Genomic DNA, 57,671 nt, shown 5'->3' with positions numbered 1-57,671 from the left:
CTTCGCAGTGCTCGAGACCCGGGCCGCTGGGCATATGGCTGCGCGCCCGTTTTATGGCGTCTTCGATGGTCGCGTCGATCTGGTCCTGTACGGCGGTATCACCCGCCCATCCGGTTGCCATGACTCACCTCCACGGCTGGCGCTCAGCCTTCTTAAATGGTGGCAAGTGACTGGTTTTAAAGGTGTGAACAGTATCGCTCGTGCGGCCGGACTCAGTCAGCGCGGCTCGTCGTACAGACCCAGCTCCGTCACCCCGGGCTGCCTGCCGAACACCGTCAGTCGCACCCGTTTCGCCGTGACCCGCCCGATCTCGTGAAACTGGTAAGGGGCCGGGGTACCGCCGGAGGCGATCTCCACCCAGCCACCGTCACGCTCCATCTCCACCTTGTAACGGGTGATCCTGGAAGTATCGCCATAGCCATCGGCATGTATCGGCTCGACGATCGATATCGTATTGAACGACACCGGCTGTTCGGATCGAATCTCGATCCAGCCGTCGGTCTTCCCCTTGTCCGCCAGCCAGTACGAGCGGTAATCATCGTCGAACGCGAGATCGGGACCCACCGCCTCGTCACTGGCGCTGGCCCAGGCGGGCTTGCCGGCGGCCAGGTCGGGCGTGGTGATGAGCACCGCGCGACCCACCTTCGGCGCCGGGCCCGTGTTCTTCCACAGTGAACCGATCTCGGCGAGCCGCGCCACCGCGTTGTCGTCGAACCGGCCGTCGCGATTGGGCGCGACGTTGAGGATCAGGTTGCAATGGTTTTCGTTGAACGGCACCAGCCAGTCGTCGACGATGGTCTTCGCCGACGCAAGCTCCGAGGTGGGGTAGGCCTTCTTCCAGAACCAGTCGCTTTGCAACGTCGTACCTGACTGCGACGGCACCGGACTATCCGCGGGAATCTTCTGGCCCGCGTGCTGCTCGTACTGCTTGATGTCCGTGTAGTAGAGCGCCGTGCCCGGATAGCTTCCCGCGTTATGGTCCGTCACCAGGCAGTTTGGCTGCAGGGACTTCACCAGGTCGTAGATCTCGCGATACGGTAACTCAGCATATGAAATGCGCGACCACGATGCGTTCCACCCATCGAGAATCAACGCGGTGAGCGGCCCGTAGCCCGTGAGCAGCTCGGTGAGCTGCGCCTTGATCAGCGCGATCTTCTCGGGTGTGACGGTGCGCGCGCGGATGTCCTGACGCAGGTCGAGGATCGAGAAATACAGGCAGACCTTGAGCCCGGCCTTTCGGAACGAATCGACATAGCGGCGCACCACATCGTGCGGATACGACGACTGCATGACGTTCGCGCTGCCGGTTTTCGTCGGCCACAGGCAGAAGCCGTCGTGGTGTTTCGTGGTCAGGCACGCGTAGCCCATGTTCGCGGATGTCGCCGCGCGCGCCCACTGGTCGGTGTCGAGGTGCTTCGGATCGAACAGCTTCGGCGAAAGCAGCGGATCGCCCCATTCGCGTTCTTCGAAGGTCGCCATATTCAGATGGATGAACATGCCGAAGCGAAGGTCGAGGAAGGACTGTTGCAACTGCTGCATGTGGACCGGATCGACGATGACGCCCGCTCGCGTGCCGGTGAGCGGAGCCCCTGTCGACCTGGCAACCGGCCAGAGGCCGCTCCCGATGGTGCCGGCGAAGGCAAGCGCCTTCGCGAAGTCACGACGATTCAAGGGCGCGCTCCCGACATTGGATGACGGTCGACTTTCGTCGGTACGGCGACACGTGTCAACGCACCGGGGTCTCAGATATCGTCGAAGTGCGACGGCGACGCATCCCTGAACTGCTCGACCAGCATGCCGATGAAGGCGGAGACTTTACGGGAGACATGCCGCTGCGGCGGGTACAACGCCCAGACCTCCAGACCGCGCCCGTCGATACGCCCCCACTCGACGAGCCTGCCTTCCTCGAGGTCTTTCCGGATGAGCGACGCGGGGAGGATCGCCGCGCCGATTCCCTCGAGCGCGGCGTCGTAAATCATCGCCATCGACGACAGACGAAGCACCTCGCGCGGCGTGAGCGTGGACACGCCATCGGTCACCCTCACGCGCCAGGGCTCGGCGCCCTGCGCCGCGCGCAGGACGATGGCCGGGAACTCGCCGCCGTCGGCCGGGCGCGTCAGCGACGGCACCGCGGCGACCGTCGGCCGGTCGCGAAGGAAGCAGCGGCCGGCCAGATCCGTGCTGGGCTCAGGGTTGGCCCGAATGACCAGATCGAAACCGTCCTTCAGCGGGTCGACGAAGCGATCGTCGATCACGACGTCCAGCTGCACGCCGGGGTACCGTTGTGCGAAGCGCGCCGCCAGCCGGCCCAGCCCGCGATGGGCGAACAGGACCGGCGCGCTGACCCGGAGTTTTCCGCGAGGCGCGCCGGACGCCGATGCGAGGTCCGCCGCCACGTCGTCGATCCGGTCCAGCATGGCGCGCGTCTCGGCATGCAGGGTCGCCCCCTCGTCCGTCAGGCGGAAAGGCCTTGCGCCGCGGTCGATGAGCCGGGCTCCCAGTACATCCTCCAGTTCGCGTACCCGTCGCGACAGGGTCGCCTTGGGTCGCCCCGTGGCCCGGCTGGCCGCACCGAAGCCACCATGCAGCGCGACGGCGTTGAAGTCCGAGAGGGCATGCAGATCCATGGTGTTCCGCTGATGAGACAGGATGTCCCGATCTTGCGCCTTTCGTCTCATGTGCGAAACACCGAGATTAGTGGTCATCCCAACCACCAAGGCATCGATCATGAGCATTCTCGTCACTGGCGCCACCGGCAGCATCGGCTCCGCCGTCATCGAACGTCTGGCCGCCGAAGGCGCGCCGGTCCGCGCACTCACCCGTGCACCCGGGAAGTACAAGGCACCCGCCGGCGTCCAGTCCGTCGCCGGCGATATGACCGACATCCCATCCATGCGCGCCGCGCTGCAGGGCGTCGACACCCTGTTCCTGTTGAATGCCGTGGTCCCCGATGAACTCACCCAGGCCCTCGCTACCCTCGGTCTGGCGCGCGAGGCGGGCATCCAGCGCATCGTCTACCTGTCGGTGCTCAACGGCGACCGCTTCACCGACGTCCCGCACTTCACCGTGAAGTACGCCGTGGAGCGCGCGATCGAGCAGTTCGACCTGCCCGCGACCGTGCTGCGACCGTCGTATTTCATGCAGAACGACGCCAACATCAAGGATGTCATCGCGCAGCACGGGGTTTACCCGATGGCGCTGGGCAAGGTGGGCGTTTCGATGGTGGATACCCGCGATATCGCCGACGTCGCCGCCGCGTCGTTGCTTCGCCGTAGTCGCGCATCGGGCGCCCTGCCCCGTGAAGTCATCGAGCTGGTCGGTCCCGACGCGATCACAGGCGAAGGCGCCGCGGCGATCTGGAGCGAGGCGCTGGGACGTCCCGTCGCCTACGGTGGCGACGACCTGGATGCCGCCGAAGCCAACATCGCCCGCCAGCAACCGTCGTGGGCGGCGTACGATCTGCGCCTGATGCTCGCGAGGTTCCACGCGGACGGCATGCTGGCCAAGCCCGCGGCGAACGGCATCATGACCTCGGTGCTCGGCCGCGCACCGCGCAGCTATCGCGACTTCGTCCGTGAAACGGTGGCGTCCATGACAACGACCTGACGACGGAGCTTGTCCAGGCGGCGGGCCGGGAGCGCATCGACATGCCTTCCGGCAGGTGCCTTTCCCTTCCGCCTCCCCCTAGGATGCTCCGGGAAAGGGAGAACGACGATGACGACGGAAGAATGGCTGAAGCACGGCATAAGCCTAGCCTGGTGGGTACTGCTGGCGTGGTGGATCTGGAGCGCCTGGGGTAACAAGACCGCGACCCGGGGCGAGCCATGGCTCACACGGCTGACGCTCTACTGGCTGCCTCTGGTGGTCGCTTTCGGCCTGCTCGGTCCGGGCGAGTGGTTCGGCCATACCTGGCTGCGTGAGGCGATTCTGCCGCACACCGTGCCCGTCTTCGCCGTCGCCTTCGCATTTGCCGTCTCGGGCGTGGCGCTGGCGATCTGGTCTCGCGTCATTCTGGGACGCAACTGGAGCAGCGTGGTGCAGATCAAACACGACCACGAGCTGATCGAAACCGGACCGTATCGCTACATCCGTCATCCCATCTATACCGGCATCCTGATGGCCTTCATCGGCTCGTCGATCCAGGCCGGAGACGTGCGCGTCATCCTCGCCGTAGCGATCCTGTTCGCTTCGTTCTGGCGGAAGCTGCGCATGGAGGAACGGATGCTCGGTGAGACGTTCGGCGACAGCTATGTCGCCTACAAGCGGCGCACGAAGGCCCTCATCCCCGGGCTGCTCTGATCCACGGTGGCGCGCCGCAGGACGCGCTACCCTTCGCACATGAGCCCGACCGACCATCCCTCCGGAGACGAGGTCGACGCCGTCCCCTGCTCCGCGGCGGCGCGACGCTGGACCCTGGTCGCCGCTATCGTCGGTTCGGGCATGGCCTTCGTCGACGGCACCATCGTCAACGTGGCGCTCCCTGCGATTCAGCGTGCCATGCAGGCGAACACCGCGGATGCGCAGTGGGTCATGGAAGCCTATGCGCTGCTGTTGTCGGCACTCCTGCTGGTGGGCGGCGTACTGGGCGATCGCTTCGGTCGACGCCGCGTGTTCGCGCTCGGCGCCATCGTATTCACCCTCGCCTCCGCGGCCTGCGCGGCCTCGCCGGGCATCGGCTGGCTGGTCGGGGCCCGGGCGGTGCAAGGCCTGGGCGCGGCATTGCTGGTGCCCGGCAGCCTCTCCCTGATCACCTCGGCCTACCCGAAAAATCTGCGCGGTGCGGCGATCGGCACATGGTCGGCCTTCAGTGGCGTCACCGCCGCCATCGGTCCCGTGCTCGGCGGCTTTCTCGTCGAACACGTGTCGTGGCACTGGGCGTTTCTGATCAACCTTCCGCTGGGTATCGCGCTGGTGGCGATCTGTCACGCCCATGTGCCGGAAAGCCGTGGCGCGACGACGGGCCGGGTCGACATCGCGGGAGCGTGTCTGGCGACAGTCGGTCTCGCGGGTATCGTTTATGCGTTGATCGAAGCACAGATAGAAGGGTGGACGGCCGTCGATGTCGTGCTGGCGGCACTCACCGGCATCGCGGCGCTGATCGCCTTCGTCATCGTCGAGCGACGCGTCGCCGCGCCCATGCTGCCACTCGGCCTCTTTCGCGACCGGCGGTTCGCGGGTGCCAATATCCTGACCCTTCTGCTGTATGCCGCGCTGGGTGGCAGCATGTTCTTCGTTCCGCTGAACCTGATTCAGGTGCAGGGCTACGGGGCCACCGCTGCCGGTGCCTCCTTGCTGCCCTTCGTCGCCATCATGTTCGTGCTGTCGCGCTGGAGCGGGCGCCTGGTGGACGTGGTCGGCGCGCGCCTGCCGCTGATCGTCGGTCCGACCGTGGCTGCCGCCGGCTTCGCGCTTTACACGGTTCCCGGTGTGGGCAGCTCGTACTGGACGACCTTCTTTCCGGCCGCCGTCGTGCTCGGCCTCGGCATGAGCATCACCATCGCGCCACTGACCACCACCGTGATGAACGCGCTTGCTCCCTCGCTGGCCGGCACGGCGTCCGGCATCAACAACGCCGTGTCGCGCGTAGCGGGGCTGCTCGCCATCGCCCTGTTCGGTGTCGTGCTGACGCATGGGTTCGACATGGCGCTGGAGTCGGCACGCATGCATACGCGCCTGCCCAGCGAGCTCGTCGAAACGATCTTCGCGCAGAAGGCGAAACTCGCCGGCATCGAGCTGCCGCCCGGTTCGGCCGCGGCCCGCCGTATGGTGGGCGAGGCCTTCGTCGTCGGCTTTCGCCACGTCATGTGGCTGTCGGCGACGCTCGCCGTGATGGCGGCGGTCGCGGCCGCCATCACGATCCGCGACACGCCGGACGAGCGTCAGAAGCCCTTCTGAATCTGTACCCAGGCGCGGACGTCGTGCGTCTCGCCGACGATCGCGGGACGAGCGCCGATCGGGTGGGCGACGTCGGCGCTGACCGACCACTGGTTCTCACCCTGCCAGCGCAGGCCCAGACCGGCGTCCTGCGTGTGGACGCTGTTGGTACCCGGCGCGAACGTGTCCTTGTAGATGGATACGCGACCGCCGTCGACGAAGGCCATCGCGATCCACGTACCCGGCATGCCGGGATGCAGCGTACGGCGATATTCCAGGTTGAGCATCTGACCCTGCGTGCCGGCCAGTGCGCCGGTGTCGTAGCCGCGGACGTTGTTGGCGCCACCGAGATAGAACTGCTCGGCGGTGTCGACGTTCTTGTTCGCCCACTGGCCCTGGAAGCCGACGTAGATCGCGTTGTTCTCCGACAGCTGCTGCAGCCGGGCGATGGACAGCGAGTACTTCAGGTAGTGTCCCTTGGTCTGCGCGCTGATCGCGTCGACGAACTCGGCGAATGCGTCGCCGAAGCCCAGCCGGCCGTAGGTCGCGGCCAGGCTGAAGTTGGTCACGCCGTGCATGTCGCGCTGGTCGCCGGCGAGCGTCGCCGTCCAGCCGTTCGTGTGACGCCGCGTACGCACGTCGACGATGTCGATCATGTCGTTGAGGCGGCGGCGGTCGTAGCCGAGCTGACCGTACAGGTTGCCTTCCGTGGAACGGATGATGGGCTGGCTGACGAACACGCTCGCCACCTGGGCCGTGCCGTGTGCGTCGAGCACGCGCAGATCGCCCTTGAGCTTGTAGTCGAGCGAGGAGACCGCCGCGCCGACCACGGTGCCCTGGCCATTGAGCAGGTAGCGGTAGCCCAGGCGCCCGTAGTTCATGTTGGAGCCGGCGCTGAGCGCCGTGGCATCGAGCACGTCGCCCTGGTGCAGCAGGCTGTTGACGCTGAACGTACCGGTCGCCCGCGCGCGGCCGGTGTATCGGTTGCCGTAGTCGTCGAGTGCGACCAGACCCGTGTAGCGCGGACGGTCATCCGCACGTACGGCCAGGTCGGAGGTGCCCGGCTCGTCGCCCGGACGCAGCACCGAGCTCTCCGTCACACCCGGAATGTCACCGAACAACAGCAGGCTGCGATCGAAACCGTGCGAGGAGATCGGCATACCGCTGCTCAGCGGATCGAGCGTCGCCTGCAACGGACCGTCGTGCGTGGTGCTGTGATTCTCCAGCGTGACCTTGCCCAGCCGTGCTTCCTGCACGGCGATGCGCACCGTGCCGCCCGACAGCGTCTGCGCCGGCACATAGGCGATCGTCAGCGGGTAACCCTTGTCGTGATAGGCGGCGGTAATCTTCGCCGCCAGTTCGTTGAGCTGGGACAGCGTGAGATCGCGGCCCTCGCCCGGCGCGACCAGGGCGTGCACATCGGCCGCCGGAAGCAACGTGGCACCGGTCACCTCGATCGTCGTGACGTGGAACGGTGCGCTGTCGCTGGTGGCTTCGGCGACGACCGGGGCGACTTTCAGGCCGGTGTCGTCGCTACGCGTCGGCTGCGGCGGCGCCGGCAGCTGACGCAGCAGGTCGCCGGTCTGAGGCGCGCGCGTCTGTGCCTGCGCGCCGCCGGCCAGAGCAAGGAGGATGCACGCACCGAGAACGTGCGCGGTGCCGCGGGGAAACGAGACTGTCTTCATCGATAAGCCGTTACAAAAGGAAAAGGGAGGTCGGAGGCGGCGGAGCGACGCATCAATGCATCGCATCCGCCGGCGCGCGTACGCCGCCCTCAACCACCTGCAGGGAGAGGCCCGGCACGAAGTCCGCGCGCTGCGCGTTCTTCTCCACCGGCTGACGCGTCTTCTTGTGGTTGCCGCTGTACTGACCCACGGTGACGTTGGAGGCGACACCGTAAGGCGTAGCGATCGCGTCCGGATTGAGCACCGCATCGATCTGCGTCAGCGCGGTAGCCGAGGCACCCTGCGACGAGTTCTGGTTGATGTTCGCCACCGTGTCGGCCGTCGTGTTGAACGCGTAATTGCCCGCATCCACGCCGGTCGCGCCGATATCGCTGACCGACACCGGCTTGCGCAGACCGACCGCCGGATCGGCGAAGAGCGCGCTTCCCGCGATGAAGTTCACCACGTCACCCGGCAGGATGCCGCTGGTACCGAGCAACGCGCGGTCGGTGCTGTTGCCATCGAAGTACTTGTCGGTACCGACCGCGGTGACGACGACGGAACGCTTCGTGATGCTGGCCGTGGTCTGCGGCTTGAAGGTCAGCGCGTAGTTCGATGCGTCGCCGCCGGCGATACCGCCGGTCACGTTCACCGTCTTGCCGTTGCCCGCGTTCTTGTCGACGAAGCTCCCCGAGGTCGAGAGGCTGACCTGGTCACCGGCGAGCACGCCGGTGAGCGTCCCATGCGTCACCGCGCCGGTGCCGCCGTCATAGACCTTGTCGTCGGCAGCGATGCCGGCGGTGACGCCCAGCGGCGTGACCGTCGCCACATCGCGGCCACCGACCAGCGTGTAGTTGTCGGCGAGCGTCGTGCCGTTGCCCGTCAACGCGAGCGTGCCCAGCCCGGACAGCGCGCGCTGGGTCGCGACGTTCTTGCTGGCCAGCACGCCGGCGCCGGAGAGCGTCAGCGACTCACCCGCGATACCGGCGATCACGCCCTGGTTGCCGAACATCGCGGCACCGGCGATGGCCGTCGCGTCGTAGACGCGGGTACCGGTCAGATCGAGCACGACCTTGCCGATGTCGGCGGTGGTCGTGGCGTTGCTGCTCAGCGTGTAGTTGCCCGCATCGGCACCCGTGAGGGTACCGGCGACGTTCACCGTCTTGGCCGTGCCCGCGTTCTTGTCGACGAAGTCGCCGCGGGATGCGATACCGAGATCGTCGCCGGCGAGTACACCGGTCAGCGCTCCCTGCGTCTGCGCCGTGGTGGTCCCGTCGTAGGTCTTGTCGTGAGCGCCGATCGTGCCGAGCACGGTCAAGGGCGTAATGTCGCCGGTGGTCAGCGCCGTCGCGTTATACGTGTAGTTGGCGGCGTCGGTACCGGAGGCCGAGATGCCGGTGACGGTAACCGTCTTGCCAGTGCCGACGTTCTTCGTGTCATAGAGCGCGCCGGTGCCGTTGAAGACCACCTGATCGCCACCGATGACGCCCGTGGACGACAGCGCGGCGGTGGCCAGCGTATTCGCGTCGTAGACCTTCGTGGAGCCCTGCGCGTCGACGGTGATCTGCTTCGGCGTGATGGTCGCCCAGTGCGAACCACCGACCAGCGTGTAGTTGGTCGACAGCGCGCTGCCGTTGCCCTGCAGGCCGAGCGTACCCAGCGACACGAGGCCCTTCCCGGTCCCGACATTCTTGTCGGCGACCGACCCCGCGCCCGAGAGCGTAAGGGTGTCGCCGTTGATGCCGTCCACCTGGAAGTCGCCGGCGAACGCGCTGGCGGCGATGGCGGTCGAGCCGTCGTAGACACGCTCGCCGTGCAGATCGATGACATACGGCGTGACCGCCGCGAGCGTCGTCGAGCTCGTATTCCAGACGTAGTTGCCCGCGTCGGCGCCGCCAGCGGCGATACCGCTGGTGGTCACGGTCTTGCCGGTACGCGCGTTGGCGTCGTCGAAGCTGGCCCCGCTGCTGGAAAAGGTGACGACGTCGCTGCCGAGCACGCCACTGGCGGACAGTACGCTCGAGGCGCCCGTGTTGCCGTCGTAAACCTTGTCGCTCGCGACCGTGCTCACGATGACGCTGGCCCTGGCGATCGACGCCGTCGTCGTCGTGTTGGCGGTGACGACGTAGTTGTTCAGATCGTTGCCGGCCAGTACGCCCGATACGGTCACCGTCTTGTCAGCGCCAGCGTTCTTGTCCGCAAAGCTGCCGGTGGTCGAGCTGTACGACAGGCTGTCGCCGGAAATGACGCCGGTGAGCGTACCGTGCGTGGTCGCGTTCGTCGTGGTGTCGTAGGTGCGGCTGTCGGCGACGATGCTGCCCGTGATGTTCTTCGGGCTGATCCTGGCGATGGCGGATGCCGTGGTGTTGACGGTGTAGTTGCCTGCATCGGCTCCCGACGCACCGATCCCCGTCACGGCGATCGACTTGTTCGCGCCGGCGTTCTTGTCGCTGAACAGCGCACCCGTGTAACCGAGGCTCAGATCGTCGCCGCTGAAGATGTGATCCCCCGCCAGCGACACCGACGCGGTGCGCGAGGCATCGTAGACCTTGTCGACGCCCGTTGCCGTCACGGTCAGCGCATACGGCGTGATGACGAAGCGATCCACACCACCGGCGAGCGAGTAGTTGCCCGCGCTCGCCGTATCGATGCCCGTCAGCGCGAGGCTGCCCAACCCCAGATTACCCGTGCCATCGGCCGCCCGGTTGTAGGTGCCGACGTTCTTCGAGCTGGTCGTGCCGGCGCCGCTGAGGACCAGCTTCTCGCCGTTCACCCCGTTGACCACGCCGTTGGTACCGAAAAGACTCGCCGCCACCGACGTCGTCTGGTCGTAGGCACGCGTGCCCGTCAGGCTGATGATGTAAGGCGTGATGTTCGCATGCGTCGTGGCCGCCGTATTGCTGAGCGTGTAGTTGGCGGCGTCGGCGCCACTTGCGGTGATCCCGGTGAGCGACACCAGCTTGCCGTCGCCCACGTCCCTGGTATCGAAGGTATTCGTCGACGCGCTGAACGTCACCTTGTCGCCCGATGCCAGGCCAGTGCTGCCCAGCGTGGCGCCCGACGCGGTGGTGCCGTCATAGACCTTGTTCACGCCGGTGGCGGCCACCGCGATCGCCTTGGCCGTGATGTCTGCGCGGACGTCCGTGGGCTGGACGATCGTGTAGTTGTTCTTGTCGGCGCCGTCGATGCCGATGGCCGTGGTCACGACCTTGTTGGTGCCGACGTTCTTCGTATCGAACGTACCGAGCGCCGTGTTGGTCATCGTGACGACATCGGCACCCAGTACGCCTTCCAGGACGGAGCCGTGCAGCGCCGCATCGCGGGTGCCGTCATAGGTCCTGCTGTCCGCGAACGTACCGGTAACCCTCAGTGTCGCCTTGTTGACGGTGTAGTTATACGTGCCGCCGGTCAGCGTGTAGTTCGATGCCAGGTAGGCGCCATTGTTGCCGAGCGTGAGACCACTCGCATCGAAGCCGGCGCCGTTCTTGTAGGTGCCCACGTTCTTGCTGCTCAGAGTACCTGCGCCACCCAACACCAGCGATTCGCCGGAGACGAGGTTGCCGAGGCTCAGCGTACCGGCCGACGCAGCCGTCGTGGTGTCGTAGGTCCGCGAACCGGACAGGTTCAGCACGCGCGGAGTGATGTTGGCCGTGGCCGTCGCGCTGTTGTTGCTCAGCGTGTAGTTGCCGGCGTCTCCGCCGCCCTTGGTGATGCCGTTGACCGTGACGGTACGGCCGTCCTGGACATCCTTGCCGTCGAAGTTGCTCGAGGTGCTGGCGAACGTGACCGTGTCGCCCACGACCACACCGGCGGACGCCAGCGCCGTGGTCGCTGCCGTCGTACCGTCGTACTGCTTGTTCTGCGCGGTGGCCGTGGCGGTGATGGCCTTCGCCGAGATCGTCGCCGAGATATCCGTCGGCTGAATCACGACGTAGTTGGTCGCGTCGTTGCCGGTCACCTGCATCGACGTCGTGACGCCACGCGTGCCGACATTCTTGCTGGCGAACGTACCGGTGGCCGTGGTCGCCCCATCGAGTGTCACGGTATCGCTGCCGAGCACACCCTGGAGCGTCGCACCGCTCAACTGCGCGACGGTGTTGCCGTCGTAGACCTTGTCCGCCGCCGTCGTGTTGATCACGGTCAGCGACGCGGGCGTAATGGTCACCCAGTCGATACCGCCGGCAAGCGTGTAATTGCTGGCCGTGCTGCCGCCGCTGGCACCCAGGGTCAGTGTGCCGAAGTCCGCGAAGGCACGCTTCGAGCCGACATTCTTGGTCACCAGGTTACCGGAGCCGGTCAGCGTCAGCTTCTCGCCGTTGACACCGGCGACCGTGCCGCCTGAGGTGAACAGGGAAGCGTCCGCGCCGACGGTGGCGTCGTAGACCCGCGTGCTCATCAGGTTGATGATGAACGGCGTGATGGTGCCGAGCGTGCCGGTGGCCGCGGTCGGCAGCGAGTAGTTCGAGAGATTGGTACCGCTGTCGGCGACGAAATCGGAAACCGACAACGTGGATTTCAGACCGATATGGCTGCCGGCGTTCACCGTGACGTAATTCGCGGTGGACGACTGCGGTATGGTGGCGCCCTGGCCGGTGACGAAGCCGTCGAGGGTGTAATCGCTCGCCAGCAGGGTCACGGAGTCCGAGCCATCGTACGGCTTGGTCGGATTGCCGGTGATGGATGCCGTCACGGCGCGCCTGGCGATATCGGCGGTGAGACCGCTGAACTGGTCGATACGGTAGTTCGACGCACGACTGCCGCTCAGGCCGAGGCCCGTCACGGTGACCGCCTGACCGGAGATCGCGTTCGCGGAGCGAACGGTGCCGGTGGCGCCGGTGGCGTCGAGGGCGACATTGCCCTGATCGCTGGAGAACACGCCGCCGAGGACGGCGCCGCTCGAGTTCAGGCCGATCGTGCTGTTGCCGTCGTAGGTCTTGTTGATCGCCGTGATGCCGGTGAGCGTCAGGGTGTACGGATTGATCGTTGCGGTCAGGCCCGTGAGGGGCTGCAGCGCGTAGTTACCGGCGTCGCTGCCCGAGATCGAGAAGCCGAGCGGCGTCACGGCCTTGCCGGTGCCCGCGTCCGCGGTGGCGAAGGTGCCGGTCGTTCCGCGAGTCAGCGTGACCGTACCGTTCCTCGCGTCGTCGGCGACCAGGCCGACAAGCGATGCGCCAGCGCTGTTGAGCGTGGCGGCGGTCGTCGTGTCGTAGGTCTTGTTCACCGCCGACACGCCGAGGATGTACAGCGGCGCCGCCGTGATCGCACCCGGACCGGTAGCGGTCAGATCGAGCGTGTAGTTGGACAGGTCGGTGCCGCTGTTGGCCAGGTACGACGTGGTCGCCATCTGGGCCGTGATGGTCTTGCCGGTGCCGACGTTGCGGTTGTCGAAGTCGACGAACTTCGAAGGAACGATCTGCGCGCCCTCACCGTTGGCGAAACCGGAGATCGCGTAGTCGTCCGCCGTGAGCGAGATGTACGTGGTGCCGTTGTACACCTTCGTCGGCGTATTGATGATCGCAGCGGTCAGCAATGCCGGCGTGATCTCGCCCGTGCCGTAGGCGGCGGTGGGCAGCGGCGTGTAGTTGGAAAGGTCGGTGCCGCCGTAGGGCGTGTAGTCGGAGTCGGCGAGCGAGACGCTGACCGGCTGCCTGCCGACGTTCTTGCTCGCGTACGTGCCCGTGGTCTTGGTGATGTAGACACCCTCGCCCGGCGCGAATGCCCTGGCGGGGTCGTTGACGGTAATCGTGTAGTCGCCGCCGCTGGTCGGGCTGCCCGCGATGAGCGTCGCCAGCAGGGTGCCGTCGTAGGCACGGGTCGGGTTGCCGCTGATCACCACCGACAGCGCGCCGAGGTCGCGCTGGGTGATCGTGCCGTAGCCACTGATGCTGGTAGGCAGCACGTAGTTGGAGAGCAGCGTGCTCCCGGTCGCCACGAAGTTGTTCGTGCCGACGGCCGCGGTGACGTCGCGCGTGCCCACGTCCTTGTCGCTATACGTACCGACGGTCTGATTGACCGTGGCGCCCTCGCCGGCGATGAAACCGTACACCTGATAGTTGCTGGCGTTGAGCGTGGCGGCGGTCGTACCGTCGTACTGACGCGACGGGTTGCCGACGATGGTCCAGGTGAGCGGCGCCTTGGCGATCGTGCCCGCACCCACGATGTCGCTGGTGAAGCTGTAGTTCGACAGTGACGCGCCGTTGCCCAGCGTGAAGTCGGAACCTTCCAGGTGCGCCGTGACGGTACGCGAACCCGCGTTGGCACTGTCGTAGGAAGCCGACGACGCCTGCTTCACCGTCGCCGTCTCGCCGCCCTGCAGGCCGACGATCTGCACGTTGCCTTCCACCAGGTTGGCCGTCGTGGTGCCGTTGTAGAGGCGTGTCGGGTTGCCGATGATGCTCAGGTCGAGGTGGCGCTGGGCGATATTGGCGGAAAGGCCGGTCGGCTGGGTCAGTGTGTAGTTGCCCAGACCGTTGCCCGCCAGCGAAAAGCCGCTCGCCGACACAGCGATGCCCGTGCCGACATTCTTGCTGGCGAAGGTACCCGTGCCGCCCGTGGTCACCAGCGAAACCGTGGCCGCGTCGGAACCGACGACGCCGACCAGTTGGGGATTCTGCAACAGCAGAGCCGCCGCGGTGGTGGCGTCGTAGTCCTTGCTCACGGCGGACACGCCGTTGATGGTCAACGCCCTGGGCGTGATCGACGCGGTGATGTCCGACTGCAGTACCAGGTCGTAATTGGACGCCTTGCTGCCGACCAGCTGGAAGCCGGTCGCGGTGACCGACTTGCCGTTGCCGGCATTGGCGTTCGCGAACAGGCCGGCGCCGGCGCTCGTGTCGAGCGTCGCGTCCGCCGTGTCGCCCGAGATCACGCCGAAGATGGAGGCGCGCGACTTATCCAGTGTGTCGACCGCGCTGCCGTCGTAGATCTTGTCGGTACCGATCAGGCCTGAGAGCTGAACCTTGGCCTTGTTGATGGTGCCCATGCCCGTGGCGACCGTGGGCAACGCGTAGTTGGCCAGGTTGGTACCGTTGGCGGCGACGAAGTTCGATGCCACGAAGTTGGCGGTGATATTGACCGCACCCGCACTGGCCGAATCGTAGAGCACGCTGTTCGGCTGGCTGAACGTGATGCTCTCACCCGACACCAGGCCACTGGTCAGGTAGTTGGACGACGTCAGCGTCGCCGTCTGCGTCCCGTTGTACGTCTTGGTCGGGTTGTTGACGATCGCGATGCCGAGCTGCTTCGGATCGATCAGGCCGATGCTGGCCGTCTGGCCTGTCCCGGTGACGGTGTAGCCGTAGACGGGGATCGCGCCGGTCGCGTCGGCGAACGTATAGGCCGACGTCGCGGAGGGGGCGGTGACGACAATGCCGCTCGCCGCGTCCTTACTCGCATACGTACCGGCCACAGCGCGCATCGTGTTGCCGTCGACGAGGCCGGTCCGGGTGAAGTTGGCGTCGGTCAGACTGGCGGCCGTGGTGCCGTCGTACGCTTTCTCAACCGTACCGGTCAGCGCCGTGATCGCGACCGTCGGCGCGAGCTGGTAGAGGAAACCGTTGCCGGTGCCCTGGGGCGTCGCGCCCGCCCCGGCGTTGTACTGGATGAACTGCGGGGTGAGGCCGCCGCGCGTGTCGCTCGTCGGGCTGGCTGAATACACCAGCCACTTGCCGGAAGCGGACGACAACGCACTGGCACCCGCGTTGTTGATGAACTGGTTCGCCGCGGTCAGCGTGACGCCGGTGCCGCCTGCGATCGTGCCCGCCGTGCCCAGCGTGATGTTGCCGTTGCCACCGTTGCCGTTGGCCTTGATCACGACGCCACCCGCGCCGGTGATCGCGCTGTTGACGTTGACCGCCCGGTAGGCGTCGAGGGTGAGCGTGGCGCTGGCGTTGGTCCAGGCGATCGGCGCGTTGACGGTGATGTCGCCCGAGCCGGAGGCGTTCGTCACGCCCTGGCCGCTGGCGCCGGTGGCCGTCGTCTGCTCGGTAACGCTGGTGCCGCCGTTGAGCGTGGTGGAGATCGTATTCGCGGCGGTCGCGTCGATGGTCAGGTCATAGGGATCGACCAGCCATGTGCCCGACTTGCCCTTCGGCGCACTGGCTGTGATGGCCGCCGCACCGATGTGCGCGTAAGCGCCGGAGGTCTCGATCGTACCGCCATCGCCACCGTTCGGCGCGCTGGCGTCGAGCGTGCCTTCCACGTTGACGTGGCCGGCTTTCATGCCACCCAGCAGAACGATCTGACCGTTGTGGTTTTCGACGGTCTGCGCGCGCACGACGCCCGTGTTGTTCACGGTGCTGGCCAGCAGCGAGTCCGCCGCGCCCGCCGTCATGAAGACGCGACCGCCGTCGGCCTGCACCAGCTGACGGTTCTCGACCAGGTTGTCGAGCGTGCTGCGATCCACCTGCAGATGCATCAGGCGGCTGCCGTCGAAGGTCAGCGTGATGGCGCTGCCGCCGCCCATCGCCACCGTACCCAGCTGAGCCGAGACCGTGCCCTGGTTGGATACGCTGTTGCCGAGCAGCGCGATGTAACCACCGCTGGCGGCGCGCAGGCTGCCCTTGTTGACGACGCTGCCCTTACCGTTGCCGCTGAAGGTGCGGGTGCCGGACGTGAGCGCGTCATCGGAGGTGTCCAGCGTGGACGCCACCAGGCCACCCACGTTGACCTGCGCACCTTCACCGAACAACACGCCGTTCGGATTGATGAGCCAGACCTGCCCGTTGGCGTTGAGGTGACCGTAGATATCCGACGCCTTGTTACCGAGGATCCGGTTCACGGCGATGGCGTCGCTTCCCGGCTGGACGAAGTTGACCGTTTCGTTGGCGCCGATATCGAAGGTCTGCCAGTTCAGCGACAGGCGCTGGGTGGTCTGGTTGATCGTCGTGGTCGTGCCGTCCGTATGAATCGTGCCGATGCCGGCCGACACCTGACCGCCCGTCTGCCCCGCCTGCGCGGCGCCGGTGGCGCTCAGTGCGAGCGACACCGCCACGGCGATGGCCGCGAGGCGCGGTGCGCGCGAAAGGCTGCCGCCGGCGACGGCGGGGCGGCTGTTGCGGGCGAGTTCGCTGGCGGCGACCCACTGGCAGGTGGCGACGTTCCAGCACAGACGATAGATACGGTTCATTCGGGCGGTCTTCCTTAGAGCGCATGCAAACGCAGGGGCGCACCCGGCATCGGAACCGAGTGGAAAAGACAGCTATCGGGAAGCCCCCCTGAGGACTCAGCGCGGCGACGACGTACGTGGCCTGCGCTTTTTCGGCATATTAAACGAGGCGATGCCGCCTTGTCTCGGGCGGGTTGTGAAATGCCGACTTAGTGCTCGTTTTATCCGGGTAGAATATCGTTATTCGTGACGAGGGACACACAAAAGTCCACGAATGCCCTGACCTTTGGCGGTGCGTGTCGGCGCGAGGGGTAGAAGGCATAGAGAGGGAAGGTTTCGCCGTTCCACTCGGGAAACAGTTCGACGAGCCGGCCGTCGGCCAGGGCGCTCTGGACACTGGCGGCGAGTACCTGCGCCACACCCGCGCCGGCCAGGCACACGGCGTACATCGTTCCCGAGTCGTTGACCAGCAAAGGGCCGGTCGTCTGCACGGGCACCACCTTGCCGCGCCGATGAAACTCCCACTCGAACGGGCGCCGGGTGACCGGATCGCGGAACTGGATGCAGCGGTGTGCCGCAAGCTCGGACGGGTTCGACGGCCGACCGTGCTTTTTGAGGTAGGACGGCGCGGCAACGGTCAGCACACGGGTATCGAGCAGTTTGCGCGCCACGAGTGAAGACGAGGGTGGTTCGCAGAAGCGTACGGAGACGTCGATGCCCTCGCCAATCAGGTCGCCAAGGTCGTCGCGCGTCACGATCTCAACCTCGAGACCGGGGTAGCGCGAAAGGAAGGCCTCCAGTCGCGGTGCCACGATCTGCCAGGAAAACATCGGATCGAGACTGACCCGAAGGCGTCCACGTACGGCCTGTGCATCGCCGGCGGCCGACCATGCCGCGTCCTCGATCCCCGACAGCAGAGGGCTTACGCGGTCGTAGAGACGCTCGCCTTCGTCGGTCAGGCTCACCGAGCGTGTCGTCCGGTGCAGGAGGCGCACGCCCAGGCGCGTCTCGAGCCGGCCGATGGCGCGGCTGACGCCCGAAGGCGACAGCCCGAGCGCCTCGGCGGCGCGGGCGAAATTGCCGGTCTCCACGACCGAGACCAGCACGGAAAGGTTGCCGAGAAATCGGCCATCGGTGGACATGGGGGGGCACCTTGCGGGTGAACGCACGGTCGGAGGATGCCACGTTCACTCATGACATAACATCATGAAAGAACTGCACACAGGTCGCTTCAGTCACGACTGGCCACTCACTAATCTTCTCCCGGTCCCCACGCCCCAGGAAAAAGATCATGTACGCCATCACCGGAATCACGGGCCAGGTCGGCAGCGCGCTGGCCGATGCCTTGTTCGCCGCAGGGAGGCCGGTCCGCGCCGTCGTGCGCGATGCGAGCAAGGCGGAGCCCTTCGTCGCGCGCGGCGCGGAAGTCGCGGTCGCCGAGCTTCATGACACGGCCGCTTTGTCGCGCGCCTTCAGCGGTGCCGAAGCCGTGTTCATCCTGCTCCCGCCGGTCTTCGATCCCGCGCCCGATTTTCTGACGGCCGAGGATCCGGCCATCGCGTCCATCTACGACGCGCTGCTGGCCGCCCGGCCGAAACAGGTGGTCGCACTGTCGACCATCGGTGCCGACGCGACGCAGGAGAACCTGCTGTCGCGGCTCACCCGCATGGAACGGGTGCTCGGCGGCCTGCCCGTTCCCGTCACCTTCCTGCGGGCGGGGTGGTTTCTCGAGAACGCGCGGTGGGATGTGGCCTCGGCCCGCGATGACGGCGTCATCGACAGTTTCCTGGCACCTCTGGACCGGAAGATCGCGATGGTTGCTACCAGGGATGTGGGCCAGCTGGCGGCGTCCCTGCTCGACGAACGTTGCGAAGGCCATCGCGTGGTGGAGCTGGAAGGAGCCGGGCGTGTCAGCCCGAACGATATCGCCGCGGCATTCTCCAGGGCGCTCGGACGTGACGTGCGTGCGCGTCTGGTGCCACGCGCCACGTGGGCCGCGCGATTCACCGCCGACGGCATGAGCAACCCAACGCCGCGGATGCGGATGATCGACGGGTTCAACGAGGGCTGGATCGATTTCGGCGCCGACGCGATCAAGGGGACCACCAGCCTCGACGTCGTCATGGCCGGACTGTTGTCGAAGCCGGTCGGCTGAGTGCCTAGAACCAGAGACGAACGCCGGCCACCCAGCGGCGGTCGGTGATGCGTTGACCGCGGCCCGAGGCCAGATCCGCCGTGCCGCCGGTCAGGTGCTCCCAGGCGACACCCACATACGGGGCGACGGACCGGCGGATTTCATAACGCAGACGCAGGCCGCCGTCGACGCTGGAGATGCCGGATCGAATGCCACGGGCGATGTCGTTCTTGCCGTAAGCGTTGAGCTCGATTTCCGGCTGGAGGATCAATCGCTGCGTAAGCAGCAGTTCGTACTCCACGCGAACCCGTGCAGCCGTACGCCCGCCCTGGCCCGCGTACGCGGTGGCCTCGACCTCGAACCAGTACGGCGCGAGGCCCTGCACGCCGAACGCCGCCCAGTTCCGTTTCGGGCCGGCGCCGATGTCACGCCGCACGCCAAGCTGCGTATCCCAGAACGTCGCGACGGCGTGGCTCCAGAGCACTTCCACATCACCGTCCTGCGGACGGCCGTCGCTTCGATCGCCCTCGCTCCGAACCCAGAGCTTGTCGCGATCGTTGCCGTACCAGCCCTCCGCCTCCCACGATTGCCCGTGACCACCCTGCCCCGCATAAGCCTCGAGGTTGTCGATCAGCAACATGCCCGTGGATGACGTGTCGTCCATGTCCATCATGCGCATATCGTGCGCCGACATCGGGGCCACGCCGTCGGACCAGTCGCCACTGCGCGCATCGGCCGGCGCCTTGCCGCCCTGCATGGGGCCCATTTCCATCCCCGCGTTATTGCTCGTGTGGCCCATGCCCGCCATGCCCGCCATGCCGCTCATGTCGTGACCGGCGTGGTCCGGCGAGTCATGCGGGTCCGCAGGCGATGCCGCGGGTGCGGACGCGGCCGGCGGCGGATCGTCATGCATCGTCGAATGATCCATGCCCTGCATGCCCTGCATGTCTTGCATGTCCTTCATGGACTGGGCCGCGACGATACCCGGCATCATCGCCAGCGCGACCAGCGCGGCACGCCACGTCATGACACCACCACTTCGCGGAACATGCCCGCTTCCATGTGATAGAGCATGTGACAGTGAAACGCCCAGCGTCCGGGATTGTCCGCCGTCACCGCATAGCTCACCTGTTGCGCGGGCTGGATGTTGACGGTGTGTTTGCGTACCTGAAACGCGCCGTCGGGAGATTCGATCTCGCTCCACATGCCGTGCAGATGAATGGGGTGATTCATCATGGTGTCGTTGACCAGCGTCACGCGAAGACGCTCGCCCGAGCGGAAATGCACCGGCTTCGCCTCGGAATATTTCAGGCCATCGAACGACCACATGAAGCGTTCCATGTTGCCGGTAAGGTGAAGTTCGATCGTACGCGAGGGCTCGCGCGTATCGAGCGCGCCGCCGAGGGTATGCAGGTCCGCATAGGTCAGGACGCGATGCGCACGATCGCGCAGGCCGACGCCCGGGTCGTCCAGGTTGGTGCGCGGCATGTCCACGCGCATGTCCACGCCGGCTCCATACTCGGAACGCGCGTGGCGAGCCATGACCATGCCGCTGTCATCGGCGGCGTCATCCGCCATCGAACCCATCATGTCGCGCATGGCCAGCCGTGGGCGCGGATCGAGCGGCGGTAGGGGGGCGGCCATACCCTCTCGCGGCGCAAGCGTGGCGCGCGCGTAGCCTGAGCGATCGATGGACTGAGCGAAGATCGTGTAGGCGCGATCGTCGCCCGGTTCCACGATGACGTCGTATGTCTCGGCCGCAGAGAGTCGCAATTCATCCACCAGCACGGGCTCGACGTCCTGACCATCGGCTGCGATCACACGCAGGCGCAGCCCCGGAATACGCAGGTCGAAAATCGAATTGGACGAACCGTTGATGAGCCGGAGGCGCACGCGCTCGCCGGGCCGGAACAGACCTGTCCAGTTGGCCGCCGGAGTCGCTCCATTCACCAGGTACGTGTAGGTCGCGCCGGATACGTCGGCAAGGTCGCTCATATTCATGCGCATGCGATTCCACATGCTGCGCATCGACGCGGCCTCGCCCAGGCCTTTGGCCCGTGCATCCCGGAGGAAATCGGATAGCGTCGGCTGTCCGTAGTTGTAGACGTCGCTCCGGGTCCGCAGCTTTGCATAGACGCGTTCGGGATCTTCGTCGGTCCAGTCGCTGATCAGGAGAACGTAGTCCCGATCGGCGACGTGACGCTCACCCTCTTTCGGCTCGATGACGATCGCGCCATACAGGCCGCTTTGTTCCTGAAATCGACTGTGCGCGTGGTACCAGTACGTACCCGACTGCCGGACCGGAAAGCGATAGGTGAAGCTGGATCCTGCCGGGACGCCGTCGAAACTGATGCCAGGCACGCCGTCCTGATCGGCGGGCACGATCAGGCCGTGCCAGTGGATCGATGACGTCGTGTCGAGATGGTTTTTCACGTGCAGGCTGACGGTCTCGCCCTCCTTCCAGCGCAAAGTCGGACCCGGAACGCCGCCGTTGACCGTTACCGCACGGCGCGCCCGGCCCGTGAAGTCCACGGAAGCTTCGCGAATCTCCAGGTCCATGGCGTTGCCGGCCAATAACGACGCCGGCGACATCGGCTCCGTGGCCCAGGCTGGCCGGATCAATCCCAACCCGAGACCGACGCCCGCCGTAGTCAGCCCCTGCACGAACCGGCGGCGCGGCAGAAGGATCGAAGGGACATCGGAACGGCGCATGTCGGTGGGCTTTTTGGCGGTCGAAACCGCAGCCTAGCGATGGCACGACCTGATCGACAACTCTGGACGTGGCTCCTGGCGGTTTCGACCTCAGCGATAAGCCACATTGACGGTGATGTGAGCATTGGCGACACCGGGAGCGATGTCCGCCCCCGTCGTCCGGTACCGCGCCCGAAACCCCAGCTGCTGCCCTTCCGTGCGGACGGGCAGGACGAGCGGAGTCGGGTTATTGGGGAGCGCCTGGGCGTCGGGGTCGTCGCTGCGTAGCTCGATGGCGACGCCTGTCGCCGCCCCCGAGCCGCTCAGCTTGAACAGCGACGCCTCGTTGGCGTCGGGCGTGCCGGTAAAACTCATCAGCATCTGCGTGGCGTTCGTGCATCCTGTGACGACCAGCGACTGCGTCGCCCAGTGACTGCTGCCCGCCAGCTTGAGATCGCGTGCGTCGACATTGCCGAGCGCGAAGACGAGGTGCCTGGAGGCGAAGGCGCAGGTCGGTCGTTGCGGCTCGATACGCGCGTCCATAAGATCGACCCAGACCTGAGACTGGTCGTCGTATCCGGCACGTGCCAGCGTCCCGGTAGACAGGTTACCGCCCGTGGTGACCTCGCCCGTCTTGATCAACTGCACGCGGAAGTGAGCGTTCGACAGCTGACCCTTGAAGGTCCAGGGGATGAATTCGCGCTCCGGAAGGACACGCTCACCGTAGCTGCTGTTGAAGAAATAGACACGGATGCCGACACCGGGCACGTTGGTTTCATAGATGTTGTCGCCCAGGGCACTGGGTGAGCCGAACAAGGCCAGGCTGCCCGTACGCGTCGGCTTGATGCATTTGAACTGGGGTGCGTTCCACGCGGCTGTGCTCTTCTCCGCGAGCACCGTACCGCGCGCGGTCTCGGCCGGCACGGATACCGTCCCGAAGGAAAGGGCCTGACCGACGCCCTGCGACGGATGGGTGACGCAACGTGCCGATGCCGGCCCCGGTGTGACGGACGCGGCGACAGCCATGACGACGGCGAGGAAGGAAGCGCGGCAGGGGCAGGAGCACATGAGGGGACTCGCTCGGGAATGGGCCCGGCCACTCTGCCTGTCAGCCCGACGCGACCCCATACGGCGATTCTGAAAATGGGATGTCGGCGCCCTGCCCGCTCCACGGCGCATTCACCGCACGTCATCAATGATCGCGGGATGAGCCTGCACGAGTACAAGCGCAAGCGAAACTTCGGACGTACGCGCGAGCCGGCTCCCGAAGGCTCCGCTCGCGCCGGACGTGCCATCTTCGTCGTCCAGCTGCACCATGCTTCACGTCGTCACTTCGATTTTCGTCTGCAGGTAGGCGATACGCTGCGCAGCTGGGCCGTGCCCAAGGGCCCGAGTTATGACCCGAAGGTGAAGCGCCTCGCCGTGGAGGTGGAGGATCACCCGGTGTCTTACGCGGACTTCGAAGGCGATATCGCCGAAGGGTATGGCAAGGGTCATGTCGATCTTTTCGACCGCGGCGTATGGGCAACCCGTGGCGACGCCGAGGCTCAGCTGCACAAGGGACATCTGGTGTTCGAGTTGTTCGGCGAACGGCTCAAGGGAACGTGGCACCTGGTACGCAGCGGCAGGAAGGAACGCCAGCCCGCATGGTTCCTGATCAAGGCCGAGGACGCGTATGCCGGCGATGTCGAAGCCGACGACCTGCTCGATGCGACGATGCGCGAAAGCACGCGTCGTGCCGCGAAGACCCCGGCGAAGCGCAGTGCGGCCGCCCGGTCCACGGCTCGCGACAAGGTCGTCCCGAAGGTCCGCAAGGTGTCCACGGCCGTGCTGACGAAGGCGGCGGTGGCGCTCGACGGCTCACGCAAGGCAAAGGCGTCCGGCGACTTCTTCGCTCCTCAGCTTGCGCGTCTGCGCGAGGTGCCACCGCAGGGCGACGCGTGGCTGCACGAGGTCAAGTGGGACGGCTATCGCATCGTTGCGACACTGCTCAAGGGGAAGGCAAGGCTGTGGTCGCGTAACGGGTTGCCATGGAACGAGCGCCTGCCCGAGATCGTGCAGGCGCTGGAAGCGCTCGGCCTGGACAGCGCGCGCCTCGATGGCGAACTCATCGCACTGGATGGCGAAGGCCGCAGTGACTTCAACGCGCTGCAGCGCACCCTGTCCGGTGAGGCGCAGGCGCCGCTGGTCTACATGCTGTTCGACCTCCCCTTTATTCAGGGACACGACCTGAGTCGCGTGCCGTTGATCGAGCGTAAGGCACTCCTTCAGCGCCTGCTCGCTCATGCACCCGCCCACCTTGGTTTCAGCTCGCATACCGTGGGCCATGGCGACGATGTCTTCGCCATGGCGATGGAGCAGAAGCTCGAAGGCATCATCGCCAAACGTGTCGACGGGGGTTACCACGGCGGGCGCGGCGACGACTGGCAGAAGATCAAACGGCTGGAGAGCGACGAGTTCGCCGTCGTCGGATACACGCCGGCCAAGGGCTCGCGACTTGCGTTCGGATCGTTGCTTCTCGCGCGACCGAACGGAAAAGGAAGCTGGACCTACGTAGGTCGCGTGGGCACGGGTTTTACCGATGCGATGCTGCGCGACCTCGGCGACACGCTGGCCAGAGGCGGCACAAAAAAACCCGGGGTGCGCATCGAGAACATCGACCCGATGCTGCGTGGCGCGTTATGGGTCCAGCCCACTGTCGTCGCCGAAGTCTATTTCCGCGGCATCGGCAGCAAGACACTTCTGCGTCAGCCTAGCCTCAAGGCCCTGCGCGTCGACAAGTCCGTCGAGGATCTGGGCGACAGCGATCGCGCGTCGTCGGAAAAACGCAGTGCCGACAAGACGACGAAGCGAACCGGGAAGAAGGCGGCGTCGAAACCCGATCCCGCCAGGACGATTACCATCACCCATCCGGACCGTCTCGTCTTTCCCGCTGACAAGATCAGCAAGCAGGACGTCGTCGACTACTACAAGCACGTCATGCCATGGCTGCTGCCCGGCATCCATGACCGCCCGACCTCGACCATCCGCTGTCCCGGTGGCATCGACTCGCCGTGCTTCTTTCAGAAACACATGGTGGCGGGCCTTGAGCACACGGGTCAGGCGAAGCTCAAGGAGGAGACGGGTGCGCAGGCGGTCTATCTGTATCCACGTGACGAGACGGGCGTCATGGAACTGCTGCAGTTCGGCGCCGTGGAGTTTCACCCCTGGGGCTCGCACGTCGACAGTCCCGATGTGGCGGATCGCGTCGTGTTCGACCTTGACCCGGGTGACGACGTCGCGTGGTCGCGCGTCGTGGCCGCGGCACGGATGACGCGCGGTTTCCTTGCCGACCTCGGACTGGTGTCGTTCGTTCGCACTACGGGAGGCAAGGGCCTTCACGTCGTCGTCCCGCTGAATCCCGGCGCGGCGTGGAAAGAAGTGAAGGCTTTCGCGCGCGGGTTTGCCGAAGCGCTCGCCGCGGCGCACCCGCTGGAGTTCGTCGCGACCGCGACCAAGCGATTCCGGCAAGGCAGGATCTATGTCGATTATCTGCGCAACGGACGCGGCGCCACCGCTGTGGCGTCCTACTCGCTGCGGTCGCGGACCGGCGCCCCCGTGGCGGTACCGCTGCGCTGGGAGGAGCTTGGCAAGGTGCGCTCAGGCGCGGCGTTCGACATCCGGTCCACGCCTAAGCGGCTGGCCCGACTGAAGAAAGACCCCTGGGAGGGAATCGACAGCGTGAAACAGAGCCTGGATTCGGTCACCCGCAAGCTGGCGGGTCAATGAGCGCGCCGACCCTGTAAACTGCGCCATCTCCACCAAGCCGGCCCTTCATGCTCGCCTCGCTTCCCGCCTTCCTGCGCATACCCCTCGCCTGCGTGCTGCTGCTCGCCAACACGGTGCTGCATGTGACGCCGTTGTTTCTGCTGACGCTGGTGCGCCTGATCCTGCCCTTGCAGGTCCTGCGCCGGGGCGTTTCGAGAATGCTGGTGTGGATCGCCGAGAGCTGGCTTGGCTTCAATGGCTGGATGTTCGGCGTATTCACTCGCACGCGCTGGCTGGTCGAGGGCGACCAGGACCTCAGTCCACGTGAGAATTACCTGGTCGTGTGCAATCACCAGAGCTGGGTCGATATTCCGGCGCTGCAGAAAGTGTTCAACCGCCGCATTCCGTTCATGCGCTTCTTCCTGAAGAGCCAGCTGATCTGGGTGCCGCTGCTCGGACCCGCCTGGTGGGCGCTCGATTTCCCCTTCATGAAGCGTCATTCACGCCAGGAACTCGAGGCCAGGCCGGAGCTGCGCGGCAAGGATCGCGAGGCGACGCGTCGCGCGTGCGAAAAGTTCCGTCACCTGCCGGTCGCGATCATGAACTTCACCGAAGGCACGCGATTCACGCCGGCGAAGCACGACGCGCAGGGTTCGCCGTACAAGCATCTGCTGCGTCCCAAAGCGGGTGGCGTCGCGTTCGTCATCGACGCGATGGGCGATGCGATACGGCAGATTCTCGATGTGACCATCGTTTACCCCGATGGTCCGACCTCGATGATGGACATGATCGCGGGACGCATCCGCGAGATTCGCATCCACATCCGTCGCATCCCCATCCCGTCCGCCATGCGCGGCGATTACGAAGGCGATGCCGTGTTCCGCGAGCGCTTTCAGACATGGGTCAACGAGCTCTGGGCGGAGAAAGACGCGCGCATCGCATCGATGCTGACGCGGCAGGTGTAACGGCCCCGCGGCAAGTGGCGACGGAGATGCAGCGTCAGTGAGCCGTCTCTTTCGCCAGGCGCTCTTCCAGTTTCCGCCTGCCTGCATCGGCGTAGGTGGCGCAGGTCTTGCCTTCGGCCTGTTCCGGGTGCGGCGCGAGCAGCACATCGCACGGTTGTAACGCCCCGAGGCGCTGGATGGCTTGCCGGTAAGCCGTGACATACGCGGGATGATCCGCAAAGCGATAGCCGTCCGCGGCGAAGGCGCCGAGACTATCCGCGAACACGATCTGCTTGCACGCCGCGCCCTCGCACGATTGCCATGTCCACGCCGTGCCTCCCGGCGTGTGTCCCGGCGTGAGGTGCGCCGTCAGCGTGAGTGAGCCAACGCGGACGACGCTGCCTTCCACGATGTCTCCCGTCGCTTTTACCGCGGGATACAACGGTGCTTCCCCGTGCTGCGGATCGTCCACGTCGTTGCCGCCAAGAGCAAGTTCCCTGGCGGCCGCCGCCGTGGCTCGCACCGGTGCGCCGGTATCGCGCGCCAGCCTGGCGATACCGCCCGCGTGATCGGCATGCGCGTGCGAGTTGAGGATCAGCTTGATGTCCTCGATGCGGAAGCCGAGCTTGCGGATATTGGCTTCAACCAGCGTCGCGTTCTCCGGCAGCGTCGCATCGATCAGCACATGGCCCTGCGGTGAGGTGATCAGGATCGAGGACAGTCCCCTGGTGCCGACGAAGTACGTGTTGCCATAGATGACATGCGGCGCGACCGGCTCGGTCCACGCCGGGTTCATGGCCGCGGAGGCGGGCAGGGCGATACAGGCGGCGAGGGCGGACAGGGTGCGGCGCATGGTGTGATTCCCTGGGACTGGAGATCCGCAGGATAGGGCGCCGCGCGGGACCGTGGAGGGGCGGGATTCTGTCGCGGCGATGGCACGGAATGCGCGGTGCCGCGGCTTACCGGTCCCTGGCTTTAGGCCTTCGCTGACGTGCCCGCCAGAACAGAAACCCCGTCACCAGCAGAAACATCGGCAGCAGGCCGGTGAAACAGGCAACGACGCGCCAGAGCAAGCCACCCACGGCGGCGGAATGGATCGGGAACAACGCGTTGGCCAGGCGGCCGCCTGGCCCCAGCTTCGTCGCATCGTCGCCGCCCAGCACGGTCGCCGTGGCAGGGTCGATCCACAGCGAGCTGCGGCCGGCGCGATTCCATTCCCCGGGACGGCGGATACGGGCCACCACGGTACCGCTTTCCTTCGACGGCAGGATCAGGCGGGTGATCACGGCATCCGGCGCGGCGGCCTGCGCCGCCACGAGCACGCGGGCCCAGTCGATGCTTACGGAGGCCGGGGCGACCTTCGGCGGTTTCGGGCGCGCCGGCTCGCTGAAGGCGGCGGCGAGACCGTTACGCACGGCGCCGCGGTAAGCCATCGTGGTGCCGGTACCGATCATCACGATGAGCAGGGGCAGGGCGACGATGCCCACCGCACGGTGGAAGCTTGCCCAGCGAAGGGTGGGCGGATTCGTGTGCGGCTTCAGATGCCTGATCGCGCGCTGGCGGCCCGGCCAGTACAGCCACACGCCGGAGAAAAGCATGAAAAGGCCCGTGAAGGCGACCACGCCCAGCACGGCTTCACCGACCTCGCCCGTGAGCAGGTGCGTGTGCCAGTCGAGCAGCATCAGCAGGGGATCGCCAGCCAGCTTGCGCTTCAGCAGCAGCTCGCCCGTGCCTGCGTCGTAGTACGCGCGATCGCCGCCGCGTTCCTGGGCTTCCCACACGGGAAGTTCGGCGTCGGGCAGCGAGACGCCGCGCATGCCCTTGCCCGCGGGTGAAGCGAGGATGGCCGAAAGCCCATGCCCCTGACTGGCCAGGTCGGGCAGGGGCCGGTCGGCGAGCGCGGGGTGGCTGCCGACGAACAGCGGCTCCTCGAAGAGCAGCACGCTGCCGGACAGGGTCACCAGCGCCAGCAACAGGCCCAGCGTGAGCCCGAGCCAGAGGTGCAGCGTTTTCAGCCAGGCACGAAAGCGGCGCGGGCGAGCGGTCATAACGAGAGGGCCACCGGGCGTGCGGAAAAGCGGCCATCGTAAGTGCGAATGATTCTCAGATCAAATTCATCGAAGGACAGTCCCCGGGCTGACGCCTCAGAGTTCGATGATGCCGCGCCGAAGCGCGATGGCGACGGCATGGGTGCGGTCGTTGGCCTGCAGCTTCGCCAGGATGCTCTTCATGTGCGCCTTGACCGTTTCCTCGGCGATGCCGAGTGAGGAGGCCACGTCGCGGTTGGCCTCGCCGCGGGCCACGTGAGTGATGACCTGGGTTTCGCGCGGCGTGAGTTCGTCGTCCCCGGCATGACCGGCCATTTCCTGGGCGATCTCTTCCGGCACGCGTCGCTTGCCGTCCATGATCTGATGGATGGTGGTCAGCATCTCTTTGCGCAGCTCGCTCTTCAGCAGGTAACCCTGCGCACCCGCGCGAAACGCACGCAGTGCCTGCACGTCGCCGCGGTAGGTCGTCAGTACCAGGATGCGGGCGTCGGGGAACTCGGCGCGGATCGCCTCGATCGCCGCGATGCCGCCGATACCGGGCATCTGCAGGTCCATGAGGGTAAGGTCCGGGCGATACGCCCGGTAGCGTTCGATGGCTTCTTCACCGCTACCCGCTTCGGCCACCAGGGTGAGCCCGTGCTGGCCTTCGATCACGGCCGCGATCCCCTCACGGAGGAGCGGATGATCGTCGACGGTCATGATTCGGATGGGTGTCATCGTCCCAGTATCGCCGAAGCGTATGCGCCGGCGCATGTAAAGACGTGCTCTCCACCATGGCCTTGCGAGCATCGCCCGATGGCGACGAAACGTTCCAAACCGACGAAAAAGGCCCCGGGCCGCCTGTATACGGGCATGGGCGGTTGGACGTTCGCGCCCTGGCGCGGGCCGTTCTATCCGGAGGGGCTGGTCCAGAAGCGGGAGCTCGAATACGCCAGCAGGCAGGTGTCGGCCATCGAGATCAACGGTACCTACTACCGATCGCCCGATATCGACACGTATCGACGCTGGGCTGCGGAAACGCCGGAAGATTTCGTCTTTTCGGTGAAAGCGCCGCGGCATATCGTGCAGAGTCGCGCCCTCGCCTCGACGGGCGAGCGGATCGGGCGGTTTCTCGATGGCGCCATCGGCCTGGGTGACCGGCTGGGAGCCGTGCTCTGGCAGTTCCTGCCCACACGCAAGTTCGATCCCGACGATATCGCCGGCTTCCTCGACCTGCTGCCGGATCGTCATGAGGGCGTGGCATTACGCCACGCTGTCGAGGTGCGCCACGAGAGCTTCATGGACGAGCGCTGGCTGACGCTGGCCCGGGACCGTGGCGTCGCCACTGTGTTCACCGATTCTCCCGATCATCCCTCATTCGCGGATCTGACCGGCCCCTTCGTCTACGCGCGGCTCATGCGCAGCCGGGCCAGGGAGAAGCACGGCTATCCCGCGAAGGAACTGAAGGCATGGGCTGCCCACGCGGCGGCGTGGACGGCAGGCGACGACCCGGCTGACCTGCCGCATGTCGCCGAGCCGCAGGCGTCCGGCCAGCCGCGCGATGCCTTCGTCTTCTTCATTTCCGCCGCCAAGGAACGCAATCCGGCGGCCGCTGTCGCGCTCGGCAAGCTCGCCGACGACGCATAATTACCCCATTCCCCGAACGGACGAACCATGGACCGTCTTATCCAGAACCACCTGATCGACCTTTTCGCCGAACACGAGGTAGGCCTCGAGCCGGACGAAGACTGGCTGCTGACCGAGGGCGACGACTTTCCCGCGCTGCGCGGCATCTGGCATGAAGGCAAGGATGGCGGCATGGGCCGCCTGGACATCGACATCGTCCTGGACGAAGAGCGCACGATCGAAGAGAGCTTCGGTGGCATCGGCACGGGCAAAGCGGGTTGCCGCGATGCGCTGGACAGCTTCGCGCGTAACGATTTCTACGTCGTGCTGGCCGCGTGCTGGCATCTGGTCGACAAGCGTAAGCTGGCCGTGCATGAGCTGACCGCCGGCGCGCATCGGTTTACCGTTTACGTCGGCGATTTCACGCTGCGTGGTGAGCAGGATGCGCCAGTGCAGATTCCGGAGGACGGGTTGTCGGCTCTCGAGGCGGCGATCGCCACCGCGCCGCTGACGAACGACGTGCACTGGATTCGCATCTTTTACGGCAACGTGGGCGACGGTAAGTCGCAGGTCGAGGTGTTGCTCGACAACGAGCCATGGGCGGCGGGGCACAAGGCGATCGCGTCCGTGGAATGGCCGAGGCATGAGGCTTATTACAGTTTGCGGAATTTTATCGCGCTGGTGCCGGTGGACTGAGGTAGACGGGCTTTCGCGCGCGGGGCGCGCTCCTACGGGGTGCGTTGCCAGTCTTCGGGTTTCAGGATCTGGAACCAGCCTTCGCGCGCGGTTCGTTTGCCTAGCTTCAACACCTCGGCGTCGCGGGAGAACAGCACCGCGGCGCCGGATGCCATTGCCAGTTCGAGAAACTTCTGGTCGTCCGGATCGCGGCAGCGTGGCGGTTTCACAGCGGGCACTTCCGTGGGCAACACCGCGACGAGGCGATCGAAGAACATCTCGGCCGCCATGCGTCGCGCCTGTTCCAGCTTCAACGCCCGATAGTCCAGCACCGCCAACCATTCGTTGCGGCAATCCGCGCGCGTCACCGCCTCGACGTCGCCTGACTCGATCGCCGCAAGCAGCGTCGCGGCACGCGGATCGCCGAAGACGAACGCGTCGAGGCAGACGTTGGTGTCCAGGACGACGCGCACGTGAGCCTCAGGCCGCGGCGCGAGCGGCCAGCACCGCGTGCTGCGCGGACACGATGCTGTACGAGCGCTTGCGTGCTTCGTGATCGAAGATCTGCGCGGTGATGATCAGCTCGTCGGCACCGGTGCGCGCGATGAACGCCTCGAGCCCGTCGCGGACGCTGTCGGGCGAACCGACCACGGCACACGACAGCGCATGGTCCACCTGCGCCTTCTCCATCGGCGTCCACACGCCCTCCATCGAATTCACCGGCGGCGGCAACAGACCCGGTGCGCCACGACGCAGATTCCAGAACGCCTGCTGTTGCGAGGTGAACAGCTTGCGTGCTTCGTCATCCGTGTCGGCCGCGACCACGTTGATGCCGAGCATCGCGTAGGGCTTATCGAGCACGGCGGACGGACGGAACATGTGCCGGTAGACCTCGAGCGCCTTCATCATCATGTCGGGCGCGAAATGCGAGGCGAAGGCAAAGGGCAGGCCGAGGTGCGCGGCGAGCTGCGCGCTGAACAGGCTGGAACCCAGCAACCAGATCGGCACGTTGGTATCCATGCCCGGCACGGCACGCACCGTCTGACCAGGCAGCTGCGGGCCCAGGAGCATCTGCAGTTCCTGCACGTCGTCCGGGAAACGGTCGTCGCTGGGCCCCATGGAGCGACGCAAGGCACGGGCCGTGCCCTGATCGGTGCCCGGTGCGCGACCCAGACCGAGGTCGATACGACCCGGGTATAGCGAGGCCAGCGTACCGAACTGCTCGGCGATCACCAGCGGCGCATGGTTGGGCAGCATGACGCCGCCCGAGCCTACGCGAATCGTGCTCGTCCCTTCCGCGATATAGCCGATCACGACCGAGGTGGCCGCGCTGGCGATGCCGGTCATGTTGTGATGCTCGGCCAGCCAGTATCGGTGGAAACCCAGTGACTCCGCGTGGCGGGCGAGATCGCGCGAGTTGCGCAGCGATTCGCCCGGGTTGGAGCCACGGGCAACGGGGGACAGGTCGAGCACCGAAAACGGAATCATCCGCGAACACCTCAGAAAGTGGGGAGGCGGACGGACCGCCCATGCGTTCCAGATGGGCCGCGAGGACCCGGATTGCAACCCTCAAGAGGTCGTCCGGGAAACGATCCGTTCCGGTGAACGATGCGCCGCAACGCGTGCGGAAGAGGAAAATACACCCATTCACTCATCCAGTCCGGTAATCCCGGGGGAGCACGACATGATCGACGTCCGCAGCTTCGCCAGCCTCGGCGGCGCCAACCACGGTTGGCTCGACGCGAAGCACCACTTCTCGTTTGCGTCGTACCACGATCAGAAACGTATGGGCTGGGGCGCGCTCCGCGTCTGGAACGACGACACCATCGCCGCAGGCACCGGTTTTCCGGCGCACCCGCATTCGGACATGGAGATCATCACCTATGTGCGTGAAGGCGCGATCACCCATGAAGACAGCCTGGGCAACAAGGGCCGTACCGAAGCCGGCGACGTGCAGGTCATGAGCGCCGGCACAGGCATCCGTCACGCCGAGTACAACGCCGAACCGGACGCCACCCGGATCTTCCAGATCTGGATCATCCCGGACGGCGAGCGCAAGGCGCCGTCGTGGGGTACCCGTCCGTTTCCGAAGGGCGAGCGCTCGGGCCAGTTCGTCACCCTGGCCAGCGGCATGGCCGGCGACGGCGACGCCTTGCCGATCCGCACCGACGCCCGCGTGCTGGGCGCCAGCGTCAAGGCGGGCGAGACGGTGGAATACGCGCTGGGCGAAGGTCGCTACGCGTATATGGTGCCGGCGGCCGGTAGCGTCCAGATCAACGGCCAGGCGCTGAACAAGGGCGATGGCGCCGCGATCCGCGACGAGACCCGCCTGAGCATCACCGCGACGACCGATGCGGAACTGGTCCTGGTGGATACCGCGGCCTGAGTCGCGCCGGAGGTATGCTGTGGGTCATGACGACCCACAGCACCGCGTATCTCGACAACCCCGTTCTCGACACCGACAGCTACAAGGCCAGCCACTGGCTGCAGTACCCGCCCGGGACGGACGCCACGTTCTTCTACGTGGAGTCGCGCGGCGGCACGTATGAAAGCACGGTGTTTTTCGGCCTGCAGGCCATCCTCAAGTCTCAGCTGGGGCGCATCGTCACCCACGCCCATGTCGACGAGGCGCGCGACTTCTTCGCCGCGCATGGCGAACCTTTCAATGAAGACGGCTGGCGCCGCATCGTGGATGTCCACGGCGGTCGCCTGCCTGTACGTATACGCGCCGTTCCGGAAGGCCATGTCGTGCCGACGCACCAGGCGCTCGTCACGATCGAATCCACGGACCCCGAAGCCTACTGGCTGCCGTCTTACCTCGAGACCCTGCTGCTGCGCCTCTGGTATCCGGTGACGGTTTCGACCATCAGCTGGCAGGCACGCCGGACCATCCTGCACTACCTGGAGAAAACCTCGGACGATCCCGCCGGACAGATTCCCTTCAAGCTGCACGACTTCGGCGCGCGCGGCGTCTCCAGCGCGGAATCCGCCGGCCTCGGCGGCATGGCGCACCTGGTCAACTTCATGGGCACGGATACGGTGTCGGGCGTGCTCGCCGCACGTGCGTTCTACGGCGAGCCCATGGCGGGTTATTCGATACCCGCCGCCGAGCACAGCACGATCACCAGCTGGGGTCGCGAACACGAAGTGGACGCCTACCGGAACATGCTAAGGCGCTTCGCGAAACCCGGGTCGCTCGTCGCCGTCGTGTCGGACAGTTACGACATCTATCACGCGATCGGCGAGCACTGGGGCAAGACACTGCGCGACGACGTCATCGCCTCCGGTGCCACCGTCGTCATACGTCCCGACTCCGGCGATCCGGTCGAGGTGGTCCATCGCTGCGTCAGCCTGCTCAACGACGCCTTCGGCAGCACGGTCAACGCGAAGGGTTACCGCGTGCTCAACCACGTCCGCGTGATCCAGGGCGACGGCGTCAACCCCGGCAGCATCCGGGCGATCCTCGAACGACTCAGCGCGGCCGGGTATTCGGCGGACAACCTGGCCTTCGGCATGGGTGGCGCGTTGTTGCAGAAGCTCACCCGCGACACGCAGAAGTTCGCCCTGAAATGTTCCGCCGCACGCATCGACGGCGAGTGGCGCGATGTCTGGAAAGACCCCGTCACCGATCAGGGCAAGATGTCCAAGCGCGGCCGCATGACGCTGGTGCGGCACCGTGAGTACGGCAGCTACCGCACCGTGGCGCTGCCGGACGGTGCGGTCTCGCTACCCGCCGATCAGCTGGAACACGGCTGGGAGGAAGCGATGGTCACCGTCTGGGAAAACGGTGAACTGCTAAGCGACTGGAGCTTCGCCGACGTACGCCAGCGCGCCGCATCGGGCCGCTGACGCGACCCATCGGTCGCGACACGGGGCTTGCGGGCACGCTGGTGTCGCGACCAGGGTCGCTCCTACAAGGAGCCGGGTGAGGTTGTCGCGGCCGTCTGGTGGGGCGCTCCGTGCTTCATCAGGCCGTTGGTAAACAGATACGCCGCCGACTGGTAGTACGTGATCGCCGCATCCGCGTCCGCCTGATCGAAGGTCTTCACCGGCGTGGCATCGCCCGTCGCCCGCTGCGGCAGCATTTCCTTTACCGGCTGGCGCGGCACCAGCGAGGTCAGGGTCTCACCGTGCAGGTAGCCCAGCTCCTGATAGGTGCTGATGAAGGCACGCTCGCGGCCCGGCTCCAGCTTGAACAGGTCATAGCCGTAGAAGCGGGACGTGTAGCTGAAATGCAGCAGGCCGAGGATCGTCGGCGGGATATCGATCTGGCTCATGAGCCGATCCACGCGGCCCGGTGCGATGTGTGCCGGCGAGTAGATGTACAGCGGGATGTGGTAACGATCGACCGGCAGGCTCGTCTTGCCCGCGCTGGTGGCGCAATGGTCCGCGGTGATGACGAAGATCGTGTCCCTGAACCAGGGTTTCGTCGCGGCGCGCCTGAGGAAGTCACCCAGCGCCCAGTCCGTGTACGCCACCGCCGCGGTGCGACGGCCCTGGGGCAGGTTGACGCGCCCCTCGGGGAAAGTAAACGGGCGATGATTGGACGTCGTCATGACGTGGCCGAAATACGGCTTGCCTTTGGCATACGCGTCGTCCATACGCTTGATCACCAGCGTGAACAGATCCTCGTCGGCCACACCCCAGACGTTCTCCGTGTGGATGTCCTTGCTGTCGATGGCATTGCGATCCACCGCGGTATAGCCATTGCTGGCGAAGAAGTGGTTCATGTTGTCGAAGTAGCCATAGCCGCCGTAGAGGAACTCGGAGGCATAGCCCTTCGCGTTGAACACGTCCGCGAGCGACCAGAGGTTTTCGTTGTCCGGGCGCTTGACGATGGATTCGCCCGGGGTCGGCGGCACGGACAGCGCCAGCGCTTCGAGCCCGCGCACCGTACGCGTACCGTTGGCATAGAGCTGGCTGAAGAACAGGCTCTTCGAGGCCAGCGCATCCAGGTTGGGCATCAGGTGCTTGTGCTTGCTGACATCGAGGCCTTCGACGTAGTCGCCGGACAGGCTTTCGACGCTGATCAGCACGACATTGAGCTTCTGCTCGGGGCCGTCACCGGCGATGGTGCGCGTGATATCCATCGGATCGTCGCTGGTGAACGTCGCGTCCGGCGTCTTCAGCTGCGCGCGGAGGTTGGCGAACATCGCCTTGTCCGGCAATGTCGGGTAGTACTTGGCATAGTCGAGTTCGTTTTCGCGAAACGCGGCGAAGAACTGGTAAGGCCCGTTACCGGCCAGTTCGTTGACGTAGTTGTTGTCCGAGCGGTCCTTCATGGAGCCGTCGACGGCGAAGCTGACGACGACGGTCAGTACCAGCCAGACGCCGACCACCGCGCTGCGCGCGCCGAAGCGCGAACCATCGTCTCGCGCCGCCAGCGCGTGGCGGCTGAAGAACATCAGGGCGATGGTGGCGGCCAGCAGCATGAGCGACCAGGTGACGATCGGGTACGACTCGCGGATGTTGCCGACGACCTCGTGGGTGTAGACCAGATAGTCCACCGCGATGAAGTTGAATCGCGCGCTGAACTCACCCCAGAACACCAGCTCGGCCGCCGCCAGGTAAAGCACGAAGAAGGCGAGCACGAAACAGAAGCCGAGGAAGATCCGCTGGCCCCAGCGCGAGACGTAGGCGCGCCGCGGCAGGAGCCAGAGCACCAGCAGCATCGGCCAGGCGAAATAGACGAACTCGACCACGTCGTAGCCGAAGCCGACCAGGAACAGGTACAGCCACTTGGCCGGGCTGGCCGGAACCTCGTGTCCCGTCTTGATCAGGAGGACCAGGCGGACGAGGAAGGCGACGCCGACGAACAGGATGCCGAACCACAGCAACGGCCGGAAGCGCTGGCGAAGGGCGCCTGGCGCGGAGGAAACAGGGGTCATGACGCCTCGCAAGAAAAAGCCGGCCGGTGCACGGCCAGGATCGGCCATGAGCGTATGCACGCGGGCTTACGTCTGGCTTTCCCGGAGCTTAGTTCCAGCTTCGCAGGATAAAGATGCGATTCCGGCCTCGCAGGAAAAGCCGATCTGCCGCGAGAACGCGCCTTGTGGCAACCTACGCAGTCTTAGGATCGATACGACTGGGAGCCACGGCACCGTGGGAGAAGAAACAAGGGCGGAGCTCCCGACGACCGATCAACCCCTGGCCACCAAGCCTGCGCTGTACGCGACGCTGATCCGTCGTGCCGGCGGCCCGTTGCTGTCCGTCGTACTGCTCTGCCTCGCCCTCTGGGCGCTCAAGTCGATGGCCAGCGAAGTGACCTACCGCCAGATCGGCGGCTATGTCCACGCGCTGCCCAACAGCGATATCGCCCTCGCCGTGCTGCTGACCGGCGCCGGTTTCGCCGTGATGACGCTTTACGACTGGTTCGGTCTGGCCAGCGTCGGTAAACGGCTGCCGCCCAAGCGCGTGGGGCTGATCTCGTTCATCAGCTATGCCTTCTCCAACGCGCTGGGCATGTCGCTGCTCGTTTCCGGCTCGATCCGCTACCGCTTCTACGTGCAGGCGGGCCTGACGCCGGGTGAGATCGCCCGCGTGGTGCTCTATACGACCCTGAGCTTCTGGCTCGGCCTGTGCGCGCTGACGGGCGTCACCCTGCTGCTGGTGCCCATTCCGCCGGACGTGCCGCTGTCGGGCCTGCGCATCCCTCTGGCCATCGTCCTGTCGCTGGTGCCGCTGGCCTGGTTCGTCGCCTCGGTCACCGTGCGCCGCCCCATCCGTATCTGGCGCTGGGCGATCAACACGCCGACGCCGGCCATGGCGGCACGGCAGATTCTGATCGGCGCGCTCGACTGGGGCCTGGCGGCCGGTGTGCTCTACGTGCTGATGCCGCAGGAGATCTCGGCGGGTTTCGGTCACTTTCTGGCGATCTTCGTGCTGGCCCAGATGGCCGGCCTGATCAGCCATGTGCCCGGCGGGCTGGGTGTGTTCGAAGCGGTGATGCTGGCCGGCTTCGGCGCGACGGGTAACCACGGGCTCGAGGCTCCGATCCTCGGCTCGCTGACTGTCTTCCGCGCCGTCTATTACCTGTTGCCGCTGTGCGCGGCGACCGTGCTGGTGGTCTGGAGGGAGATCCGCGCGCTGCGCCACGCCGCCCTCATCACGCCGTGGTTCAGCGGCCTGTTGCCGCCGTTCTTCGCCGGGCTGACCCTGGTTGCCGGCGCGGTCCTTCTGTTCTCGGGTGCCACCCTGGCGATCCCCGGGCGCATGGAAATCCTGCGCGGCTTCGTCCCGCTGCCACTAGTGGAGGTCTCGCACTTCCTTTCCAGCGTCGTCGGCATGATGCTGCTGATCCTCGCGCGCGGTCTGCAGCGCCGCCTGGACGCGGCCTACGTCCTGACGCTGGTGCTGCTGGTACTCGGCGCCGTCCTCTCGATGCTCAAGGGCATCGACTACGAGGAGGCCACGCTGCTGTCGTTGCTCGCCCTGGCGCTGGCACCGGCCCACCGCCATTTCTACCGCCGTGCGTCGCTGTTCCGCGCCAGCTTCTCGCCCGGCTGGGTGCTGGCCATCGGCGCCGTACTGGCGTGCTCGACCTGGCTGGTCTTCTTCAGCTTCAAGCACGTCGAATACAGCAACAACCTGTGGTGGGAGTTCAGTTTCCGCCACGGCGGTGCGCCGCGGGCACTTCGCGCGCTGGTCGGCGCCATGGCCGCGCTGCTGTTGTTCGGTCTGGCCAATCTGATCCGCCCGGCGCGTACCCGACGCACCCGTCCCGGCGAGGCGGAGATCGCGCGCGCCTTGCCGCTGGTGAAGTCGTTCGACTCCGCCCAGGCCCATCTGGCGCTGGTCGGCGACAAGATGCTGCGGTTCGCACCGGACGACCGCGCCTTCATCATGTACGACGTGGAAGGACGCAGCTGGGTCGCCATGGGCGACCCCGTCGGCACCGACGAGGACGCGCGCCGTGAACTGGTGTGGAGCTTCCGCGAGGAATGCGAGCGCGCCGGCGGCTGGCCCCTGTTCTACCAGGTGCGCCCGGAAGATCTGGACCTGTATCTGGATGTGGGCATGAGCCTGCTGAAGATCGGCGAGGAAGCACGGGTACGGCTGGAAACGTTCAACCTCGACGGCAAGTCGAAGAAGACGCTGCGCGGCACCGTGAACAAGTTGCAGCGCGACGGCCTGCGCATGGAGATCGTTCCCGCCGAGGGCGTACCCGCGTTGCTGCCGCGCCTCAAGGCGATTTCCGACGCCTGGATGCACGACAAGAAGGTCCGCGAGAAGCGTTTTTCCCTCGGTCTGTTCGACGAGCGTTATCTTTGTCGCACACCGATGGCCGTCGTCTGGCAGGGCGACGAGCCGGTCGCGTTCGCCAACATGTTCCTCACCGAGTCGATGGAAGAAGCCTCCGTGGACCTCATGCGCCACCTTCCCGACGGTCCCTCCGGCATCATGGACTTCCTGTTCATCGAGCTGATGGTCTGGTCGAAGGCTCAGGGCTATCGCTGGTTCAATCTCGGCATGGCGCCGTTGTCCGGCTTGCAGAACCGCCGTACCGCGCCGCTCTGGAGCCGTTTCGGCGCCATGGTGTTCGGCCGCGGTGAGCGCTTCTACAATTTCCGTGGCCTGCATCGCTACAAAGACAAGTTCGACCCCGAATGGGAACCGCGCTATATCGCGGTGCCCGGCGGTATCGCGCTGCCGCTGGCCCTGGCCAACGTCGCCAGCCTCATTTCCGGTGGCATCGGCGGCGTGGTCCGCCGGTGAGGAAGATCGTGAAAAAAACCCTGCGTTATGTGCTGTCCGCCATCGGCGTCCTCCTCGTGCTCGGCGTGCTGGCATGGCATCCGTGGACGCGTGCGTCCATGGAGAAGTCCACGGTCGAACTTCCCGCCCTGACGGCGCCGCCCAGGGGCCAGGAGGATCTCCTCGTCGTCATCTACTCCGGTGACGGCGGCTGGTGGGATCTCGATCAGCGCCTGGGTGCCGTGTTCACCGGCCGCGGCCTGCCGGTAGCGGGTGTGAGCACGTTCACCTATTTCTGGCGTTATCGCTCGCCGGATGAGTCAGCCCATGACCTCGACGGACTGCTGGACCGTTACACGAAGCTCTGGAACAAGCAGCGCGTGCTGCTGATCGGGTACTCGTTCGGGGCGGACGTGCTGCCGACCATCGTCGGTAAGCTGAGGCCGGACAACCGGGCCAGGCTGACCCAGCTGGTTCTGCTTTCAGCCAGCCGCGACGTCAACTTCGAGATCGAACTCGAGGGCTACATGCAGCAGGGCTGGTGGACGACGCACACTCACAATCTCATGCAGTGGATCCATCCCGTCGTGCACACGGACGCGTTCCCCCCCATGGCCGCGCTGGGTGGCCACCCGCCCATGGCGTGCTACTACGGGACGGAAGACGCGGACGACAGCGGCTGCACCGATCCCAGGCTGCCGGCGTTCGTCACCGTGTACAAGAAGCCCGGTTCGCACCACTTCGATGAGAATTACGACGTCCTGGCGACGGAACTGATCGAACGGATGCCGGCGAAGGCGTCGACATCGCCTTAACGGCTTTTTCGGCCGACGGCTCCTGAAACGCTGTCACAGAACGTTCACCGCCCTGCCACCGAAAGTTTCCTCCTGAGCGCTCAACCTGCCGACTCGGGTGGGAAGTACGGTAGGAGACGATCGATGCAACGCACACCGGGACAACGGGACTACGGATCCTCCGACGCCGCTCGCCTGCGCAGTCTGGCCAGCCGCGGTGTCGCTCTGTCGCCGCCGCAATCACGGCCGGCGACGAGCAAGCACAAGGAGCGCTCGGACGGCAGCCGGTCGGGATCGGGATCGATGAATCCGTCGCACGGTCGTCGCTCGCCCGCCTGAGCGCCGCGCGGGCAGCACCCGGCCCGTGTAGGGCAATCCGGTGCTAATTTTAAGAATCCTCCTATATCCCTCGTCGGATCAGGTACGGAAGATAGCGTCATGTCCCACCGGCCCCGTGCCGCGACGGACTAACGAATCGCCGATGACCGATCCGACGGCAGGATGCCGTCTGTCCCTAGAATCAGGATCGATCCCCCCCTTCATCGGCGGTGGTGCTGCGCCGGCTTCGTCGGGCCGCATCCAGGTGGTTTACCACCCGACCCAGGGACGGTCGTCATGGCCCTCCGCGTGAGCGCGAGGGCCATGTTTTTTTGTAGGCTTGCCCCATGGGCTGCCTACCAATTCCTCTCTTCGCGCTGCTGGGCTTCGGCCTTGGCTACCTTATCGACAACCGTCCGGGCTCGCTGTGGGGCGGCGGAGTCGGGCTGCTGATCGGTCTGGTCGGCACGGCGCTGGTGATACGCGCCATGCGGCGAGCCAATCGATCGCCTTAGGCCTTCTTGCCGAAGAAGACGGAAATTCCCAGACCACCGATGAAGGAAGGACCGTGGCCGCCGATGCGATGCAGGGCATACGCATCCAGTTGCGCATGGTCGCCGATGGTGTAGGCCACACCGCCACCGGCCTGCAGTTCGTTGCCGTCCTCGGCGTCGTGAATGGCGTCGGCTTCGAGGTAGGCCATCCAGTTTTCACCGAACTTGCGGCCGAACGTCGGTGCCAGCGTCCAGCTGTTCCTGCCCTTGAGGCGGTCGACATTGGCGTAAAGCGTATTCTGGTGGTTGTCGTCCGGCTGCCACTGGCCGGTCGCGCCCAGGCTGTACTGCTTCGCGCCGTTGCCGAAATCCTCGTCGCCGTTGGCGAAGGTGACGTTGGCCAGCGCGGCCCAGCTGAAGCCGTTGCCGCTATCGGACGAGCCACCCGGTGCGATCTTCACACCGACGTTGGTGTCGCCGTGGCCGACGGCATGGCGACGCGAGCCCATGCCGCGTTCTTCCAGACGGTTCCAGGCGGAGCCACCGACCTGAAGTTCAGCCGGACCACCGAGCCCGATGCGGATGAGGCTGTCGGCGCTGTACGTGCGATCGAGATAGCCGTCCTGACGCTGGCGTTCGTAGGTCGGCAGGCCCTGTTCGAGCGCCAGCGTGCCGGCGGGGAGGACGCTGGTGGCGAAGCCGGCGCCGGGACGGTCGAAGTCCGGCGGATCGGCGAACGCCGGACCGGCGAGAGACAGGAGTAAAGCGGCGGTGAGGACGGGGCGCAGGTTCATGCGTGCATTTTGGCGATCGGGTGTCGCGACGCCGTGCAGGCCGTCGCGACCGGGCTCGCCGGCAGCGCCGGCTCCCACCAGCACCTCGCCCCTACCCCGACCTCAGGGTGCCTTGACGACCGGAAAGCTCTCACCGATCGTCACGACCTTCTCGCCAGCGACATCCGTCGCCGAGCGGGCGAGCCGCACGGTGTAAGCACCGGGCGCCACGCGCCAGCGCTTGCCGGCGTTGTCGTAGCGCGCCAGCGCGAGCGGCTCGAGCGGGATGTCGACGCGACGGCTCGCACCCGGCCCGAGCGCGACCTTGCTCCACCCGGCCAGACGGCGCGTGGCCGCATCGGGCGCGGTGACGTAGATCTGTGGCACATCGGCGGCGGCGACCTTGCCGGTGTTCTTCACCGTCACATGCGCCACCGGGTTGCCCTTCGCGTCCTTATCGACCGCGAAGTCGCTGTAGGCAAAGCTCGAGTAGGTCAGGCCGTAGCCGAAAGCGAACAGCGGCTCGCGCTTCGTCTTCTCGAACCAGCGGTAGCCGACATCGGCCCCTTCGATGTTGTAGTCGATGCTGTCCGCCGGCGCGTCCTTGTTGCCCAGGCCAGCCGCCTGAATCACCGGGCGCGGCAGCTGCGATTCGTCCTTCGGCCAGCTGACCGGCAGACGACCCGAGGGCGAGACTTCGCCGTACAGCAGGCGCGCGATCGCGTCGCCGCCGCCCGAGCCCGGGTACCAGGCCTGCAGCACACCGCCGACGCTGTCGAGCCACGGCATCTTCACCGCGCCATTGGTTTCCAGCACGACGACGGTCTTCGGATTGGCTTTCGCCACGGCGGCGACCAGGGCGTTATCGGCCGCCGAAAGCCCCATGTCGGGCGCGTCATACGATTCGGCAGCCCACTTGCTGACGAAGACCACCGCCACGTCGGCGGACGCGGCGGCCTTCGCGGCGGCCGCGGCATCGGTGCCGGCGTCGAAGCTGACCTTCTCGCCCAGCTGCTTCATGAAAGTCAGCGGCGCGGAGGCGTGATAGCGCACGGGACCCGGCCAGCCCGTGGGCTCCAGGCCCGGCACCGGATCGCCGCCTTCATCGGTGACGGTCGACGAACCACCGCCCGCGAGCACGCCCTTGTCGGCGTGGGCACCGATCACCACGACCGACTGGCCCTTGCGCGACAGCGGCAGCAGGCCACCCTCGTTGCACAGCAGGACCGCGCCGGCTTCCAGACCGTCACGAGCGATGCGACGGTCGGCCACGTAGGGGACCGGCTTCGTCGCCCTGGTGGGGATCGGGTCGTCGATGACGCCGTGGGCGAACAGGCTGCGCATGATCCGCTTCGCCATGTCGTCCAGCCGCGCCTTCGGCACCTCGCCCGAGGCGACGGCCTTCCGCAGCGGCTGATCGAAGAACACTTCCTTGTCGAACACCTCGCCCGCCGATTCCTGATCCAGACCGGCCAGCGCGGCCTTGGCGCCGCTGTGAACGCCGCCCCAGTCGGACATGACGAAGCCCTTGAAGCCCCATTCCTGCTTCAGCACCTGGTTGAGCAGCCAGTCGTGCTCGCCCGCGAAGGTGCCGTTGATGCGGTTGTACGAAGACATCACCGAGGCGGGATCCCCGTGGGCGATGGCGATCTGGAAGGCCAGCAGGTCGGACTCGCGCAGGGCGACCGGGTCGATCTCGGCGCTGTGCGTGTTGCGGCCGGTCTCCAGGTCGTTGATGGCGAAGTGCTTCACCGTCGCGACGATCTTCGCCTCCTGCACACCCTTCACGGTGGCACCGACGATGGTGCCGGCGAGCACCGGGTCTTCACCCGCGTATTCGAAGTTGCGGCCGTTGCGCGGGTCGCGCACGAGGTTCACGCCGCCGGACAGAAGCACGCCGTAGCCCTTGCCGCGCGCTTCGCCACCGATCATCCGACCGCCGGCATGGGCGATGGCGGTATCGAAACTGGCCGCGGTGGCAAGGCCGGCCGGCAGCGAGATCGCGCCCTTACCGTCGATGCCGGGCTTGTTCACGCCAAGGCCGGCGTCCGTTTCGTTGATGGCGGGCAGACCGAGGCGGGGCAGGGCCGGGACGTAGCCGGCACCGCCGACCGCACCCTCGGGCACGCCATGCTTGTCGCTGGCCAGGCCGAAGTCCGAACGGATGATGCGGAATTTCTCATCGTCGGTCATCGCCGAGACCAGCAGCTCGGCACGGCGGTCCGGCGACAGCGAGCGGTCCATCCAGGGCCGTCCGGGCGGCGTGGCGGCGCTGACAGAGGCGGAGAGGCCCGCGGCGACGGCGAAGGCGAGGGCGGAGCGGCGCGCGATATCGGACATGGTTTTCCATTCGATCCGGGGGGAAACGAGCAACCATCGCCAAGTAACGTTTTCATCGCAACCGGCGAGACGGGTGAGGGTTAGTCTAGAGGCTTGTCCGGCAAGCCGTCGGCCCCCACTTAAGTGGTTCAATGAATTCACAAAAGTCGACGCCGCTCGCCGCTTTTCATCCGGCCGTCGCGGCCTGGTTCGCGAACACGTTTCCGGCGCCCACGGAGGCGCAGGTCGCCGCGTGGCCGGCGATCCGCTCGGGGCGCCCGACGCTGGTCGCCGCGCCCACGGGCTCGGGCAAGACACTGACCGCCTTCCTTTCCGCCATCGACGCGCTGGTGCGCGAAGGCGTGCGTGACGGCGGTCTGCGCGACCGCACCACCATCCTGTACGTCTCGCCGCTCAAGGCCCTGTCGAACGACATCCGGATCAACCTCGAGGCGCCCCTGGCGGGCATTCGCGAGCAGTTGCGCCAGCAAGGCCTGCCCGACCTCGAGATCCGCACCGCGGTACGCACCGGCGACACCCCGTCGTCGGACCGCGAGCGCATGAAGCGTCGGCCGCCGCACATCCTGGTGACCACGCCGGAATCACTCTACGTGTTGCTGGGCTCCGACTCGGGCCGGACGATGCTGCGCGACGTGCGAGAGGTCATCGTGGACGAGATCCACGCGGTGGCCGCGAGCAAGCGCGGCAGTCATATGGCGGTATCGCTGGAGCGGCTGGAAGCGCTCGCGCAGCGTCGCATTACGCGTATCGGCCTGTCCGCCACGCAGAAGCCGATCGAGAAGGTCGCCGCCTTCCTGACCGGGGGCGCGCACGACGACTGCGCCATCATCGACATCGGGCATGCGCGCAAGCGCGACCTCGCCCTCGAAGTACCGCCCGTACCGCTCGAAGCGGTGATGTCCAACGACATGTGGGAGCTGGTCTACAACCGGCTGGCCAACCTGATCGAGCAGCACCGCACCACCCTGATTTTCGTCAATACGCGGCGCATGGCCGAACGTCTCTCGCGCCATCTCTCCGAGCGGCTGGGCCGCGACGCGGTGACGGCGCACCATGGCAGCCTGTCGCGCGATCAGCGTCTCGACGCCGAGCAACGCCTGAAGAAAGGTGAGTTGCGCGCCCTGGTGGCGACCGCGTCGCTCGAGCTGGGTATCGATATCGGCGACATCGACCTGGTCTGCCAGATCGCGTCGCCGCGCTCGATCGCGGCGTTTCTGCAACGCGCGGGCCGTGCGAGCCACAACGTCGGCGGTACCCCGAAAGCCCGCCTCTTCCCCACGTCGCGTGACGACCTGATCGAGTGCACGGCGCTGCTGGATTGCGTACGCCGCGGCGAGCTCGACGCGCTGATCATGCCGCACGAGCCACTCGACGTCCTGGCCCAGCAGATCGTCGCCGAAGTGTCGTGCCAGGAATGGGACGAGGACGCCTTGTACGATCTCATCCGTCGCGCGTATCCCTTCCGCGAACTGAGCCGGACCACCTTCGACGAGACCGTGCGCATGCTGGCCGAAGGCTTCACCACGCGCGTGGGCCCGCGGGGGTCGTACATTCATCGCGACGCGGTCAACAAACGCCTGCGTGAGCGTCGAGGTGCCCGGCTGACCGCCGTGACCTCGGGCGGTACGATCCCCGAGACGGGCGATTACAACGTCCTGCTGGAACCGCAATCGACCGTGGTCGGCACCGTCAACGAAGACTTCGCCGTGGAGAGCCTGGCGGGCGACGTCTTCCAGCTGGGCAACCGTTCCTACCGGATCATCCGCGTGGAGATGGGCCGCCTGCGCGTCGAGGATGCGCAAGGGCAGCCGCCGAACATTCCGTTCTGGCTGGGCGAGGCACCGGGCCGTACCGATGAGCTGTCCATCGGTGTGTCGCGCCTGCGTACCGACATCTCGGCAAAGTTCGACGAAGGCGGTCGCGAGGGCGCGCTCGACTGGCTGATGTCCGACCTCGGCCTTTCGAAAGCGGCCGCGGAACAGATCGTGGACTACCTGTTCCGTGCACGCGCGGCGCTGGGTGCGTTGCCTACCCGCGAAACGCTGGTCATGGAGCGTTTTTTCGACGAATCCGGCGGCACGCAGCTGATCATTCACACGCCTTACGGCAGCCGGATCAACCGGGCGTGGGGCCTCGCCCTGCGCAAACGTTTCTGCCGCAAGTTCAACTTCGAACTGCAGGCGGCCGCCACCGAAGACGCCATCGTGCTTTCGTTGTCGACCAGCCACAGCTTCCCGCTCGATGAAGTCGCGCGTTACCTGCACTCGAATTCGGCGGAGCACGTGCTGATCCAGGCCTTGCTCGATGCGCCGCTGTTCGGTGTGCGCTGGCGCTGGAACGCGACCACCGCGCTGGCGTTGCCGCGCTTCACCGGCGGCAGGAAAGTCGCACCGCAATTGCAGCGGATGAAAAGCGAAGATCTGCTGGCCACGGTATTCCCCGATCAGGTCGCCTGCGCGGAAAATCTGGTCGGCGAGCGGGAAGTGCCCGACCATCCGCTGGTGAAGCAGACGCTGGAAGACTGCCTGCATGAAGCGATGGACAGCGAAGGATGGCTGACGATTCTTCGTGGCCTCGAGTCGGGAGCGATCAGGATGGTGGCGCGCGACCTCGCCACACCGTCGCCCCTGGCCGCCGAGGTGCTCAGCGCCGCCCCCTACGCCTTCCTCGACGACGCGCCGCTGGAGGAGCGTCGTACGCAGGCCGTGCAGTCGCGGCGCTGGAACGATGCCGAGACCGCCGACGATCTCGGCCGGCTCGACGCAGACGCCATCGCGTCGGTGCGCGAGGAAGCATGGCCGGAGGCGCGCAGTGCCGATGAGATGCATGAGGCGCTGGTGCAGCTCGGCGCGGTGACCGAGGCGGAAGTGTCGCAAAACACGAGCTGGGCGAAGCTGCTCGCCGCACTGGCGAAAGATGCGCGCGCGACGGCCTTGTCGACCGGCACCACGACCCTGTGGGTCGCGGCGGAACGCCTGCCCGCGTGGCGCGCCATCCACCCGGACGCCAGACTGACACCCGCCATTGCCGCGCCGGCCGAGTTCGAGTCGCCGCTGTGGACGCCCGAATCGGCGCTGATCGATTTGGTACGCGGACGCCTCGGCGGTCTCGGCCCGGTCCCGGCGGGTGTGCTTGCTTCATCGCTCGGGGTCTCCACAAGCGACGTGGATCTCGCGCTGACCTCGCTGGAAACCGAGGGCTACGTCATGCGCGGGCCGTTCTCGCCCGGCGTGACGGACAACGAGTGGTGCGAGCGTCATCTGCTCGCACGCATCCATCGGTACACCATCGGGCGCCTGCGTCGCGAAATCGAACCGGTCGCACCGCGCGACTACCTGCGCTTCCTGCTCGACTGGCAGCACCTGACCCGGGCCACTCAGGTCGCCGGTCCGGACGCGCTGGCGGGCGTCATCGGCCAGCTCGAAGGGTTCGAGGCGGCCGCTGGCGCGTGGGAATCCGAACTGCTGCCCGCGCGCGTCGGTGATTACGGTATCGGCTGGCTGGACGACCTCTGCCGTGCGGGCCGGGTCGTATGGAGCCGTCTCCGTCTGAGCACGGGCAGTGGCGGCCCCGTGCGCGCGACACCCATCGTGCTGCTGCCGCGTCGCCAGCTGTCGGTGTGGTCCGCCGCCGCACCACCGCCCGATGTCGAGACCGTGCTGTCTTCACGTGCGGAGGCGGTAGCCGATGCGTTACGCGATGAAGGCGCGTTGTTCTTCGACGAGATCGCGACGACGACTCGTCTCCTGCGTACCGAACTGGAGGATGCACTGGGCGAACTGGTCGCGGCGGGCCGCGTCACGGCGGACAGCTTCGCCGGCTTACGTGCGTTGCTGCTGCCCGCGGCGAAGCGTAACGGGAGCCGTCACCGCCGCACCCGGCGGCACATGCTCAGCGGCATCGAAGACGCGGGCCGCTGGTCGCTCGCGCGCCGGCCCAGCGAACAACGCAACGATGCGGATGGCCTGGAGCACATCGCACGCACGCTGCTGCGTCGCTACGGTGTGGTCAGCTGGAAGATTCTCGAGCGCGAGGCCGCGTGGCTGCCGTCATGGCGCGAACTGCGTCGTGTATATCACCGGCTGGAAGCGCGCGGGGAGATTCGCGGCGGGCGCTTCGTCGACGGTCTGGTCGGCGAGCAGTTCGCCTTGCCGGAGGCGTTGCCCGCGTTGCGGCAGATCCGTCATCGCGAGCACGACGGCGAGATCGTCTGCATCGCGGGGACGGACCCGGCGAATCTGGTCGGCAACGTCGTGGCTTCGGTGAAAGTGCCTTCGGTCATCGGCAACCGCATCGCCATCCGTGACGGGATTCCGCTGGCGGCGATGGTGGCGGGGAAGTTCGTCACGCTCACGCCGCTCGAGGGTGATGACGAGCGGGAAGCGCGCGGCGCGTTGCAGCGCCACGCGACCTTCCCGACCGCGTTGTCGTTTTAATCAGCGCAGCTGGATATCGCCGATCACCCAGAGCTTCGGGCCGGGCTTGCCCGTGACCACGAAGCAGAGATCATGCGTCCCCTCGCGCTTGGGCAGGATGCCCTGCAAGGTGGCGCGGCTGTCCTTCGCGGGCGCCAGCGGGATGGTGCTCAGCTTCGGGCCGTCGCAGGTGTCCTGATGTACTTCGATCTCACCAGCCGCCGAGCGCGCCTTGCGTGACACGATGCCCGCCGTGTCCTTCCACAGGGCGTAGTTGTACGGCAGGCGGTCGACCGTGACATCGACGCCATAGCGACCATCGAGCCTGACCCCCTTCCACACCCAGCACGTATTCATGATGTCCACCTTGTAGACCGGGCGGACGCCATCGACGGCGTTGGCGGCCTCGATGCGCAGCACGAGCTTGTCGCCGCAGGTGTCGAGCTCATCGCTGGAGCGGTGCAGCAGCGACTTCGCATCGATCGCGCGATCGCGCGGGCCGGCAAGACCGAAGCCACCCGCGAAGGCATTCGCACGCACCGTCGTCGGCAACGCGACGTCGAAGGGCGCGCTGTACGCGGTGGACTGCGCGGTCGGTGCCGAACCGTCGGTGGTGTAGCGGATCGTGCCGTAGCCGCTCTGGGTCGAGAGCGTGACGCGCGCCTTGTCGTCCGCGGCGGCCTCCGTGGCGATCGCTACCGCATAGACGCTGTCCGCCGGGACGATACCCGCCGCGCGATAGCGCGACATCTGCGCCGGCAGCCTTGCGATGAAGCTGTTCCAGTCGGCCTTCGGCGACCAGGTGCGCTCGGCGACCGCGGCGATACGCGGGAAGATGGCGTGCTGAATGCGGTACCAGTTGGGCTGGTACTCGGTGAAGAGCGTGACCTGCTCACCAAGCACGTGGTCGGCCTTGTCGGGCGCGATATCCGACGGCACCGGTTCGAAATCGTAGAGGGTCTTCAGCGTCTGGCCGGACGGGCGGCCCGGCGGCTCGTCCGGCAGCGTGGACTGCAGCTGGTCGAGGTACAGCGTCGGCGACGGCGCCATGACCACATCGTGGCCGGCATTCGCCGCCTTGATCGCGCCCCTGGTCCCGCGCCACGACATGACGGTGGCGGTGGCCGGCACCTTGCCGTCGAGGATCTCGTCCCAGCCGATCAGGCGGCGACCGTGCTTGTCCAGGTAGTCGCCGATGCGGGCGACGAACCAGCCCTGCATCTTCTCTTCATCCGTGATGCCCAGCGACTTCATCTTCGCCTGCACCGCCTTCGAATGTTCCCACTCGTCCTTGGCCGCCTCATCGCCACCGACGTGGATATACGTCGACGGGAAGATCGCCATGACCTCGTCGAGCACGTCCTGCATGACCACGAAGGTGGCGTCGTCGGTATTGAACAAGGCCGTGTTGACGCCCCAGTCGCCGGAGACCGCCAGCTTCTTGCCGTTGCCGAGCTTCGGGTAGGACGCGACCGCCGCCTGCGCATGACCGGGCATTTCGATTTCCGGCACGACGGTGATGTGGCGCTCGGCGGCATAGGCGACGATCTGCTTCGCCTCGTCCTGCGTGTAGAAGCCGCAGTACGGCTTGTCATCGCCACCGGTGAGGGCGACGTCCGGACCGATCGCCTTGCGGCAGGCACCGGTCTCGGTGAGCTTCGGATACTTGTCGATCTGCAGTCGCCAGCCCTGGTCGTCGGTGAGGTGCCAGTGGAAGGTGTTGAGCTTGTGCATCGCCATCTGGTCGAGCAGGTGCTCGATCTCGCTCACCGACTGGAAATGCCGGCTGGAGTCGAGCATCAGGCCGCGCCATTCGAAGCGCGGGGCATCGACGATGTGCACGCCGGGCACGCCGCCTTGGGCCGCCGGATCGGTCAGCAGCTGCCAGTAGGTCACCGCGCCGTAGAAGAGGCCTGTTTCATCGTTGGCGGCGATGCGCACGCCCTTGCCGTCGACGTCGAGCGTATAGGCCTCGCGGCCCTTGATCGCCGCACTGGTGGCCAGGCTGATGCCGCCCGACTTCGGCTTGCCCTCGACGATGGCGAGAGTGATGCCGCGCGCCTGACGAACCCAGCTCTGCAGCTGAGCGGCGACGTGCTTCGCCGCGGTATCGCCGGGCGTCACCGCGATGGTCGCCGTGGCATCGAGCTTGAAGCGGCCCGGCGTGCGCTGAAGCTGCGCAGGCTGCGGAATGAGGGAAAGCGGCATGTTATCGACGGGACCCGTCTCGCGTTTCGGCTGCTGATCGGCACAAGCGGTGAGGCCGACGGCCAGGGCGAGCAGGAGGGTACGGCGCATCGATGACTCCGGAGGTCTGACGTTCGGGCCACGATTGTGGCGAACCATCGTGACGGTGGGAAGCAAAAAAAAGCGGGCCCGATAAGGAGGATCGGGCCCGTGGGGAATGGAGCTTCAGAGGGGTTGGCGGCCATCCATGGCCGCCCGGACGTACCGCGTATCAGAGGTCGAAGTGCACCGAGGCCATGTAGCGGCGGCCGGTGGTGTACTTGGCGACCGGCATCGAGGTGACGGTCAGGTACTGCTTGTACTTCTCGTTGGTCAGATTCATGCCTGCGAGCGTGAACGAGACCGCCTTGTTGAGTTTCCAGCCGAGCGTGGCACCCAGGTCGCCATAGTCGGCCGTGGTGGCCGGCGGCGCACCGGCGATGTAACCGCCGGCCAGATACTTGCTGCGCCAGTTGTACGTGACGCGGGCACTGAAGGGACCGTTCTCGTAGTACGGGCTGATCGAGTAGGCGTTCTGCGAGTTGTACGGCAGGGCGCCGCCGGAATCGAGCGTACCCTTGGCGTAGGTATAGCTCGCCGTCGTGCCGAAGCCGGTATCCCAGAACGCCTGCTGATAGCTGATGCTGCCGCCGCGAACCTTGCCCGAGCCGGTATTGCGCGGACGGCTGATCGAGTACGTGCAGAAGCCGTCGGCGGTGCACAGACCCTGCGCGACCTGACGTGCGAACGTCGTCGGATCGTTGACCAGGCCGGAGTTGAACTGCGTCTCGTTGGCCGAGTCGACGACCGTGTAGTTGTCGATCTGCTTCAGGAAGCCAGTGACGGCCAGGTAGGACTGCGGTGCGAAATACCATTCGGCGGAGACCGAGTAGTTCTTCGACTTATAGTCCTTCAGGTCCGGGTTGCCACCCGAGCCGGTCAGCACCGAATCGTTGAGGAACAGGTTGTTCACCTGCATGTTGTACGGCGGACGCGCGATCACCTTGGCGGCTGCGGCACGCAGCACGACTTCATCGGTCAGGTCGTACGCGACGTTGAGGCTGGGCAGCCAGTTTTTCGACGTACGCGACGAGGTCTGCCACGAACCGGCCGGTGCCGGGAGCACCGGGGCGCCGCTGTAGTTGAAGCCCGAGCCGTCGGTCTTGGTGTCGACGTAGCGGATACCGAAGTTGCCGTGGAAACCGCCACCCGCGAAATTCGCCTGGGCGTAAGCGGCATTGGTCTTTTCGACCAGGTTATACGTGCCGTTGAGGTACGTACCCGGGTCTTCGTTGCCACCGTTGGTGTTACGCACCCACGCGTACTGTGCTGCCTTGTCCGGCATCACGTGGCTCGCGGAACCGTCGAGGCCATCGAGAGCGTCCAGCGTGTGGGTGAAACCGCCGAAGCCGAGCGCGGCAAGGTTGGTCGGTGCGTTGCCACCATAGACATGCGCCTGCATGCCTTCTTCATGACGATTCCAGCGGTAGCCGACGGCCACTTCGTTGATGAAGGAATCGAAATACTTCGAAAAATCGAGCTGACCGTACGTATCGCGTGACGATGCGGAATAGTTGCCGTAGTTGCCCGGCCAGCCGCCGAGGCCGTCGACGTCACCCATGTGCCAGTTGGCCGGATCGCGTGCGGCGGCGGGGCTGTCGAAATTGAAGCCCTTGTTGATGTCCCAGGTGTAACCGCCGGCGTACACCGGCTCCATCACCGCCTGAGAAATGCTGTTGTTTTCGGCCTTGCTGTAACCGGCGGCGCCGGACACCTTCCAGCTGTCGCCACGGTACTCGGACTTCAGGTCGAAAGCCGACGTGCGCACGACCGACTTGCGAATGTTGCTGTCGAACGTGTCCTGCGCGATGGCCGGGCAGTTCGGCGAGTCGTTGCCGCAGACATGGCCGCCCGTGACGACGCCGTTCGGACCCTGGTTGAAGCTGGTCACGTTACCCGGCGTGGCGCCCGTGAACGGATACAGCGACTGGTTCCAGTTGTCGAAGTTCTCGCGGACGAACAGGCTGTTGATGTCGATGTCCCAGTTGTTCGTGGGACGAATCTGGAAACCGAGCGTCGCGGTGTCGCGCTTGCGCTTCTGCTGGAACCACGCCGAGTTGATCTCGTCGGGCACCTTGGCATTCGGATCGAGCGTGCCGTTGGCGATGCCGGCGGCGACGGCCGGGCTGGCGGCCCACTTGGATACCGGGCTGTAACTGAAGATCTCGAAGCCCTGGCGGTCGATCTTCTCTTCGTAATGCTGGATGGAACTGATGATGCCGAAGGTCTTGCTGTCGTTATGCCAGCTGTACAGCGCCGAGCCGTTCGGGCGCGAGCCCGCCGTGCCCTGGTCGTTATAGTTCAGACCGAACGAACCGCGAACGGTGTTGGCCGGCAGGTCGAGCGGCTGCAGTGTGTGCAGGAGCACGGTACCGCCAAGGCTGCCTTCGGTCAGGCGTGCTTCGGGCGACTTGTAGACTTCCAGGCGACCGACGATTTCCGGCGCCAGCATGGTGAAATCGAAGCCACGGTTCGGCTGCGCACCGTACTGCCACGGCGTCTGCGACACGGGCTGGCCGTTCAGGAACGTCAGGTTGAGACTGGGATCGGTGCCGTCGATCGACACGCGGTCGCCCTGGCCGAACTGACGGTCGATGGTGACGCCCGGGATCTGCGTCATCGCTTCGGCGACGTTGGTGTTGGGGAACTTGCCGATGTCTTCGGCCGTTACGGCCTCGACGATCGCGTCGGCATTGCGCTTGGTGTCCAGCGACTTCTCGAGACTGGCCCGGATGCCGGTAACGGTGACGCCCTCGAGCTGCGCGGCCTTGGCGGCGTCAGCTTTTTCCTGGGCGGTCTGCGTCTTCGCAGGTGCTGTCGACGCGTCCTGCGCGGCGGCCATACCCGTGAAACAACACAATCCGGCGATGATGCTCGCCGCGAGCAGGTTTCTACGATGCGACATGGTGTCCTCCCCTCAGAGGAAAAGCTTTCGTTGCTATCGAAGGGTCTTGCGACCCGGTGGCTTACTGAGCCTGCGTTCCTTTCCCGCTCTTCACTGAGCGGTCGAACCGTGCAGGTAGAGACCGGCGGCACCGATCACTCCCAACTGTCCGTGGTCCATCAGACGTACCGGCACTTGCTGGAGAAAGGCGCGCATCACGCCCTTGTTGAAGAACCTGTTGGCAAAGCTGCTGGCGAGCAGGTGATCGCGGACCTGGGGCAGGATGCCGCCAGCCAGGAACACACCGCCGCGTGCGCCGTAGAGCATCGCGAGATCGCCGACGAAACTGCCGAGCACGCCGCAGAACACATCCAGCGCTTCCACGGCGGCGGGGTCGCCTCCGCTGAGTGCGGCGCTGGTGACAGCGGCCGGTTCGGTCAGGGTCGCGGGCGTCCCGCGCAGCGTCGAAATGGCTTTGTAGAGGTTGACGAGGCCCGGGCCCGAGAGGGCGGTCTCGTACGACACGTAATCGCGGCCGCGGGCGAGTTCGCCGAGGATGGCGACCTCGCGCTCGTTGCCCGGCGCGAAGGAAATCTGACCGGCCTCGGTCGGCAGCACGGTGGCGTGCGGCGAGCCCGGCAGGAGCACCGCCGATCCCAGGCCCGTACCCGGACCCATCACCAGGATCGGACCGACGGCCGGCTCGGCGCTGGTCTCGATGATGGCGGTGGTTTCGTGGCTGCGCAGGAACTGGCAGGCGTAGGCCACCGCTTCGAAATCGTTGACCACGGCCAGGCCGTGCAGTCCGAGGGTTTCACGGATGTCACCGATGGAGACCGGCCAGGGCAGGTTCTCGTTGACGATGGCGTCGCCCAGTACGTAACCGGCGCTGGCCACGGCGCAGTGTTCGATCGCTTCATGGCCGTCGAGACGGCCGATGAAATCGCCGAGCACGGCGGTCAGGCTGGGCCAGTCGGCGCAGGCATAGCGCTCGTAGCGCAGGACATCGATGGCATTCGAACCGGACGAACGACGGACCAGGCCGATACGGGCATGCGTTCCGCCCACGTCGGCGGCGATGAACGCCCCGGACCGCGACGCACGCAGAAGATCCCGCTGTTTGGCCGATTCGCCCACGCCCTGCCCCTTGATGCCCCTGATTCGTCTTCAGTCTGTGATCGGAATGACAACGTTGTCAACAGGACAAATGGCTAGGACATTGCGCAATCGATCACGCACTGCAACAGGAAACGGTTTCACATGACGTCGACGGCCTCCACGACCTTGCGTCGCACGGCCTCGCGGCGGGCATGGGGTTGGCGCGCAAGCGGTTTGACGCGCCGCGACATCGAAAGTCAGAAATGGGGCCGGTCGTTTTCGTCGCGCGATTCTTCCGATTGACAACGTTGCGCACACGAGTCAATAAAGGGACAAATTAGGGGCATACCACGTGAGGGGAACATCCATGTCATCCACTGCAGGTGCTGTCGAAGAGACACGCCATTCCAGCCTGGTACCGATGATCATCATCGGCGTCCTGTTCTTCATCTTCGGCTTCGTGACCTGGCTCAACGGGCCGTTGATCACGTTCGTCAAGCTGGCCTTCAACCTGGACGACGTCAACGCCTTCCTCGTACCGATGGCCTTCTATCTCTCGTACTTTTTCCTCGCCCTGCCCTCGTCCTTCATCCTGAAGAAGACCGGCATGAAGAAGGGCATGGGTCTTGGCCTGTTCGTCATGGCCATCGGCGCCGTGATGTTCGGCCAGTTCGTCACGATGCGTATCTATCCGGGCGCACTGACCGGTCTGTTCGTGATCGGCGCCGGCCTCTCGCTGCTGCAGACCGCGTCCAATCCGTATATCTCGATCCTCGGTCCGATCGACAGCGCGGCCCAACGCATCGCGTTCATGGGCATCTGCAACAAGATCGCCGGCGCGCTCGCACCCTTCGTGTTCGGCGCCGTGGTCATGAGCAACATCGGCTCGTTCGACAAGCAGATCGCCGCCGCGGCGACACCTGGTGAAAAAGACGCGCTGCTGGCCGCGTTCGCGGCCAAGGTGCACATGCCCTACATGGTGATGGCGGCACTGCTGGTCGTGCTCGCGGTCTGGGTGGTGCGTTCGTCGCTGCCTGAAATCAAGGCGTCGCACGACAATTCCGAGCGGGCCATCGGTCATGACAAGGGCAGCGTTTTCAGCTTCCCGCATCTGTGGCTGGGCGTGCTCTGCCTGTTCGTGTATGTGGGTGTGGAAGTGATGGCCGGCGATGCCATCGGCACGTACGGTCAGGGCTTCGGCATGACGCCCGAAGACACCAAGCACTTCACCTCGTATACCTTGTTCGCCATGCTGCTCGGCTACGTCGCGGGCCTGCTGCTGATTCCGAAATTCGTGTCGCAGCAGCGCTATCTTGCGATTTCGGCGATTCTCGGTGTGCTGTTCTCGATCGGCACGTACGTGACCACCGGTTACACCTCGGTCGCCTTCGTCGCCGCGCTGGGTTTCGCCAACGCGATGATGTGGCCGGCGATCTTCCCGCTGGCGATCAAGGGGCTCGGCCGCCTGACCGAATTCGGCTCGGCCTTCCTGATCATGGGCATCGCCGGTGGTGCGCTCATTCCGCAGATTTTCGCGCACCTCAAGCAGGTCTATGACTTCCAGGCCGTGTTCCTCTGCGTCATGGTCCCCTGCTACCTGTACATCCTTTACTACGGCGCGGCCGGCCACCGGGTCGGCCAGCACGGCGGCAGATAAGCCGGTATCTTCGCTCCGCGGCGGCCATCCAGTAGGATGGCCGTCCTGCTATCGAGGGTCGTAGATTGCGAAGCCCTACCATCAAGGACGTGGCCGAACGGGCCGGCGTGTCACTGAAGACCGTCTCCCGTGTCATCAACCACGAGCCGTCCGTCCACGCCCGCACCCGTGAAAAGGTGCAGCGCGCTATCGATGCGCTGGATTACCAACCCGACCAGGCCGCCCGCAGCCTGCGCAGCCAGCGCACGTATGCGCTGGGTCTGGTGTATGACAATCCCAATGCGCACTACGTCATCGCCATGCAGAACGGCGTGCTCTCGGTCTGCCGCGAGCGCGGCTTCGGCCTGCAGATCCATCCCTGCGATTCGTCGCTGCCCAAGCTGGCCGATCAGCTGTGCGATCTGGTCCGGCGCAACCGGCTGGCCGGCCTCGTTCTTTGCCCGCCGATGTCCGAGCAGCCGAAGCTGCTCGCCGCGCTGACCGAGCAGAAGGTGCCGTTTGTACGGATCATTTCCGCGCGGCAGGATCCCCAGGACGGCTGGCCGTGCGTTTTCGTCGACGACCGTGACGCGGCGTATGCCATTACCGAGCATCTGATCCAGCTGGGCCATCACCGCATCGGCTTCCTCTGGGGTGGCAAGGAGCACCGGTCGAGCCCGGAGCGCTATCAGGGTTATGAGGATGCGCTGCGCGAATATGGCCTGCCGGTCGACAAGAAGCTGGTGGTTGAGGGCGACTATTCGTTCGACGATGGTTTTCGTGGCGCGCGCAAGCTGCTTGCGCTGAAGGAGCCGCCTACCGCGATCTTCGGATCTAACGACGAGATCGCAGCCGGTGTCCTTGCTGCCGCGCGTTCGGGCGGTGTCGACGTGCCGTGGGAGCTGTCGATCGCCGGTTTTGAGGACAGTCCGTTTTCGAAGCAATCCTGGCCGGCGCTGACCACCGCGCGGCAGAACACCGAGGAAATCGGCCGGCATGCGGCGCAGCGGTTGATCGCGGAACTCGAACACGACGATCCGGCGCATGTGCTGGCCAACGAGGGCTTCAGTCCGGATCTGGTGGTGCGTGGGTCGACGGCGCCGCGGCGGCTCTGAGCGGTTCGGGTTCGGGTTCGGGCTCGGCTTCGCCTTCGCGGCGGCATTTGCGCTGAGGGCAAGGCGCCGTCGGGTGCCATTCTCGTCGCTAGGTCCTCCTTCGGCCTTCGCCTACGTGCGGAAGCGCTCCGAGAACGACACCCGACGGCACCCTCCATGCCGTGCGGTTTATGGGCAGCAAGCGCAAAGCGGCGTCCCGACTCAGAACCGCGCTTTGCTCGCGCCGAAATGCGATGCCACGTATGGAGGGGAGTCGTGGGGGGGTGTTTGTGGGGGGCGTGCCCCCGCAGGCGAAGGGCGGTGGGGGGCCAAGCGGCCGGGACAGCCGCCCACCGG

General features: G+C 66.0%; 37 protein-coding genes (1 of these 37 running past the window's edge). 17 read left to right on the top strand and 20 right to left on the bottom strand.

Features of this window, described 5'->3' with window-relative positions; genetic code table 11:
• The 3 genes from J2X57_RS17395 to J2X57_RS17385 all read right to left on the bottom strand — a co-directional run.
• Positions 1-121, bottom strand: the 5' portion of a protein-coding gene (locus tag J2X57_RS17395; RefSeq protein WP_309869025.1) for a DksA/TraR family C4-type zinc finger protein. Its footprint begins 146 nt before the window's first position; only the first 121 of its 267 coding nucleotides appear in the window; the start codon lies at positions 119-121; its stop codon lies beyond the left edge, outside the window.
• Between the two features lie 95 nt (positions 122-216).
• Positions 217-1,671: an alpha-L-fucosidase gene (locus J2X57_RS17390; protein ID WP_309869023.1), complete on the bottom strand. Its 1,455-nt coding sequence runs from the start codon at positions 1,669-1,671 to the stop codon at positions 217-219.
• Between the two features lie 71 nt (positions 1,672-1,742).
• Complete coding sequence (locus J2X57_RS17385; RefSeq protein WP_308845918.1) at positions 1,743-2,627, bottom strand: LysR substrate-binding domain-containing protein; 885 nt, start codon at positions 2,625-2,627, stop codon at positions 1,743-1,745.
• A 100-nt stretch (positions 2,628-2,727) separates the two neighbouring features.
• On the opposite strand from J2X57_RS17385, the gene J2X57_RS17380 reads away from it, so the two are divergent.
• From J2X57_RS17380 to J2X57_RS17370, 3 genes are all read left to right on the top strand, one after another.
• The gene (locus J2X57_RS17380; protein ID WP_309869019.1) at positions 2,728-3,606 is read left to right on the top strand and encodes an NmrA/HSCARG family protein; all 879 of its coding nucleotides are present in this window, start codon (positions 2,728-2,730) and stop codon (positions 3,604-3,606) included.
• A gap of 108 nt (positions 3,607-3,714) precedes the next feature.
• On the top strand, positions 3,715-4,299 hold the full coding sequence (locus J2X57_RS17375) for an isoprenylcysteine carboxylmethyltransferase family protein (RefSeq protein ID WP_079521606.1): 585 nt from the start codon (positions 3,715-3,717) through the stop codon (positions 4,297-4,299).
• Positions 4,300-4,338: 39 nt separating this feature from the next.
• Positions 4,339-5,895, top strand: coding sequence for a DHA2 family efflux MFS transporter permease subunit (locus tag J2X57_RS17370; protein ID WP_309869017.1), 1,557 nt, complete (start codon positions 4,339-4,341; stop codon positions 5,893-5,895).
• On the opposite strand, the gene J2X57_RS17365 is transcribed toward J2X57_RS17370, so the two are convergent.
• The 3 genes from J2X57_RS17365 to J2X57_RS17355 all read right to left on the bottom strand — a co-directional run bounded on the left by J2X57_RS17365 (position 5,880) and on the right by J2X57_RS17355 (position 17,786).
• The gene (locus tag J2X57_RS17365; protein WP_309869016.1) at positions 5,880-7,559 is read right to left on the bottom strand and encodes a ShlB/FhaC/HecB family hemolysin secretion/activation protein; all 1,680 of its coding nucleotides are present in this window, start codon (positions 7,557-7,559) and stop codon (positions 5,880-5,882) included. The genes J2X57_RS17370 and J2X57_RS17365 overlap by 16 nt on opposite strands.
• 52 nt (positions 7,560-7,611) lie before the next feature.
• Positions 7,612-16,665 (bottom strand): YDG domain-containing protein, encoded by a 9,054-nt coding sequence (locus tag J2X57_RS17360; RefSeq protein ID WP_309869014.1) that lies wholly within the window; start codon positions 16,663-16,665, stop codon positions 7,612-7,614.
• 200 nt (positions 16,666-16,865) lie between these two features.
• Positions 16,866-17,786, bottom strand: a complete 921-nt coding sequence (locus J2X57_RS17355) for a LysR family transcriptional regulator (RefSeq protein ID WP_309869012.1) — start codon at positions 17,784-17,786, stop codon at positions 16,866-16,868.
• 149 nt (positions 17,787-17,935) lie between these two features.
• Here J2X57_RS17355 and J2X57_RS17350 point away from each other — a divergent pair, with 149 nt between their 5' ends.
• Complete coding sequence (locus J2X57_RS17350) at positions 17,936-18,799, top strand: NmrA family NAD(P)-binding protein (protein WP_309869009.1); 864 nt, start codon at positions 17,936-17,938, stop codon at positions 18,797-18,799.
• A 4-nt stretch (positions 18,800-18,803) separates the two neighbouring features.
• On the opposite strand, the gene J2X57_RS17345 is transcribed toward J2X57_RS17350, so the two are convergent.
• The 3 genes from J2X57_RS17345 to J2X57_RS17335 all read right to left on the bottom strand — a co-directional run bounded on the left by J2X57_RS17345 (position 18,804) and on the right by J2X57_RS17335 (position 22,537).
• Positions 18,804-19,805 (bottom strand): copper resistance protein B, encoded by a 1,002-nt coding sequence (locus J2X57_RS17345; RefSeq protein WP_309869007.1) that lies wholly within the window; start codon positions 19,803-19,805, stop codon positions 18,804-18,806.
• Positions 19,802-21,490, bottom strand: coding sequence for a copper resistance system multicopper oxidase (locus J2X57_RS17340; RefSeq protein ID WP_043691543.1), 1,689 nt, complete (start codon positions 21,488-21,490; stop codon positions 19,802-19,804). The genes J2X57_RS17345 and J2X57_RS17340 overlap by 4 nt, the downstream gene beginning before the upstream one ends.
• A 90-nt stretch (positions 21,491-21,580) precedes the next feature.
• A complete protein-coding gene (locus J2X57_RS17335; RefSeq protein WP_043691540.1) occupies positions 21,581-22,537 on the bottom strand; it encodes a fimbrial protein in 957 nt (318 codons plus the stop codon).
• A gap of 138 nt (positions 22,538-22,675) precedes the next feature.
• On the opposite strand from J2X57_RS17335, the gene ligD reads away from it, so the two are divergent.
• Both ligD and J2X57_RS17325 read left to right on the top strand, forming a co-directional pair.
• Complete coding sequence (ligD, locus tag J2X57_RS17330) at positions 22,676-25,237, top strand: DNA ligase D (RefSeq protein ID WP_309869004.1); 2,562 nt, start codon at positions 22,676-22,678, stop codon at positions 25,235-25,237.
• A gap of 47 nt (positions 25,238-25,284) precedes the next feature.
• Positions 25,285-26,181: an acyltransferase gene (locus tag J2X57_RS17325; RefSeq protein WP_036116782.1), complete on the top strand. Its 897-nt coding sequence runs from the start codon at positions 25,285-25,287 to the stop codon at positions 26,179-26,181.
• A gap of 34 nt (positions 26,182-26,215) precedes the next feature.
• Here the strand turns inward: J2X57_RS17325 and bla are convergent, their stop codons facing one another.
• The 3 genes from bla to J2X57_RS17310 form a co-directional block, all read right to left on the bottom strand.
• Positions 26,216-27,013, bottom strand: coding sequence for a subclass B3 metallo-beta-lactamase (gene bla / locus J2X57_RS17320; RefSeq protein WP_309869001.1), 798 nt, complete (start codon positions 27,011-27,013; stop codon positions 26,216-26,218).
• Between the two features lie 106 nt (positions 27,014-27,119).
• Complete coding sequence (locus J2X57_RS17315; protein WP_309868999.1) at positions 27,120-28,208, bottom strand: PepSY-associated TM helix domain-containing protein; 1,089 nt, start codon at positions 28,206-28,208, stop codon at positions 27,120-27,122.
• A 96-nt stretch (positions 28,209-28,304) separates the two neighbouring features.
• A complete protein-coding gene (locus tag J2X57_RS17310) occupies positions 28,305-28,925 on the bottom strand; it encodes a response regulator transcription factor (RefSeq protein WP_309868994.1) in 621 nt (206 codons plus the stop codon).
• A gap of 78 nt (positions 28,926-29,003) precedes the next feature.
• On the opposite strand from J2X57_RS17310, the gene J2X57_RS17305 reads away from it, so the two are divergent.
• Positions 29,004-29,834: a DUF72 domain-containing protein gene (locus J2X57_RS17305; RefSeq protein WP_309868992.1), complete on the top strand. Its 831-nt coding sequence runs from the start codon at positions 29,004-29,006 to the stop codon at positions 29,832-29,834.
• Between the two features lie 27 nt (positions 29,835-29,861).
• Positions 29,862-30,509, top strand: a complete 648-nt coding sequence (locus tag J2X57_RS17300) for a DUF6348 family protein (RefSeq protein ID WP_309868990.1) — start codon at positions 29,862-29,864, stop codon at positions 30,507-30,509.
• 32 nt (positions 30,510-30,541) lie between these two features.
• Here the strand turns inward: J2X57_RS17300 and J2X57_RS17295 are convergent, their stop codons facing one another.
• Positions 30,542-30,961 (bottom strand): putative toxin-antitoxin system toxin component, PIN family, encoded by a 420-nt coding sequence (locus tag J2X57_RS17295; RefSeq protein WP_309868988.1) that lies wholly within the window; start codon positions 30,959-30,961, stop codon positions 30,542-30,544.
• Between the two features lie 7 nt (positions 30,962-30,968).
• Entirely contained in the window at positions 30,969-31,976 is a 1,008-nt protein-coding gene (locus J2X57_RS17290; RefSeq protein ID WP_309868986.1) for an LLM class flavin-dependent oxidoreductase, read from the bottom strand.
• A 196-nt stretch (positions 31,977-32,172) separates the two neighbouring features.
• On the opposite strand from J2X57_RS17290, the gene J2X57_RS17285 reads away from it, so the two are divergent.
• Together J2X57_RS17285 and J2X57_RS17280 are read left to right on the top strand one after the other, a co-directional pair.
• Complete coding sequence (locus tag J2X57_RS17285) at positions 32,173-32,874, top strand: pirin family protein (RefSeq protein ID WP_036116793.1); 702 nt, start codon at positions 32,173-32,175, stop codon at positions 32,872-32,874.
• Between the two features lie 26 nt (positions 32,875-32,900).
• Positions 32,901-34,337, top strand: a complete 1,437-nt coding sequence (locus tag J2X57_RS17280; protein ID WP_036118708.1) for a nicotinate phosphoribosyltransferase — start codon at positions 32,901-32,903, stop codon at positions 34,335-34,337.
• 62 nt (positions 34,338-34,399) lie between these two features.
• Here the strand turns inward: J2X57_RS17280 and J2X57_RS17275 are convergent, their stop codons facing one another.
• On the bottom strand, positions 34,400-36,376 hold the full coding sequence (locus J2X57_RS17275) for a sulfatase-like hydrolase/transferase (RefSeq protein WP_309868983.1): 1,977 nt from the start codon (positions 36,374-36,376) through the stop codon (positions 34,400-34,402).
• A gap of 214 nt (positions 36,377-36,590) precedes the next feature.
• Between J2X57_RS17275 and mprF the strand changes: the two genes are divergently transcribed.
• From mprF to J2X57_RS17255, 4 genes are all read left to right on the top strand, one after another.
• A complete protein-coding gene (mprF, locus tag J2X57_RS17270; RefSeq protein ID WP_239739922.1) occupies positions 36,591-39,203 on the top strand; it encodes a bifunctional lysylphosphatidylglycerol flippase/synthetase MprF in 2,613 nt (870 codons plus the stop codon).
• An 8-nt stretch (positions 39,204-39,211) separates the two neighbouring features.
• On the top strand, positions 39,212-39,997 hold the full coding sequence (locus tag J2X57_RS17265; RefSeq protein ID WP_308845935.1) for an AcvB/VirJ family lysyl-phosphatidylglycerol hydrolase: 786 nt from the start codon (positions 39,212-39,214) through the stop codon (positions 39,995-39,997).
• A gap of 123 nt (positions 39,998-40,120) precedes the next feature.
• Positions 40,121-40,315 carry a hypothetical protein gene (locus tag J2X57_RS17260; RefSeq protein WP_308845936.1) on the top strand — a complete coding sequence of 65 codons (195 nt, stop codon included), beginning with the start codon at positions 40,121-40,123 and terminating at the stop codon, positions 40,313-40,315.
• 326 nt (positions 40,316-40,641) lie between these two features.
• The gene (locus J2X57_RS17255; RefSeq protein ID WP_197056521.1) at positions 40,642-40,809 is read left to right on the top strand and encodes a hypothetical protein; all 168 of its coding nucleotides are present in this window, start codon (positions 40,642-40,644) and stop codon (positions 40,807-40,809) included.
• Here the strand turns inward: J2X57_RS17255 and J2X57_RS17250 are convergent.
• Positions 40,806-41,582 (bottom strand): transporter, encoded by a 777-nt coding sequence (locus tag J2X57_RS17250; RefSeq protein ID WP_308845937.1) that lies wholly within the window; start codon positions 41,580-41,582, stop codon positions 40,806-40,808. The two genes, J2X57_RS17255 and J2X57_RS17250, sit on opposite strands and share 4 nt — an antisense overlap.
• A 102-nt stretch (positions 41,583-41,684) precedes the next feature.
• On the bottom strand, positions 41,685-43,901 hold the full coding sequence (locus J2X57_RS17245; RefSeq protein ID WP_309868979.1) for a glycoside hydrolase family 3 C-terminal domain-containing protein: 2,217 nt from the start codon (positions 43,899-43,901) through the stop codon (positions 41,685-41,687).
• 131 nt (positions 43,902-44,032) lie between these two features.
• On the opposite strand from J2X57_RS17245, the gene J2X57_RS17240 reads away from it, so the two are divergent.
• Entirely contained in the window at positions 44,033-48,337 is a 4,305-nt protein-coding gene (locus tag J2X57_RS17240) for a DEAD/DEAH box helicase (RefSeq protein ID WP_309868976.1), read from the top strand.
• Here J2X57_RS17240 and J2X57_RS17235 read toward each other — a convergent pair whose 3' ends face one another.
• The 3 genes from J2X57_RS17235 to glk all read right to left on the bottom strand — a co-directional run bounded on the left by J2X57_RS17235 (position 48,338) and on the right by glk (position 54,623).
• Positions 48,338-50,614: a family 20 glycosylhydrolase gene (locus J2X57_RS17235; RefSeq protein WP_309868974.1), complete on the bottom strand. Its 2,277-nt coding sequence runs from the start codon at positions 50,612-50,614 to the stop codon at positions 48,338-48,340.
• Between the two features lie 160 nt (positions 50,615-50,774).
• Entirely contained in the window at positions 50,775-53,507 is a 2,733-nt protein-coding gene (locus J2X57_RS17230) for a TonB-dependent receptor (protein WP_036116803.1), read from the bottom strand.
• 90 nt (positions 53,508-53,597) lie between these two features.
• Complete coding sequence (gene glk, locus J2X57_RS17225) at positions 53,598-54,623, bottom strand: glucokinase (protein WP_051944126.1); 1,026 nt, start codon at positions 54,621-54,623, stop codon at positions 53,598-53,600.
• Between the two features lie 328 nt (positions 54,624-54,951).
• Here glk and J2X57_RS17220 point away from each other — a divergent pair, with 328 nt between their 5' ends.
• Positions 54,952-56,241 (top strand): sugar MFS transporter, encoded by a 1,290-nt coding sequence (locus tag J2X57_RS17220; protein ID WP_036116805.1) that lies wholly within the window; start codon positions 54,952-54,954, stop codon positions 56,239-56,241.
• Between the two features lie 65 nt (positions 56,242-56,306).
• Positions 56,307-57,335, top strand: a complete 1,029-nt coding sequence (locus J2X57_RS17215; RefSeq protein WP_036116807.1) for a LacI family DNA-binding transcriptional regulator — start codon at positions 56,307-56,309, stop codon at positions 57,333-57,335.
• The last annotated feature ends 336 nt before the right edge of the window (positions 57,336-57,671 follow it).

This window comes from Luteibacter sp. 1214 (assembly GCF_031455395.1).
Classification (GTDB): domain Bacteria; phylum Pseudomonadota; class Gammaproteobacteria; order Xanthomonadales; family Rhodanobacteraceae; genus Luteibacter; species Luteibacter mycovicinus.
The sequence above is the reverse complement of the archived record's forward strand: the minus strand, read 5'-3'. Positions and strand labels throughout refer to the sequence as shown.

Coding starts and splice junctions, on each gene's coding strand:
- J2X57_RS17240 (WP_309868976.1), top strand. CDS start 44,033: ATGAATTCACAAAAGTCGACGCCGCTCGCCGCTTTTCATCCGGCCGTC.
- J2X57_RS17260 (WP_308845936.1), top strand. CDS start 40,121: ATGCAACGCACACCGGGACAACGGGACTACGGATCCTCCGACGCCGCT.
- J2X57_RS17355 (WP_309869012.1), bottom strand. CDS start 17,786: ATGTCCACCGATGGCCGATTTCTCGGCAACCTTTCCGTGCTGGTCTCG.
- bla (WP_309869001.1), bottom strand. CDS start 27,013: ATGCGCCGCACCCTGTCCGCCCTCGCCGCCTGTATCGCCCTGCCCGCC.
- J2X57_RS17310 (WP_309868994.1), bottom strand. CDS start 28,925: ATGACACCCATCCGAATCATGACCGTCGACGATCATCCGCTCCTCCGT.
- J2X57_RS17325 (WP_036116782.1), top strand. CDS start 25,285: ATGCTCGCCTCGCTTCCCGCCTTCCTGCGCATACCCCTCGCCTGCGTG.
- J2X57_RS17375 (WP_079521606.1), top strand. CDS start 3,715: ATGACGACGGAAGAATGGCTGAAGCACGGCATAAGCCTAGCCTGGTGG.
- J2X57_RS17285 (WP_036116793.1), top strand. CDS start 32,173: ATGATCGACGTCCGCAGCTTCGCCAGCCTCGGCGGCGCCAACCACGGT.
- J2X57_RS17360 (WP_309869014.1), bottom strand. CDS start 16,665: ATGAACCGTATCTATCGTCTGTGCTGGAACGTCGCCACCTGCCAGTGG.
- J2X57_RS17230 (WP_036116803.1), bottom strand. CDS start 53,507: ATGTCGCATCGTAGAAACCTGCTCGCGGCGAGCATCATCGCCGGATTG.
- J2X57_RS17340 (WP_043691543.1), bottom strand. CDS start 21,490: ATGCGCCGTTCCGATGTCCCTTCGATCCTTCTGCCGCGCCGCCGGTTC.
- J2X57_RS17255 (WP_197056521.1), top strand. CDS start 40,642: ATGGGCTGCCTACCAATTCCTCTCTTCGCGCTGCTGGGCTTCGGCCTT.
- J2X57_RS17250 (WP_308845937.1), bottom strand. CDS start 41,582: ATGAACCTGCGCCCCGTCCTCACCGCCGCTTTACTCCTGTCTCTCGCC.
- J2X57_RS17335 (WP_043691540.1), bottom strand. CDS start 22,537: ATGTGCTCCTGCCCCTGCCGCGCTTCCTTCCTCGCCGTCGTCATGGCT.
- J2X57_RS17345 (WP_309869007.1), bottom strand. CDS start 19,805: ATGACGTGGCGTGCCGCGCTGGTCGCGCTGGCGATGATGCCGGGTATC.
- J2X57_RS17365 (WP_309869016.1), bottom strand. CDS start 7,559: ATGAAGACAGTCTCGTTTCCCCGCGGCACCGCGCACGTTCTCGGTGCG.
- J2X57_RS17380 (WP_309869019.1), top strand. CDS start 2,728: ATGAGCATTCTCGTCACTGGCGCCACCGGCAGCATCGGCTCCGCCGTC.
- J2X57_RS17315 (WP_309868999.1), bottom strand. CDS start 28,208: ATGACCGCTCGCCCGCGCCGCTTTCGTGCCTGGCTGAAAACGCTGCAC.
- J2X57_RS17235 (WP_309868974.1), bottom strand. CDS start 50,614: ATGCGCCGTACCCTCCTGCTCGCCCTGGCCGTCGGCCTCACCGCTTGT.
- J2X57_RS17290 (WP_309868986.1), bottom strand. CDS start 31,976: ATGATTCCGTTTTCGGTGCTCGACCTGTCCCCCGTTGCCCGTGGCTCC.
- J2X57_RS17370 (WP_309869017.1), top strand. CDS start 4,339: ATGAGCCCGACCGACCATCCCTCCGGAGACGAGGTCGACGCCGTCCCC.
- J2X57_RS17245 (WP_309868979.1), bottom strand. CDS start 43,901: ATGTCCGATATCGCGCGCCGCTCCGCCCTCGCCTTCGCCGTCGCCGCG.
- J2X57_RS17300 (WP_309868990.1), top strand. CDS start 29,862: ATGGACCGTCTTATCCAGAACCACCTGATCGACCTTTTCGCCGAACAC.
- ligD (WP_309869004.1), top strand. CDS start 22,676: ATGAGCCTGCACGAGTACAAGCGCAAGCGAAACTTCGGACGTACGCGC.
- J2X57_RS17280 (WP_036118708.1), top strand. CDS start 32,901: ATGACGACCCACAGCACCGCGTATCTCGACAACCCCGTTCTCGACACC.
- J2X57_RS17350 (WP_309869009.1), top strand. CDS start 17,936: ATGTACGCCATCACCGGAATCACGGGCCAGGTCGGCAGCGCGCTGGCC.
- J2X57_RS17275 (WP_309868983.1), bottom strand. CDS start 36,376: ATGACCCCTGTTTCCTCCGCGCCAGGCGCCCTTCGCCAGCGCTTCCGG.
- J2X57_RS17305 (WP_309868992.1), top strand. CDS start 29,004: ATGGCGACGAAACGTTCCAAACCGACGAAAAAGGCCCCGGGCCGCCTG.
- J2X57_RS17385 (WP_308845918.1), bottom strand. CDS start 2,627: ATGGATCTGCATGCCCTCTCGGACTTCAACGCCGTCGCGCTGCATGGT.
- J2X57_RS17220 (WP_036116805.1), top strand. CDS start 54,952: ATGTCATCCACTGCAGGTGCTGTCGAAGAGACACGCCATTCCAGCCTG.